This window comes from Acinetobacter sp. GXMZU3951, from assembly GCF_054457875.1.
The window spans coordinates 1-57,671 of record NZ_JBTLFO010000011.1; the positions used below are offsets into that span (position 1 = coordinate 1).

Here is a 57,671-nt window from a genome sequence, read left to right on the forward strand (position 1 = left end):
GAGTGAACCACCTGATCCCTTCCCGAACTCAGAAGTGAAACCTCTTAGCGCTGATGGTAGTGTGGGGTTACCCATGTGAGAGTAAGTCATCGCCAGCTCATTAATTCTAAAACACCCCCTGTTAAAACAGGGGGTGTTTTTTTGTGCGCGGGAAATACGAAAAAATAAGAAGGGATCGAATCAATATAAATAAAAAGCTCGGTTTTAAATAAAATAAGAGTCTTAATTTGGTTATTATTCTTTTAAAATATAATTATGTGGTTGGATTTTAGTATATTTAAAGTATGTCTTGATTTATGGATTTATCTTATTAGTTTTAGGATTTAATTTTTTTAAATCTTTATTTAAGCCCTATTAAAAAATAGATTTAAATATCATAAGTAGTGGATTATTTTTAAATTATTAAAATTTTATAAAGTTGTTAAATATCAGTACTTTAATTGAATATATTTTTTAGCTTATATTTATTTGCATTACTTAGACTAATGTTGAATTTTTATACTGGTATAAATTATGTGAATATTGTTTAAATTACTTTAGTGAATGACTTCTGTTTAAACTGGATTTTCAGATTATAAAAACTGAAGGGCGCTAGTTAAAGTGCAATGAAACAATCGATTCACAGGGGGTGGGTAATGTCAGCTAAAGCAGTTAATGTAAATGATATTATTGATCACGCAAAATTTAAGCCATTTCATTTTAATGTCGTAGCATGGTGTTTACTGATTATTTTATTTGATGGCTATGATTTAGCGATTAATGGGGTGGTTTTACCCTTATTGATGGATGAGTGGGGGTTAAGTGCTGTACAAGCAGGTATGCTCGCCAGTACTGCACTAGCAGGCATGATGTTTGGTGCAATGACCTTCGGTTCTTTGGCCGATAAAATTGGTCGTAAGAAAGTCATCATGATTTGTATCGTACTTTTTAGTGGTTTAACTTTTGCTGGCGGTTTTGCCTCGAATCCTACTGAATTTGCAATTTTACGCTTTTTAGCAGGCTTAGGGATTGGCGGGGTCATGCCTAACCTGGTTGCACTCACTTCAGAATATGCTCCAAAAACCATGCGTAGTACTCTGGTAACTACGATGTTCAGTGGTTATGCCGTTGGTGGGGTGATGGCAGCATTATTAGGGGCTGCTTTTACGCCAACTTTTGGCTGGGAGATTATGTTCTTTATCGCGGGGATTCCTTTATTCTTGCTGCCTGTGATCTGGAAATTCTTACCAGAATCTTTAACTTTTATTGTGAAAGAAAATAAGCAAGAACAAGCCCGCCCAATCGTGGCCCGTTTAGCACCAGAATTAACAATCACGAACGATACAATTTTTGCATTACATCAAACCAGTGAGCCAGAAGCGGCGAATGTGGTGAGCCTGTTTAAACGTGGTCGAGCGATGAACACGTTGTTGTTCTGGTTGGCGTTCTTTACCTGTTTACTCACCATGTATGCCCTAAGCAGTTGGTTACCAAAGCTGATGATGGCTGCGGGTTATTCTATGAATAATAGCTTAATGTTCATGATGACGATGAATGTTGGTGCTGTAGTTGGCATTATTGGTGGTGGTGTACTGGCGGATCGTTTCCACTTAAAACCTGTGCTGATGTGCTTAGGCATTATGGGGGCGATTGTCATGAGCTTGATGGGCTTTCAAACAAATCAGTTCTTGCTCTACATGCTGGTATTTTTGGCGGGTGCAGCATCGATTGGTTCGCAAATGTTGTTGTATAGCTATGTGGCGCAATATTATCCATTGGCGGTACGCTCGACAGGCATCGGTTGGTCATCTGCGATTGGTCGTATGGGGGCAATTGTCGGTCCAATCTTAATTGGGGCTTTGCTTGGTATGAATTTGCCTGCTCATTTCAACTTCATGGCAGTTGGTTTACCAGTCTTGATTACTGCAATTGCTGTGGCATTGATTATGGATGAAACTGACATCGAGAAGATCAAAAATAGTGCTTCTGTGGCAGCGAAAGCTTAAGCCGTGCATTTGAATATGGATTCTGCCAAATTTGGTCTGGAAGTAAATAGAGCTTAGAGCGCTAGAGCCTTTAGTTTGCGCCCTTAAGAATCCAGCAAAAAAAGCACCCAAATCAAAAAATTTGGGTGTTTTTTTTTGCTGATGCCCATATGGGGATATGCTGAATCAGATTGTTTTGGCTTGGAATATGGGCTAAGTTAAAGTTATTAAAGAAGAAAAATAAGTGTTCATATAATTAAAGATATTTGGAGATTTTGCACGTGGAACTACAGTCCGCTGAATCTGCTTTTCGTGCCGTTTGGGTTGCCCCATCCATTATTTTGAGTTTGGGGATCACCCGGCTTTGTTCTGATACGACCCTATTGGTGAGGTCGCGACGGGATTCTTCCTTAGATTGGATACCACTCACTTGGGCTGCCTGTATTTTCATTTGGCAGATTCAATATTTGTGGGCCATTATTGAGCTTCCAAATTTAATTCGGATCTGGACTTTGCCCGAGTTTCTCGGTTTGCTTATATTGTCACTGACGCTTTTTTTCGCAGGTTCCTTGGTTATTCCACATCAGGAGGGGGAAATCGGTGCACGTTATGACGAGCATGAGGGCTGGCATGGTCGTGGTGCACTAATTGCTGTAGTGATTTGGGGCTGGGTTGCAGTGTTAATCGATTTATGGATGTTTTCTGAATCCTTATTATCTCAGGGTATTCTGTTAATGATGCTGGTGGGGATAGTGCCTTTAATTTTTTTAATGACAGTGAATAAGCGTAAGCGTGCGGTCATTACGCTGTTTAATTTAATATTAACGCTTTGGGCTGCTTGGGTTCAATCACCGAAATCGTATTGAAACCTCTTGCCGTTTGCCTATTGAAAGGTATCGGGCGTTAATTTAGCTGGTGGCACCGTTTTATGTTGGTGCTTTACGCAAGCCTCAATATAGGAGTTCGAGTTATTTTTTTCCAGACATGGTTCATTTCTTATTTAAACGGATCAAAGTGTAAACAAAGATATCAGCTTGCACTTTAGAAGTTCATCTCAGTTCATACTTGCGGATGAAACCGAAAAATAAGACACACTCCGTCTCAAAATGTAGCAATTGTCTACGCTTGATTGTTGCTTGAGTCAGTCTTATATTGGGTGAAATGTAAACAAAAAAGGGAGTGTTGATATAGACGAATGCCTTGTTTTTTTCTTATTTCTATTTCATTCACCTCAGGAGATATAACTGATTCAGCATGAATAATTCACGCAATTTAAGCGTGAAAAGGAGCGACAAGAGGATATCCTCATGGGAACAACAATAACCCTCAATTCACGACGGCTTTCCATCATTTGGCGAAGAATTCCAGCAATTTATAATGTCGTTATTCCTCATTATGATTGTCCACCAGCCCATCCATGGAAAATCAATCGATATTATTTATTGAACGGGTTTAAATCTACAATCGCCTCTACCACAAGTGTGGGGAAGGCTGCCTACATATAAATGGAAACGACGGGTATGATTAGCGTCAATTCAAAGCAGCAAGAGGGAGGACATTTTAACTGAAACATTCAATCGATTAAGCAAGGAGATCCAGCCCTAAACCTCAGGTATTGAGTGATCAATATCGAATTTTAGATCGAGATAGTAACAATAGGTCATTAGAGTCGAGTTAACAATTTTGCCAATAAGCATCAGATCAAGATAAGAAACGCTGTGGCACAGGGTTTCTTATCTTTAAAAGCATTAATACTCTGTGATTTAGCCTCGTGATGCATATTGAAGCAACTTATCTAGCAGAGATGCCAGTGTTTGCACTTCAAATTCATTTGCTTCAAAACTTTGTTGTTTCTTAGGTTAAAACATATTGTGTATTGCTAATACGGCATTCGGATCAAGCATGCCGAAGCTGGAAGTGATTGCACGGATTTGACTGACTGAGCGAGAACCATGCGTCGCACCATCACTGTTAAAGGCAGCAGGCTTCGCTTGCCATTCTTTCCCCACACATAGTCCAAAGCATTTTTCAGTACCAAGCTATAACCATGTATATATTCAGGACTGATAAAAATAAAGCCATCAGCTAAGGCAATTTTATCTGCTTATTGTTGTTTCGGTTGATCATAAGTGGCTGTCGCAGGCCGATGTGAACCTGCAAAAAGGGTAAGTCTGATGGTTTTAGATTGATTAACTCAATTAAGCTCATTGCATGCCAAGCGTGGGATACAGTCTTTGAACCAGTTGGCCACTTTAATCGCAGTTCGGCCTTCACGAACACGGCAGACAATCATGCAAATAAGCATGCGCATTCCAATCTTTTTCTTGTTGTTAAATTAAACAGATGCAGCAAGTTTTCCGAGTGTAACTTGGTGAAGTGTACCTAAGCATCGCGTGCTTTATATCTTGAACATGATAAAAACGTGAATAATTAAGTAATTGCATACCTTTGCAGCATATCTATATATGTAATCGGTTTTGGACAATAAAGCAGCTTTCCCGCATTGTGGAGGTCTAATTTTGGACGATTTCACAGCTTGGAGGTGAAGCATGGGTACGCAAAACTTAAATATCAACACGGTGGTTGATGAAGCCAAATTTACACCCTTTCATTGGAGTGTTTTGATTTGGTGTTTATTGATTATTATTTTTGATGGTTATGACTTGGTCATTTATGGCGTGGCTTTGCCTTTACTGATGCAGGAGTGGGGGCTGAGCTCGGTACAGGCGGGTTTACTTGCCAGTACGGCATTGTTTGGGATGATGTTTGGCGCCATGAGTTTCGGCACGCTGTCGGATAAATTGGGTCGAAAGAAAACCATTATGATTTGTGTCGCGATCTTCAGTGGTTTTACTTTTTTAGGGGCCTTTGCTTCATCGCCTGTTGAATTTGGCATCTTAAGATTTCTGGCTGGTTTAGGCATTGGCGGGGTGATGCCGAATGTGGTGGCCTTGATGACTGAATATGCACCGAAGCGTATTCGTAGTACTTTGGTGGCAGTGATGTTTAGTGGTTATGCGATTGGTGGCATGGCCTCAGCCTTATTGGGAGCATGGTTGGTCACAGATTATGGCTGGAAAATCATGTTCATCATTGCGGGCGTGCCTTTTTTAGCCTTACCCATCATTTGGAAATTTTTACCTGAATCCTTAATGTTCTTAACCCAAAAAGGTGCAACAGAACAAGTTCGTCACATTGTGCAAAAAATCAGCCCTGAACAAACAATCCATGCAGACACCCAGTTTGTGTTAAATGATGTGATTGTGGGCGATGAAGCCCCTTTACGTGCCTTGTTCCAGCAAGGTCGTCTGTTCAGTACCTTGATGTTTTGGGTGGCTTTCTTTATGTGCCTATTGATGGTGTATGCATTAGGTAGCTGGTTGCCAAAATTAATGATTCAGGCGGGTTATTCACTGGGCGCCAGTATGTTGTTCCTGTTTGCCTTAAATATTGGCGGTATGGTTGGTGCAATTGGCGGTGGAGCTTTGGCGGATCGTTTTCATCTTAAACCAGTGCTTAGCATTATGTTTACCGTGGGTGCTTTAGCCTTGATCTTACTGGGTTTTAATAGCCCGCAAGCGGTGTTGTATAGCTTGATCGCGATTGCTGGCGCTGCCACCATTGGTTCACAAATTTTACTGTATACCTTTGTGGCGCAGTTTTACCCAACAGCAGTCCGTTCGACAGGTATGGGCTGGGCATCGGGCATTGGCCGTATCGGTGCGATTGTCGGTCCCATCTTGACGGGTGCTTTGCTGACGTTAGAGTTGCCGCATCAAATGAATTTTCTGGTGATAGCCATTCCAGGCGTGATTGCTGCATTGGCGGTGTTTATGGTGAATCTAAAAGCATCGGTGGATGGGGCTTCCCAAGAGCAGGCTGCAATACAGACCTCTAAACGTTCAGTTGTGAATTAATCACACATTCTAGACTTACTCGAAAAAACAGACCACCTGCTAGATGCTTCGGCAATTGAAAGGGTGGTTTTTTATGTGGATTAATCGTCAAGCGTGCTAAGCATTGAATGCACAGGGCTTTAATTTTAAAAGTATGATTAATTTTTAGATGCTTGTTTTTGTATATATTTTAATCAAGCAAGATGAATGGAATTCATGGTAAAATGATCGGCTTTCATCTTTGATCTATTTTTGGATCTTCCATCTGCCAGCCGAGAATTGCTAGCCATGTCTACTGCTTATACCATGCAGACTGCGCCAAAAGCGTTGTTTGATTACGACAAATATTGGGCGTCATGTTTTGAACCCGCACCATTTTTGCCGATGTCACGCGAGGAAATGGATCAACTCGGTTGGGATAGTTGCGACTTTATTTTGGTCTGTGGTGATGCCTATATTGATCACCCGTCATTCTGTTCCGGCATTATTGGCCGTACTTTAGAAGCACAAGGTTTCCGTGTCGGGATTATTGCACAACCCGACTGGACCAATGCGGATGCATTCCGTGTTTTGGGCAAACCGAATATTGCTTGGGGGGTGACGGCAGGCAACATGGATTCGATGATTAACCGTTACACGGCTGATCGTAAGATTCGTTCCGATGATGCCTATTCACCCGACAATGTTCCCAATAAGCGTCCAGACCGTGCTGCAACAGTCTATTGCCAACGTGTGCGTGAAGCGTTCCCGGATGTGCCTGTGTTACTCGGCGGGATTGAAGGCTCTTTGCGTCGTATTGCGCACTATGACTACTGGTCAGATAAAGTTCGTCGTTCGATTTTGATGGATTCGAAAGCCGATTTATTGATGTACGGCAATGGTGAACGTTCAATTGTTGAAGTGATGCACCGTTTAGCCCGAGGTGAAAAAATCCACGAAATTACCGATGTTCGTGGCACTGCCTTTATTGTGAATAAACATAATCGTGCTTCTAAAGCGCAGTTTGTTGAAATTGCTTCAAATGATGTCGATGCAATTGGTCGTGTTGACCCGATCATCAACCCTTATGTGATGACCGAAGATATTGATGGCTGTGAAGTTGAAAAAGAAAAAGGCAACTCTTTAGCACAATATCAAGATTTTCAAAAAGAAATTGTCGCCAATCCGATTGTGCGTGAAGGCGACCAACTGGATGCCGATACGCAAATCGTCCAGCTTAGAGTGGCACCCTCGAAAGCGATTAAACACAAATTACCACCGCGTGAACTCGCAGTGATTCGTTTGCCATCGTTTGAAGAGGTGGCAAATGATCAGGTGTTGTATGCGCATGCCAACCGTATTTTGCATTTGGAAACCAACCCAGGTAATGCACGTGCCTTGGTTCAGCGTCATGGTGAGCGAGATGTTTGGATTAATCCACCGCCGATTCCGTTAACCACGGAAGAAATGGACTATGTGTTTGATTTACCGTATGCCCGTTTACCGCATCCTGCTTATGGCAATGCGCGTTTCCCTGCATTTGATATGATCAAATTCTCAGTCAACATTATGCGTGGCTGTTTTGGTGGCTGTACTTTCTGTTCAATTACCGAACATGAAGGCCGTATTATTCAGAACCGTTCGGAAGAATCGATTCTGCGCGAAATTGAAAAAATTCGCGATACTGCGCCGAACTTTACAGGGATTATTTCGGACTTGGGTGGTCCAACGGCCAACATGTACCGTTTGCACTGTAAAGATCCTGAAATTGAGAAGAACTGTCGTAAGCCGTCCTGTGTGTATCCGGGCGTATGTCAGAACTTGCATACCGACCATGCACCTTTAGTCCAGTTGTATCGTAAAGCCCGTGAAATTAAAGGCGTGAAAAAGATTCTGATTGGTTCGGGTCTACGTTATGACTTGGCTGTACTTAACCCTGAATATGTGAAAGAACTGGTTCAGCATCACGTCGGCGGCTATCTCAAAATTGCGCCTGAGCATACCGAGAAAGGTCCATTGTCCAAGATGATGAAACCGGGAATCGGGACTTATGACCGTTTCAAACAGATGTTTGATCGTTTCAGTAAAGAAGCCGGTAAAGAGCAATATCTGATCCCTTACTTTATTGCAGCGCATCCGGGCACCACCGATTACGACATGATGAACCTTGCGGTGTGGTTAAAGAAAAATGGTTTCCGTGCCGATCAGGTACAGACCTTCTATCCATCGCCAATGGCAACCGCAACCACCATGTATCATACGGGTAAAAACCCATTGGCCAAGGTGGCTCGCTATACCGAAGATGTCGATATTGTCAAAGGTGAAAAACGTCGTCGCTTGCATAAAGCCTTCTTACGTTATCATGATCCAAACAACTGGCCATTACTCCGTGAAGCATTGAAGGAGATGGGACGTGCTGATTTAATTGGTAATTCAAAACAGCATTTGATTCCTACCTATCAACCACAGGGGACCGAGGGTGAATATAAATCGGCACGTAAGAAAAACTCGACGGTTGCGGGTGATTCACAAAAACGGACCAGCACAGTTGCGACACGCAATTCGAACTCTCAAGGTCAAAATAACCGTCCGAAAAAAGGACAAGTCTTGACCCAACATACGGGTTTACCGCCACGTGAAACAGGCGAGAAACGTCCGTTTAATGCCAATGCAGCCAAGAAAAGAAAAAATCCGAAAGCCAAAGCTTAAGATGGATTCAAAAAGACGCTTCGGCGTCTTTTTTTGGCTTCTATTCGTCGGAATTATTTAACCCAAGACTTAAGATGAATTGCATCTGGCAGGAAAATTAGGCTAAAGTGATTGGACTGAGGCTAGGTGTGTCTAAACAACATCCCCATAAGATATCTCTCGTCAAGTGATGTGTAGTCAGTTTTTTATAATAATTTCGTCAAGATGAATGTATTTTTTTCACTTGAACGTTTGAATAACAAAAGCGGCGTTATAATCGATGACTGGCAAAAAAATCGATATAAAGCCACAGGATTATAAGAAAAGATTAAAGGAATAAATGTATGAGTATGTATTTACTGATTGGTCTCCTATTGTTGTTTAGTTTTATGGTATTTAAAGGTCTGAATAACCAGTCAAAACAACAGGATAGTGTGCTTAAGCGGCGTGCGGTGTTCAGTTTGAATGAACAGTTGGCGTTTGCTCGTTTAAAAGAAACCTTGCCGATGCATACTATTTTGGCACAGGTCTCCTATGATGCTTTAATCACCACCAAATACAGCCGTACTCGCAATAAGTATCGGAATTTATTGGCGGATTTTGTGGTGCTTGATGCATCACATCAAATTGTGGCGATTATTGGTTTGGATGACCAGAATGTTTTAAAGCGTTTGCAGCAGAAACAGTATAAAGATGCGTTGCTGGGCATGGCGGGTTATCGTGTGATTCGTTATGATGAAGTGCCAACGTATCAGCAAATTCGACGCGATTTTTTTGGTGAATTACGTAAAGACTGGCATGAGACAGAGGCACAAGAATTAGATACCTCATTAAAGAAATATAATTTTTATCACGAAAAGCGTAAGTTAAAAGTCTGGGGTTAAAACAAACGCGAATTGATATTCGCGTTTGTCGGTATCAGATTATTCGGGGCGTACAGCGACGACGGTCATTTCGACCAATACATCAGGCGTATACATTTTTGCTTCTACACAGGTTCGTGGTAGGGCTTGCATATCGGCACACCAAGCATCCCAGACTTCATTCATGCCTGCATAGTCATTTTCAATGTCTTTTAGAAAAATCATGACAGACAGAATATGACGTTTGTCTGTACCTGCATCGGCCAGAAAACGGTCAATAATGTCTAAAGTTTGTTGAGTCTGACCTTTAATATCCAGACTTGTATCTGCAGCCAATTGCCCTGCGAGATGAACCAAGTTGCCTGAAATAGCAATTTCAGAAAAACGCTTTTCGACATGTAAACGTTGAACCGTCATGTGATTTCCATGATGTAAAGAGAACAACCAGTTTACGTGATTCGATCTCATCTGCAAATGGGGATTTATGGGCACAACCTAGCGGACATATTGATGTTTAACAGGAGTTCTAAGCAAGAATTTCGAGTTTTAATGGGGAAAAAGAGCGGGATTTAAATGCGAGGAAGTTATCGGCGGAATAGACATAACCCATGTTGATGTTCAGAGTTGTCCTGTAATACGGGGATTGGATCGTCGCACTCATCACAGGACAATATGCTAAAAGTAAAGGTGATTTTCAGCATCTCAGCGTTTACATGGATAATGTATCGCGTGAACTAGGTTAACCTAAAAATAAAAAAAGTGTAGAGCTAATTGTTGTATTTTTATCCTTTTGTCTAAAAAAACAACAAAAATGCAGTGCTTACCACAGGCTCAATTGCGGCTGTGCATCATCAGGACTTAATTGATAGACCCCGACACCAATCAATCGGAACTCATAGTTGCTGGGAATATGCATTTCATTCAGTAACTGTACCAACACTTGCAGCAAGTCTTCCAAACGCTGTAAGGGGGTTTTAAAGCTCTTACTGTGCTGTAGAACCTGAAAGTTTTTTAATTTCAGTTTGACGGTCACGCCGCGTGCGAGTAGGTGTTTTTTATTCAAACTTTCCCAGACTTGTTGCGCCAGCTTGGCCCAATAAGGCTGGCACTGTGCCAAGCTAAAGTCTTGATCGAAGGTGGTTTCTTTAGAAATTTGTTGCCGTTCACGTTCGGTCTGTACGGGACGCTCATCAATTCCTTGCGCATATAAAAACAGTTGTCGTCCATATTTGCCAAAGTGGTGAATCAGGGTATTTTCATCAATCTGTTGTAAATCTCCCAATGTTTCCAGTTGCATCTGCTTTAATTTTTCTTGGGTGACTTTACCGACGCCTGGAATTTTTTTTAAGGCTAAATTTTGAATAAAACTTTGTACTTGGCTGGGCTTGATCACACATAGGCCATCAGGTTTGTTCCAGTCCGAGGCGATTTTCGCCAGAAACTTGTTGGGTGCAACCCCAGCAGAAGCAGTCAAACTGGTCACCTGAAAAATTTCAGCACGAATCCGCTGGGCCACTTCGGTGGCACTGGGAAGCTGATATAGATTTTCTGTGACATCTAAATAGGCTTCATCTAAGGAGAGTGGCTCAATCAGCGTGGTATAGCGTTGAAAGATGGTGTGAATCTGAGCCGAAACGTCGCGATATTTATTAAAATTCGGTTCGATGACCACGACCTGAGGGCACAGCTTTTTGGCTTGGCTCATGGACATGGCGGAGCGCAGCCCAAATTGGCGGGCAGGGTAAGAGGCTGCAGCGATCACAGCGCGCGGATGATGTGATGAAATAACGACAGGCAAATGCTGGAGTTCGGGACGATCTCTTAACTCCACCGATGCAAAAAAAGCATCCATATCAATATGTATGATTTTTCTCATATCGTTTCAATCATGCTACCTCAGTCTGTGAGTATGCCATGATCTTCTGCGGCAGAATAGCTTAGGGCACAGCTGTACGACAGACGATGACGTCTAGAATGAAAAACGCCGTATTGGCCGTCATTATGGTGTAGTCGGGCTAACAGGTTGCAGTCCGTTTTTCTGTAAGAAGATGTTCCAGTCATAGACTGAACCATGAAAGACGTTCAGGTCGACTGGTTTAGTGATTCCCTTAATTTTGCCTTGATTGCTATGTTGCCAGAAGGTCCATTGGGGATTGCCTTTGAGTTCGGGTTGACCTTGATATTCACGAACCCAAAGTGGCGTATGTTTAAATTCACCTGCCAACACTATGTTATAGAACGTTTTGGAAATATAGAAAATCGGTTGTTTGCCATAATGCTGCTGCAACTGGTCATGCATGACCTGAATTTCAGCCAGTAGTTGCTCTTTGGTGTAGGTATTAATACAGGCACTGTCATATTCCAGATCAATCACAGGCGGCAGTGCATCGGGTTTGTTGGGCACGGTTTCAATAAAATTTTGAGCTTGAATGTTGCCATCGCGACAGAGCCGATAAAAATGGTAAGCACCGACCAAGAAACCTTGTTCCCGCGCTTGCAGCCAATTGTCCTGAAATTTACGGTCTTTAAAGTCACCCCCTTCTGTGGCTTTTAAATAAATAAACTGGAATTTTTTCCGTGGAATTTGTTTCCAGTTAATTTCGCCCTGATGATGTGAGACATCAAAGCCTTGGACTGGAAATTCTTGAGCAGAGGCAGGATTTTGATGAAAAATAAAAACATAAAGTACAACGGCAAGACCAAATGTAGCCAGTCCTAGACAGGATGCAATCAAGGAGTTGGATTTTTTGCTGCGTGTCGGTTTACTCATATGTCTATTGATCTGATTCAGTATTGCTATGATAACCCGATGCTTACCGCAACGATATCTCGATTTTAGTAAGGTATCATCCGTGATGATGTTTTGGAATTTGCCAGAAAATCGCTGCGGTAATGATATTGATGGCTCCCAAACAGATTAAGGTCAGATGGAATGCACTGGTAACCTGTGCAACGCCATAGTGAGCCGTAAACAGATTTACCAAGGTTCCGGCCAGTGCAACGCCAATGGTCATCGAGAGCATCATAATCATAGACAGAAAGCTGTTGCCGCTGCTGGCATTTTGTGCTGAAAGATCTTTGAGTGTAAAGGTATTCATGGCAACGAATTGAGTCGAATTCAGTAAGCCAAACACAAAGAAATGCAGCGTGCGCAGCCACAATGGTGTGTCAGCGGTGGTGAGTGCAAAGCTGGCAATACAGCTCCCCACCAGCAGGGTATTGATAATCAGCACCCGCCGATAGCCCAATGTTTGAATCAGGGGGCGAACCAGGGGTTTAGAAGCTAAAGAACCGAGCACCGTAGGAATCATCAATAGACCTGTGATGAAAGGCTCAAACTGAAAGGCCACTTGCAGCATTAAGGGCATGAGAAAGGGTAAGGCATTGCCACCCAGACGGGCAAAGAAGTTGCCTAAGATCCCAATGGCATACATGCGATTTTGAAAGAGTTGACTGCGGAATAGGGCATTGTGATGGCTATGGGCATGATAGGCATAAATCAGGGTGCTGATGAGCCCCAGTCCGACCAGTCCCAGTCCTTGCCAATGTCCATGTGCTGTATTGGCGAAACTTTCAATGCCTAAGGAGAGTCCAACCATGGCCACTACTAGCCAAAGAAAGCCACTAAAATCGAAAGCTTGTACACTAGGCTCAGTGGCATTCGGTAGTGCTTTTAAGGTCACCACAATACCTAATAGCCCCATGGGTAAATTAATCAGGAAAATCCAGTGCCAAGTGGTCACCTCGACGAGCCAACCGCCAAGAGTTGGTCCGATTAAGGGACCAATCAATCCTGCCAGACTCATAAGACTCATGGCCGATAAAAACTGTTCTCGGGGAATCAGTTTGAGCATGGCTAAACGCCCGACAGGGAGTAATAAGGCACCGCCGATGCCTTGCAGAATGCGAAATCCGATCAGTTGATTGAGACTTTGCGAAAGCCCACAACCCAGTGAAGCCAAAGTAAAGATGATAATTGCCGCCAGATAGGTATGGCGCACCCCAAAACGATCGGCCAACCAGCCACTGAGTGGAATACAGGCCGCGACGGCCAAGACATAAGCCACCACCACGCTGTGCATATTCAGCGGATCTTCCTGCAAATTTGCCGCCATCGCAGGAATGGCCGTATTCACAATGGTGGTGTCGAGGGCTTGCATGAAAAAGCCAATCGAGACCAACAGAACCAGCAAACGATATTCAGGTTGTAAGGTTTGATGTGCAGGTGACTGACTCATAGATTGGATATGTGATTAATCAATGAAATTTGGAAGATCATCATAGCAAAGCTGCTGTCTAAATAGGTCAAAAAAATGCCATAAAACTGACATCACAATGTCACGAGGCTTACACCTGAACTTTCTAAAGTAGATGAAAATTTATAGAAATAAATAGGTTAGAAATGAAAATCCAACTGACAGCGTTAATGGTTACCCTGTTATCCGTGGGGATGGTGGCTTGTAATGATGCCGATGAGAGTGTGAGTGTACCAGTCGTAGCAGAAACAACACCTGAAAGCATTGAGCTGGTCAAGATTGGCGGCTACGAAACGGGTATTTTTGGAGAAAGTGCAGCGGAAATTCCCGCCTTTGATGCCACCACCAAGCGACTCTTTGTCGTGAATGCCAAAAAAGGCATGGTGGATGTTCTGGATATGAGTCAGCCCGCACAGCCAACACATATTGGTGAATTGTCGGCACGGGCCTATTTAGCCGATTCAGAAGTGAACAGTGTCAGTGTTCACAATGGGGTGGTGGCTTTAGCTGTGCAAGCTGCGAATAAAACTGATCATGGCATCGTGGCCTTTTTTAATGCCAAAGATTTAAGTTTTATCAGTCAGGTCGAGGTAGGGGCTTTGCCGGATATGCTGACCTTTAGTCCAGATGGCAGCATGCTGGTGGTCGCGAATGAGGCTGAACCGAATGATGATTATAGTGTAGACCCTGAGGGTTCAGTCAGTATTATTGATATTCGTGATTTGAAAAATCCTCAAGTGACACAGGCCAATTTTACAGCATGGAATGACCGGAAGGCTGAATTAGTGGATGCTGGGGTACGTATTTATGGTCCCAATGCAACTGTGGCACAAGACCTAGAACCTGAATACATCACCATTGATGCAGACAGTAAAACCGCATGGGTGACCTTGCAAGAAAATAATGCCTTGGCAAAAATTGATCTCAGTACTAAAAACGTGAGCCAAATTTACGCTTTGGGCACTAAAGATTATGGAGTTGCTGGGAATGAGCTAGATCTGAGTGATGCGGACGGCAAGATCAATATCCAGAACTGGCCGGGTGTAGTTGGAATGTATCAGCCTGATGCGATTGCCAATTATCAGGTCAATGGCAACACTTATTTGGTCACTGCAAATGAGGGGGATGCCCGTGAATGGTTAAAGAATGAGACCGCCTATTTTTCAGGAGACAGCACTCAAGGTTTTGCGGAAGAATTCCGAGTTAAGCATCTGGTGCATAAGGATGGTTTTGCTCGCCGTAATGGCGATGATTTGCCAGCACATTTAAGTCTGTTGGCAAAAGGCGCAAATTTAAATCCAGAAGTCTTTGCATATTGTGGCGCCACGTTGGGGAATGCAGGTGCGTGCCGAAATGATGAGCAGTTGGGACGACTCAATGTGGTCTGGAATATAGGTTATCAAACCAATGTCGATGGTACGCCAAAACTGGACAGTAACGGTTATTTAACCTATGACAAGTTGTATGCGATGGGAGGGCGTTCGTTCAGTATTTGGGATACACAAGGCAGTTTGGTTTGGGATTCCGGCAGTGAGTTCGAACAAAAAGTGGCTGAATTGTTCTCAGACTATTTCAACAGCAACCATGAAGAAACGGCATTTGATGATCGGAGTGATAACAAAGGTCCCGAACCTGAAGGGATTGCACTGGGTCGTTTAGGCAAAAAGACCTTTGCCTTTATTGGTCTAGAGCGTTTGGGTGGAATTATGGTGTATGACATTACCGATCCGAAACAAGGCAAGTTTATTCAGTATTTTAATGACCGAAAATTTACAGAAATTCCTGAAAAACAAGGCGACTTGGGGCCTGAAGGACTGATCTTTATTGCAGCCAAAGACTCACCAAATGGTAAGCCATTATTGGTGGTGGGCAATGAAGTGAGTGGCTCTACGGCAATTTATCAGATCAATGTTAAGCGTTCATAAACATTAAAATCAGCGCAATACCTTGACCAAAAGAGCATCCCAGAGATGCTCTTTTTTGTTAGGTGACATTGGTAGTCACGATAATGTCATTAAAATGAAATAAAAATGTCATAATTTATAAGCCTTCCCCATCAGGGGGCCTTTTTTTACTGACAAGGGTTAAGGTTTTATGACAATCGAGATTTTGATGATTGTAGGCTTCTGTTTAGCAGCTTACTCAATTGTCGGAAATGATGTGCCACAAACTTTGGGGACCTTTATCTCCTCCAATGCACACCGCCCTTGGTGGGTTCTTTGGTTATATACCAGCAGTATTCTGATCGTTGTATTGTTATATGGTTGGTATGCATCAGGTACAGGGGATGCGTCTTATGGACGTTTGGAAACCATTCCATTCCCAGAAACGGGCATTACGTGGCTGTATATTGTCCCACCGATTTTATTGATTTTACTGACCCGTTATGGGATTCCAGTCAGTACCACTTTTTTAGTGCTGACGATCTTTTCTCCAAGCAGCTTAAGTTCAATGCTGACCAAATCCATGATGGGTTATGCGGTTGCCTTTATGGCTGCGATTGTGGTTTATCGCTTTGTTATAAAAGGGATTACCATTTATCTCAATAAAACCCGTCATAAGGAACCTTCAAATATTTGGGTGGGGTTACAGTGGGTATCTACTGCCTTTTTATGGAGTCAGTGGCTGATTCAAGATTTAGCCAACATTTTTGTCTATGTACCCCGTCAGGTTTCATTTGAATTCCTAATTTTCGGTATTCTGGTTTTTGTGGTGTTACTGGGCTGGATTTTCTACCGCCGTGGTGGAGCCATTCAAAACATCATCGATACCAAAACTGGGGTTGCAGATATTCGTTCAGCCACGATTATCGACTTCATGTACGCTTTAATCTTGTTGATCTTCAAAGAGTGGAGCAATATTCCAATGAGTACCACTTGGGTCTTCCTCGGTTTGCTCGCTGGTCGTGAATTTGCGATGTCGATGCATCTGGCTGAAGTCAATAAATACCGTACTTCGCGCAATGTCAGCAAAGACGCCATGAAGTTGATGTTTGGTTTGGCCGTCAGTGTGTTGTTGGCGACAGGTTTACCGTGGCTGTATCAACAGATCTCGGGTTAAGTTTACAAACCTGTTTCATGTAAAAAGCGAGCAAGATGCTCGCTTTTTTTGTGGCTGTAATCGGTTTAAATTACGAAGCGCGCAGGGGATTTCAGGTTCTTTAAAGCATTTAAAATCTGGTCGGCATGGTTGCAGACAATCAGTTTGGCACGGTGTTGAGGGGGCAAAAAGCCTTCTTGTACCGCATGATCGAGCTGAGCAATCAAGGCATCATAAAAGCCATTGACGTTATATAGCATCATCGGTTTTTGATGCTGATTGAGTTGGCCCCATGTGGCAACTTCCAGAATTTCTTCAAAAGTGCCTAAGCCGCCAGGCAGGGCAATGAAGGCACTGGCACGTTCCGCCATCATGGCTTTACGTTCATGCATGGTTCGAACCACATGTAATTCAGTCAGTTGATTATGTGCAATTTCATAGTCCAGCATAAATTCTGGAATCACCCCCACGGCTTCCCCCCCGTGTGCAATCACGCTGTCTGCGACTTGCCCCATTAAACCAATACTGGCGCCACCATAGACCAGACCAAAGCCCTGTTCTGCAATGGCAGCAGCCAGTGCAATGGCTTTTTCCTTATAAATAGGCCGATTACCAGAACGTGAACCACAATAAAGCGCAATTAAGGGTTGAGTTGTTTTCACAGTTAATTTTTCATGTTCTACAGTCATTTTTAATACGCTATTCATCATTCTCTGTTTCACCTTATCACTTTCTTGTTGGCTGCTCTAGCTTATGCAAGAAATATGACACTGCGATGTTGCATCGGGTGTCTGATGCGGTGTTTCTGTTGCTGCTGAGTGAACGGGTCCTATAGGCGGCTGAAAAAAAGATGAATTTATGCTTGATCTTGCCTATACTGAGTTTCTGTTTTACAACAAATGAATCAACATGAGTCGTGGTTGTTGTCGCTCGAAACGGACACACATTTTTGCCCTAATAACAGAGAATCGCTTACTGGCTGCATCGCTTATGCAGGCTGCGCATTTTTACTTTGACCTATCTTGGAAGGAGAACATTCAATGATTTTTGAGTGGATGTCTGATCCTTCAGCTTGGGTGGGGCTCGCCACCCTAGTGGTACTTGAAATTGTGTTGGGGATTGATAACCTCGTCTTTATTGCAATTTTGGCTGAAAAATTACCGCCCGAACAACGCAATACTGCGCGTGTTCTCGGTCTGGTTCTGGCGCTGGGGATGCGTTTAATTCTGTTGGCTTCCATCGCTTGGGTTGTCACGTTAACCACGCCATTGTTCCATATTTTTGATCATCCCTTTTCTGGGCGCGATTTAATTCTGCTGTTGGGTGGGGTGTTTTTGCTGTTTAAAGGCACCATGGAATTGCGTGAGCGCATTGAAGGCAAGCCTTTATTAAAAGAAGAAAACCCGGTACATGCCACCTTTTGGATGGTGATTGTACAGATTGTGGTTTTAGATGCGGTGTTCTCTTTAGACAGCGTGATTACCGCGGTGGGCATGGTCAAACATCTTTCGGTGATGATGATTGCCGTGATTATTGCCATTGGTATTATGCTGTGGGCATCGAAACCGCTCATGGACTTTGTCAATAAGCATCCAACGGTTGTGATTCTGTGTCTGTGTTTCTTGATGATGATTGGTTTCTCTTTGGTGGTGGAAGGCTTTGGCTACCATATTCCGAAAGGCTACTTATACGCTGCGATTGGTTTCTCAGTCTTGATTGAATTCCTGAATCAAACGGTGAAGAAAAATCAGGAAAAAATGGTCACCACCACCGATTTACGCTATCGCACCGCCTCTGCCGTGTTGCGCATGTTGGGTGGAAAGAATCCTAGCGATGCGCCTGAACATCAAAATGAAGATGTACTGGCGACGCGTGCTTTTGCCGATGAAGTCTTTAATCAGGAAAATGGGGTCTATCACAGTGTGATGGTGCAGGGGGTGCTAGGTTTGGCTGAGCGTCCTGTGAAATCGGTGATGACGCCGCGTCCAGAGCTAGAATGGCTGGATCTGGATGAAGACGAAGCCGCGATTAAAGAGCAATTACTGAGTATGACCCATTCGCGTTTAATTGTGGCGCATGGTGAGTTGGACAATATTGCCGGGGTGGTGCTTACGCATAAAGTCATGAATGAATACATCGAAACTGGGGTGTTGAATTTTGAGAAGCATCTCCGTGATCCAGTCATTGTGCATGAAAATGCTCAGGTCTTGATGGTGATGGAGCAGTTACGCCAAGCCCCATTACAGTTGGCAATTGTATTGAATGAATATGGTTCGATTGAAGGAATTGCCACCCCGATTGATGTGCTCGAAGCCATTGCCGGAGAGTTCCCGGATGAAGATGAGCTGGAAACGTCAGCAGAAAGTCTGGAAGATGGCAGCTTGATCTTAGAAGGGTCAACGGATATTCGACATGTATCGCTATTGTTAGGCAAGGATCTGGTGGATGAGTCCGAACAGTATTCCACTTTGTCGGGCTATCTACTGTTCCATTTGGGGCGTTTGCCTGAAAATGGTTCGAGTATCGAAGCGGATGGTTGTATATTTGAAGTCGTGACCATGGATGGACATAAAATTGAGAAAGTCCATGTCATTCCGCAGAATGTTGCTGAGAAAGACGATTAATTCAACCCAAAGTCTTGCTGCAACTTCAGTTAAAATAGCCTGCTAGAGCAGGCTATTTTTTTGGAAATTTTATGTCAGAACAACAATGTCCCTGTGGCTTAGGGTTGTATGCCGATTGTTGCCAACCTTTGCATTTCGGCCAGCGTCACGCGGCATCGGCTGAACAGTTGATGCGTTCACGGTATAGTGCTTTTGCCAAACAGCAGATCAATTATATTGTGCAGACCACAGCACTGGGGCAGCAGTCAGCCTTAGATGTCCCGGCAATTCAAGCTTGGAGTGAATCCAATCAATGGCTGGGACTGGAAGTGGTGCGGGCACAGGAACAACTGGACAAAACCCATGCGCAGGTCGAATTTAAAGCGCATTATCATGATGGTCAGCAGGCACAGACGCATCATGAAATTTCACATTTTGTAAAACATGCCCAGCAGTGGTATTTCCTGGATCCGACCACGGAACAAGTCATTACCATGAAACAGCCCTGTATTTGTGGCTCAGGCAAGAAATTTAAGCAATGTTGCGCACAATTTCTATAACCTTCTGTCCAGAATTGGCTTAGAATAAGCCGCATCTTAACCCTTCAATGGAAGAGCAGGGCGATGTTACTGACCATAATTTATATTATTGCGATTACGGCTGAGGCCATGACTGGAGCATTGTCTGCGGGTCGACGTAGTATGGATTGGTTTGGGGTCATTCTGATTGCCTGTGTAACCGCACTCGGTGGTGGTTCGGTCCGTGATGTATTGCTGGGGCATTATCCCTTGACTTGGGTTAAACATCCTGAATATTTGGTGCTGACCTGCTGTGCCGCGTTGTTTACTATTCTGATTGCTAAATGGATGCGTCATTTACGCAATATCTTCCTGATTCTCGATGCTTTGGGCCTGATAGGTTTTACCATTATTGGTTGTCAAATTGCCTTGTCGATGGGGCATGGTTTTGTGGTTTCTGCTGTTGCAGGGATTATGACAGGCGTGTCGGGCGGTATTCTGCGTGACATTCTGTGTAATGATGTACCTTTGGTGTTCCGCCGTGAACTGTATGCCAGTATTTCCTTTGTGGCCGTGATTTGTTACTGGTTTTGTCAGGAAATCGGACTGTCACTGGAACTGACGGTGATCTCTACCTTAATTTTTGGTTTTTCTTTACGTCTGATTGCGATTTATTTTGGTCTAGAAATGCCGAAATTTATCTATAAAGAAGATGATGGTGATTCCGCCTCTTCAACCGATGCGCATTGATGCATTTTGATTCGTGTTGATCGTTCTCCAACAACACTAGCCCATCATCACTTTGGGTTAGTGGGCTTATCGCATAAAAAGCAATTTCCTGCCCCATTGGTCTGCATAATTTATTAAAATAAACGGATCTGCACTTCTTTTCTTTAAATCACAGAGGCACGAAATAGTACTTTCAGTAGCGTGCTGTGGTTTTCACTTTTTGCTTGAGTCATCACTATGGATTTAGTTTCACGTGTACAACGCTTACCTGTTGGAAAGTTCCACTATACCTTGCTGTGGGTGATTGGCTTGGGCTGGATGTTTGATGCCATGGATACAGGATTGATTTCCTTTATCCTGACCCAAATGGCCACCGAGTGGAATATGAGTCCAGCTGAAAAAGGCTGGGTGGTGTCGATTGGTTTTGTTGGTATGGCAATTGGTGCGGTGTGTTCAGGGGCTCTGGCCGATCGCTGGGGACGTCGAAATGTGTTTGCGGCAACTTTGGTAACGTATAGCATTGCCACGGCTCTCTGTGCATTTGCGCCAAATCTGACGTGGTTATTAGTATTCCGTTTTATTGTCGGCTTAGGACTGGGCGGACAGCTCCCTGTTGCGGTGACGTTGGTTAGTGAATACATTCCTGCGCAGGTACGTGGACGATTTATTGTATTGCTAGAAAGTTTTTGGGGACTGGGCTGGCTGGTTGCGGCATTGGTGTCTTATTTCGTGATTCCGAATTATGGCTGGCATGTGGCATTTCTGATTGGTGGTTTGCCAGCCTTGTATGTGTTTATGATTTTAAAGAAGGTGCCAGAGTCGGTTCCGTATTTAATTAACCGTGGCCGGATTGAAGAAGCGCATGCCTTGGTACAAAAATTAGAGCGTGAATGTGGGGTGGAGGTTATTCAGCAGATTGAAGTTCAACCCGTTGCTACTAAGCAAACAGTCTCTTTTTCCCAACTCTGGTCAAATCCTTTTGCCAAACGGACCTTAATGCTGTGGTTAATCTGGTTCGGGATTGTCTATTCCTACTATGGCATTTTCACTTGGCTACCAAGTCTGTTGGTCAAACAAGGCTATAGCATCGTGCAGTCGTTTGAATATGTGCTGGTGATGATTCTGGCACAATTACCAGGCTATATTGCTGCGGCTTGGTTGGTCGAAAAATTAGGGCGCAAATTGACTCTGGCGGGTTTTATTGGTTTTTGTGCGCTATCGGCTTACTTTTTTGGGCAGGCGAACACCGTCACCTTGATTATGTTCTGGGGCTGTCTGATGTCGTTCTTTAATTTAGGCGCATGGGGCGTATTGTATACTTATACCCCCGAGCAATATCCAACCAATATTCGAGCTTTTGGTTCAGGTTGGGCATCGGCAATTGGACGTATGGGGGGTATTGTGGCCCCGCTGGTTGTGACGCAGATGATGGTGCAGAGCAATGGTTTTAATCATGTGTTTATGATGTTTACCGCAGTCTTGCTTGCTGTAGCATTGGTCATTTTAGTGCTAGGCGAAGAAACCAAAGGCAAAATGTTAGAATCAATTGGCATGTAAAATCGGCTGGCTAAAATGGTGATGCATGGCTCACCATTTGGCTTTTTTCAGATGCGGTCGCTCGTTATCCAACTGCATTCTGGAGAAAATAAAAATTATAAGTTGATCATTTATTTAAAAATGGATAATTTTACGACATCAGAGACCCATAAAGACACAATTTGTCGTGGTAGTGGATGGCATACCCTTGTGTAGTCACAGTCTGAGACTTAGCATAAGAACTTAGATAAAAAAATGATTTGATTAGGATGAAAGGTTGTTATGACGAACCTTGCGCATCACGCAACTGAAAACCGCTCCGTTGCAGAATTTACAGAACGTGCTTATCTCAATTATGCCATGTACGTGATTATGGATCGTGCTTTACCTCACATCAGTGATGGTTTAAAGCCGGTGCAACGTCGGATTGTGTATGCCATGAGTGAGCTCGGCTTAAAGCCAAGTGGTAAACCAAAAAAATCTGCACGTACTGTGGGTGATGTGTTGGGTAAATACCATCCGCATGGGGATTCAGCCTGTTACGAAGCCATGGTGTTGATGGCACAACCCTTTAGCTATCGCTATCCTTTTATTGAAGGACAGGGCAACTGGGGTTCACCCGATGATCCCAAGTCTTTTGCCGCCATGCGTTATACCGAAGCCAAACTTTCACCATATAGTGAAGTGCTGTTAGCCGAGTTGGGACAGGGCACGTGTGACTGGCAAGACAACTTTGATGGTTCAATGAAAGAACCTGTCAATTTGCCTGCTCGTGTGCCGAATATTCTGTTAAATGGTACCACAGGTATTGCGGTCGGTATGGCCACTGACATTCCACCGCATAACTTGCGTGAAGTGGTCAAGGGCACCATCGCCCTGATTCGCAATCCCAATTTAACGGATGAAAAAGTCGCAGAATATATTCCTGCCCCTGATTTACCGACTAAAGCAGAAATTATTACCCCACCCGATGAATTATTGAAAATTCAGACCACTGGTCGGGGGAGCTACCGTATGCGTGCTGTGTATACGATAGAAAAAAATGAAATCGTGATCACTGATTTGCCGTATCAAGTCTCGGGTTCTAAAGTCATTACCCAAATTGCCGATCAAATGCAGGCGAAAAAATTGCCTCTGGTCAGTGATGTGCGTGATGAATCGGATCATCAGAATCCGACCCGTTTGGTGGTGGTGTTACGCTCAAACCGGATTGATGCAGAAGCGGTGATGAGCCATTTATTTGCCACCACGGATCTAGAATCCAGCTATCGCGTCAATATGAATATGATTGGTGCCGATGGTCGTCCGCAAGTCAAATCAATCCGTCGCATCTTGCTAGAATGGATTGAAATTCGTAAAGATACGGTGACCCGTCGTCTGCAATATCATTTAAATAAAATTGAAAAACGCCTGCATATTTTAGCGGGTCTTTTGATTGCCTATCTCGACATTGATACCGTGATTCGTATTATTCGCGAAGAAGATCAGCCGAAAGCCGAACTGATCTCACATTTTGGTATAGATGAAATTCAAGCCGAAGCCATTTTAGAGTTGAAATTACGCCATTTGGCGAAATTAGAAGAAATGGAAATTCGCCGTGAACAAGAAGAACTAGAAGCTAAAGCGGCCATTATTCGGGAACAATTAGCCAATCCAGAATCCTTAAAATCTTTAATTATTAATGAATTGAAAGAGGATGCTAAACGTTTTGGCGATGACCGCCGTTCTCCAATTGTACAGCGTGCCGAAGCCACTGCAATTAGTGAGCAGGACTTAATGCCTGCCGAACCAGTGACCGTGGTCCTTTCCGAAGCGGGCTGGATCCGAAGTGCCAAAGGGCATGATGTGGATGCGGAAAATCTGAATTTCCGTGCAGGGGATCAATATTTAAGTCATGCGCAGGGCAAGTCCAATCAAAAAGTCTATATTTTGGATCAGACTGGACGTAGTTATGCCTTAGCCATTAACAGCCTACCTTCGGCACGGGGGTTGGGTGAGCCATTAAGTTCTAAGCTTGCCCCTGTAAGTGGTGTAGGCTTCTTGCAAGTCTTGATTGAGGATGATGAGTCCGAAATTTTGGCGATGAGCACTAAGGGGTATGGCTTTAAAACTCAAGCCAAACAGCTCGATACCAGTGCTAAGGCTGGTAAAGCCTTTCTGACCTTGTCTGATGATGCCAAACCTTTACCGTTGTATCCTTTACAGCAAGCCACACATTTGGCACTGTTGAGTTCGGCCGGTCGCTTATTAATTATTGATTTGTCAGAATTGCCAAGTCTAAATAAAGGTAAAGGTAATAAATTGATACAACTTGAAGAGAAAGATCAAGTAATCGCTATGACAACTTTGAATTTAGATGAAATAATTCAAGTGGTTGCAGGACAACAACAACTCAAAATCAAAGGTGATGATTTACAAAAATATATGGGCAAGCGTGCGACAAAAGGGCAACTGTTACCACGTGGATATCAAAAAGCAAATAGACTGTTGGTTCAGAGATAAAACTAGCATGTGGTTGTTGAAATAAGTTATATATGTGGCTGTGTTCGTGAAAATGGATACGGGTGTGTGCTTTAAGAAGGTAAATAATCATGCACATACCCGAAAAAAAAGCTGCATATTTTAAGGACTATTGATTGGAGAGATTGGGAATATGGAAAAAATTTGGTTCGCTGAATACCGCAAGACAGGCATTCCTGAAACTGTAGAATTGCCAGCAGAAAACACATCTTTGGTTGATGTATTTGAGCGTAATTTCCAAAAGTTTGGTTCACGTGATGCCTTTATTTTCATGGATAAAGCACTTACTTTTAGTGAACTTGATGAGGCGAGCCGTAAATTTGCAACTTATTTGCAAAGTTTGGGTCTAGCAAAAGGTTCACGTGTTGCCGTCATGATGCCAAACGTTCTCCAATATCCAGTGGTTGCCCTTGGTGTATTGCGTGCAGGTCTGGTGCTGGTCAATGTCAATCCACTCTATACGGCACGTGAGCTTGAGCATCAATTGAATGATTCAGGTTCTGAAGTGTTGGTGATTATTGAAAACTTTGCCTCAGTTTATCAGAGCATTATCGGTAAAACGCCAGTAAAACATGTTGTGGTTGCTTCGGTTGGCGACATGTTAGGGACTTTAAAAGGCACGCTTGTGAACTTTGTCTTGCGCTCAGTCCGTAAGCAAATTCCAGCATGGAATATTCCGGGTCATATCCGTTTTAATGCGGCCATGTCGAAAGTTAATCCAGGCAATTATAAGCGTCCAAACTTGACACTTAGTGATACAGCGGTATTGCAATATACCGGTGGGACCACAGGGGTATCTAAAGGTGCAGAGTTAACACACCGTAACTTGGTGGCTAACTTATTACAGTGCGATGGTATTTTCCAAAGTAAATTTGGGGTGCAAGATGGTTCAAGCTCAGACCGAATTTTCTGTGCTTTACCGCTGTATCACATTTTTGCATTTATGGTTTGCGCGATGTATGGCATGTATAAAGGTCAAGCCAATGTCCTGATTCCAAACCCACGTGATTTACCTGCGGTAATGAAAGAATTACGTAAATATCAGCCAACCTTCTTCCCTGCGGTGAATACCTTATTCAATGCTTTAGTCAATAATGAAGAATTTAAACAGCTCGACCACAGCAAGCTAAAAATGGCGATGGGCGGTGGTATGGCTGTACTGCCTTCGACGGCTGAAGCGTGGAAGAAAGTCACAGGAACCAACATTATTGAAGGTTACGGCTTGTCTGAAACATCTCCAGTGGCAACCGCAAACCCACCTGCTTCAGATGAGTTTAGTGGCACGATTGGTATTCCATTACCACTCACAGAAATTGCCATCTTGGATGATGATGGCAACGAAGTCCCACTGGGTGAACAAGGTGAAATCTGTATTCGTGGCCCACAAGTCATGAAAGGCTACTGGAACCGCCCAGATGAAACGGCAAAAGTCATGGTCAATGGTTTCTTCCGTACCGGTGACATTGGCGTGATGGATGAGCGTGGCTATACCAAAATTGTAGACCGTAAGAAAGACATGATTTTGGTGTCTGGCTTTAACGTTTATCCTTCGGAAATTGAAGAAGTGATTGCCAAACATCCAAAAGTGCTAGAAGTGGCAGCGATTGGTGTGCCGGATGAAAAATCAGGTGAAGTACCGAAATTGTTTGTCGTGAAGAAAGATGCCTCTTTAACAACAGAAGAAGTTCTTAATTTTGCAAAAGAAAACTTAACGGGTTACAAACGTCCGCGTTATGTCGAGTTTATGGAAGAATTACCAAAATCAAATGTTGGTAAAATTTTACGTAAAGATTTACGTAAATCTGCATAAGCTTCACAAATAAAAAAGCGCCTTTGGGCGCTTTTTTTATGAGCTTAAATTTTTTTCTTCATCAGCCAGCGATCAAAATAGGGGCGACCTACACCAGCAATGCCAATAAAAATAAAGATGGTGCCAAATTGACGGCTAAATCCTGCACGGTTAAAACTGCCATAACTAAGAAAATTATCTGCCAAACAATAGATCATGCTTATCAAAACCCAGTGCCACAAAGGTAGGCGACGTATGCCGACTGCCCAAAATGCGACCCAAAGCAGAATAAAAGTACAGACAGTCGACCATATGTTCATATTGGCGCAAATGACGGTCAGTAAAAACGCCACTATCGGGAAGACAATCGTAAGTACACGATCCATTTGCCGTTGATGTTGATGCTGCTTTTCCAATTCATCAAACAATTTGTGCTGATCAGCATTGAATGGCATAGTCATTCCCTAAAGGTTTGGTTATAAAAACACTATATTTAACAAAAAATATTCTCGAATTGCCATGCTATGATAAGTCTTATTTATCCATCACGAGAACAAAATTGATGCAAAGCATTAGTGGTATTGTTTATCTCATTTTAATTGCGTGCTTATTCCCCTATGTGTTTACCATCATTGCTAAAATGGCAGGGGGATTTCAGGGCAGAGATAATCAACATCCGCGAGAGTTTTTAGCACAAACGACAGGTCTAGCTGCGCGTGCCAATGCGGCACAGCAGAATAGTTTTGAGGGGCTGCCTTTGTTTATTGCTGCTATTTTGATGGCAGAATATATGGTGCTCTCCCAAACGGTGATTATGACCTTTGGTATCGCTTATTTGGTCTTACGTGTCGTCTATGGGGTGTGTTACTTGGCCAATTGGGCAACTTTACGCTCAATTGTATGGCTATTGTCTTTATTATGTCCAATTTCTCTATTGATTTTGGTCATCAAACTCAGCTAATGAACGTGCATATTCCCTATTTTTACAGGGCAGATGTATAATCGCTGCGTGATCAAATCGAATACGATGATTTCGATTTCAATATAATTTAATTTGTTCAAGAGTGATGCTATGAGCTACAGCAATATCCCAGCGGGTAAAGATGCACCAAATGACATTTATGTCATCATTGAAATTCCTGCAAATGCAGCGCCAATCAAATACGAAATTGATAAAGACTCGGATGCGTTATTTGTAGACCGTTTCATGGGTACAGCAATGTTCTATCCAGCAAACTACGGTTATGTACCAAATACGTTGTCAGAAGATGGTGACCCATTAGACGTGCTTGTCGTAACTCCACATCCTGTACAACCTGGTTCAGTGATTCGTTGCCGTCCAGTAGGCAAATTGAACATGGAAGATGACGGTGGTATTGATGCGAAATTAATCGCGGTTCCACATGAAAAATTAACGCCATTGTACAAAGATGTTCAAGAATATACAGATCTTCCTCCACTTTTAATTCAGCAAGTGGAACACTTCTTTGCTCACTACAAAGACTTAGAACCTGGTAAATGGGTGAAGTTGACAGGTTGGGAAGGTGCAGAAGTCGCGAAAGCTGAAGTACTGAAAGCCATTGAAGCTGCAAAATAATCCTGTTAACAGGATTAAGGTTTAACTTTATCTTTTAAGTTAAACCTATTAAAAAACCTGCACAATGTGCAGGTTTTTTTAGATCTCTGAAAATGACTTCAAATTAGAAGAATTTTACAGGGATATCGAGGAATAAACGCCATTCGTTAGTGTCTGGCATGTATTCTTCTGCATAAGCATCATCATTACGGTAGTGTGAATAACGTACACGTAAGCTGGCATCTTTAGCAAAACCAGATTGAACGGTATATTTCACTTGGTTAAAGATTTCGCTCTCTTTTGCATCATTGTCTGTAGCTGTATCAATGTCCCAACCATAGACGTATGCACTTGTCCAGTTTAGACCTGGCACGCCCAAAGTTGCGAAATTGAGATTGTATTGAACTTGAACAGATTTTTCATCACGACCAATAAAGTCTGAAAGGTAAGAGTTTGGTAGGTAGATACTTTGACCACCATCAGCATTCTCACCATATGCATAACCTGTGTTACCAGTGTTTTGTTGGTAAGCAAGCATGACATTGTGAGCACCTGTGTTATAGCTACCAGAAATTGCCCAGATATTATTACTGCGGTTGTCGGACTCAACAGGTAACGTAGATGAAGATGCGCTAGCGCCTTTATCCCATTCAGTATGATAGCCGCTGAAGTCAAAAGTTAAAGTGCTGCTATTTGCAAGTGGATGTGCATAGTTGGCATTGATGTAATGACGCTCAAGTGCATTTTTACTGTCTAAGCCATAGTAAGAAGCATTGATTTGGTCATTAAACTTGTATTTAGCACCCCAAACGATTGCACGATCTAATTCATTGCCATCAGTATTGATTTGGTCAGAATATTGGTCTTTAGTGAATTTACCAGCAGTTAATTCTAAACCGTTAATTTCACGGCTAGTCGCTAAGACACCTTCGAAGTATTCTGGCACCATACGTGCTGTATTACTTGCAAGTACAGGTATGTCGAGTACTTGAGTACCATAGCGGACTTCAGTGTTCGAGATACGTGCTTTTACGATACCACCGCCACGGCCCCAGTGATCATAAGCATCAACGTGACCGTTTGCATCTACTGCACCATCATTATGTAAAGGAATCATTTGGTTGCCAGCGTGGTTATTTTCACCCAGTTTGAATGAACCATCGCCAATCACGCCTACACCAAAACCAACGATACCTTTGGTATAACCAGATTCGATTTTAACCATAGCAGATTGAGCGGCTGAGCTCGTATCTGCTACGCCATTTTTTTTGTCGCGAGTAAGATAACCAGTGCGGAACAATACTGATCCTTCAGCATCTTCTACAAATCCTTTTGCTTCACTTTGTTCGCTTGCATAAGCGGTAGTAATAAGGGCAGCCTGAATTAATACTGCTAATGTAAGTTTTTGCGCCTTTGGCATAAGAAACAACCTCAAAAAAAGATAGATTCAGAATTTCGTTTTTTGGCATAACTCGAAATTTTCATAAATTGTATAATTAATCTATAAAAAAGATAGATTTTTATTAATTTTATTTCATTCTTGTTACTGCCTACTTGACGAAATTGGTTTCTTGTAAACTGTGAGTTCTTAGTTGTTTTTTAGGCTTAAATCATTCATTCATAATAAGAATATATTTTACTAAAAGGAAAAATTTAAGCATTTTAAGCCCCATTTAAGCTTAAAAAAAAACAGGTTCTTTTGTTTATTTTTTCTTCATTATGTGTTTGTTTGGCGGTTTTTTATTCTGATTTGGGCTTGCATTTTTGTTTTTGGTGGAAATTCTAATTGAAAATGAGAAATGTTTCATTTAGGTGCAGCGGAAAAATGGTTGTATAACACACATGACAGAATGCCATTGCATTTTTCTTTTAAGGAGGTTTACGCGACCCTGAGAACTTTTTTAGTGCATAATTTTTATTCAATTTAAGGCGTGAGATGTTTAAATTGAACTTCAATGACGCATTTTTGATCGGCATCAGTGCATAGGATCGCGCTCGTATGTGAGCTGATGCATATACAAAGCGATATCGAGATGAGGTATGTGTTTAAAATAGATCGCCTAGCATGCATGTTGGGGGTGATATGGGTTCTGATTTAGTAGAAACATATCATTTTTATCTTCTTAAATTATTGAAAAATAAAAATAATATTTAAAAAAATAATAACGTTTAAAAACAAAAGTAATAAAGTTGGCATAACGCTTGCTAATACATCTCTGAGTTTATTAATTACAGTAAAAACGTCGTCATGCGATGTGGGGGAACCTCAGAATGAAATTTACTTTAAAAATGTTATCTATGGCCGTAGTTGCAGCAGCGTCGACTTTTACATTTGCTGATGAAGCGACTTCAGCCCATAGCGTCTCAGGAAATATTGGGGTATTTTCGAGCTATAACTTACGTGGTATTACCAATGTGCCTGAAAACAGTGGTGCAACTGTACAAGGTGGATTGGATTATAGTCATTCATCAGGTTTCTATGCGGGTTGGTGGGGTTCAACCTTGGATTACAATGCCGAAACACCAACGGGCAGTAGCGATACTTTTGAAAATGACTTCTATGCAGGCTATAAAGGCAGTATTACGCAAGACCTCGGCTTTACCTTAGGTGGGACCTATTATCTTTACTACCCAGCAGATGATTCTAACGTATTCGAAACCTTAGTCGGTCTAAACTACAAGAGCTTTGGTTTTACGGCACAAACCTTGACGGATGATGTGAAGTGGGGGAATGCGGGAGATACTTATTTCCTTGCGACTTATAGCCACGCTTTACCTCGTGACTTTAGTGCGAACTTTGCTTTAGGTGCTTATCTTTATTCAGATAGCGGTGAATTTGAAGGTGATACTTTAGATACCACTGAAGACTTTAATTTCCGTCACTTTACTGCGGGTTTAAGCCATCCATTGGGGGATACAGGTGCAAGCGTCAACATGGACTATATTGTGGGCGGCTATGACCGTTCAGACGTAAAGCAAAAGAACAAAGTGGTTTTTGGTCTGAAATATACGTTCTAAAGTTAAAAAATGCAAAGGCGACTAAGGTCGCCTTTTTTATGACTGATGTCGATACGACAACGCTTCGCTGAGATGTGCGCTTTGAATCTCTGCGGACTGCGCTAAATCTGCAATGGTTCTGGCAACACGCAAGACACGATGATAACCTCGCGCAGATAGGTTTAAGCGTTGTTGAGCCAATTCCAACATAGGTTTTGTTTGTGGATTTAAACAGGCATATTGTTCCAATTGTTGTGGACTCAAGGCGTGATTCAAGCAATTTTGCCGTTGCAGTTGTTGCTCATACGCTTGAATGACTCGATGACGGACACTTTCGGAATTTTCAGTAGGTGCATGATCCTGTAATTCTTGTACGCTCAGCGGCGGAACATCAATATGCAAATCAATACGATCAAGCAGTGGGCCCGAAATGCGGTTTTGGTAGCGTTTAATGGCTTCAGTCGAACATTGACAGCGTTGATCCTGATTAAAAGCATAACCACACGGACAGGGATTCATTGCTGCAATCAATTGGAAATTGGCAGGATAGGTAATTTGACGGGATGCTCTTGAGATAACGATCTCTTTAGATTCCAAAGGTTGCCGAAGCACCTCAAGCACTTTACGGTCGAACTCAGGCAATTCATCTAAAAATAGCACGCCTAAATGTGACAAGGTGATTTCACCCGGTTTCGGTTGTGATCCACCACCGACGAGTGCAATCGCAGACGCCGTATGATGTGGTGCCCGAAATGGGCGTTGACCAAAAGTGTGCGGTGTATTGGCAATCGAGTAGATACTGGCGACCTGTAAATTTTCTTGTGAATCTAAGGGCGGCAAAATACTCGGTAAGCGCGAGGCGAGGAGAGTTTTCCCTGTGCCAGGGGGGCCACGGAATAGCAAGGAATGTCCACCTGCAGCTGCAATTTCAAGACCACGGCGTGGTCGAAGTTGTCCTTTCACATCGGCCAGATCAAATTTATAGCTGTGAGATGCTGCTTGAGTTGTAGTCTGGACGGGTGTGAGTGGCTGATTCTGGGTTAAATGTGCACAGACGTCTTTCAGATGTTTGGCAGCATAGACTTCAAAATGGGGCAATTGTGCTGCCTCATATGCATTTTGTTCGGGCAAAACCAGACGATGCTGCGCTTGCTGACAGGCAATTGCAATGCTCAAAGTACCTGTGGTTGGGCGTAATTGACCATCCAAAGCCAATTCTCCAATAAATTCAAGCTGATCGATACCTTGTTCAGGGATTTGCCCTGATGCAATCAAAATCCCTAACGCAATCGGTAAATCTAGGCGTGAACCATCTTTGGGCAGATCTGCAGGCGCAAGATTGATGGTGAGGCGTTTACTGGGGAATTGAAACCCACTATTAATAATGGCTGATCGAACCCGGTCTTTACTTTCTCGAACGGCCGCTTCAGCCAGACCGACAATGGTAAGTGAGGGTAATCCTTGACTTAAATGAACTTCAACTTCAATTAAAGGGGCGTGCAGACCCAATAGCCCCCGCGTATTGATCTTGGCAAAAGACATATTATTGTTCCGTTTTGGTGCGTTATTTTTGATCGTTTATTGTCTTTTATTGCACTATTAATGTGCTTATTTTTTGTTCTGAATTTTTGCTTCGAGTACTTCAACTTGTTTCAGTAACTCCGTAAGACGAAGGTTCGCATTCGCTAGCGCTGTTTTTTGACGTTCGATTTCATCATGTGAGACTAAATCCATTTTCGTCACAGCCTCATTCAGTAAGGCTCTTAAGTTATGTTCTAGGTCACTTTTCGGTTGTTGTACTTGTTCTAGAATGGCCTGTAATAAAGTTTCAATCATTGTTTTATCCATAGTGATGGAGAAGAGCGGGTGCAGTTTATCACTGCTCAGGCAGAGACTATAGTGCTTTATTGATAATCCTAAAATTTATCCACAAAAATCTCTATTTTTCGGCGAAAAATCTCGAATATTAAGGCACTAAGCTTCGATTAAAAGCCAAAAATAGGGTATAAATAGAGACGTGTATAAGGTTTTTTATTTCCCTCAACCTTAGAAATCTTGGCACGAAAATTGAACATAAAACCTTACTGGTGAAAAAAGCCGAAGGAAAAACAAACATGAAGCTTGTAACTGCAATTGTAAAACCCTTTAAACTGGATGATGTGCGTGAAGCACTTTCTGAAATTGGTGTTCAAGGGATCACTGTAACCGAAGTCAAAGGTTTTGGTCGTCAAAAAGGTCACACTGAACTGTATCGTGGTGCAGAGTATGTTGTTGATTTTCTACCAAAAGTTAAAATTGAAATCGCAATCAGCGATGAAATGGTTGATGCAGTGATTGAATCTGTCACTCGTGTGGCGAGCACAGGAAAAATTGGTGACGGAAAAATCTTTGTGACTAACTTAGAGCAAGTTATCCGTATTCGTACAGGTGAAACAGGTCCAGATGCTGTTTAATTTGGCACAAAGTTTGCAGAGTATCGAATAACTCGCAAAATTAGGTTGGGGGACACGAATGAAAAAAATGCTACTTGCGCTGAGTCTATCAGGCGCGCTTTTAGGAGGTTCTGTTGCTTGGGCTGAAGAAGTAACAGCATCTGCTCCATCAGAAGAAATCACAACAACGACAGTGGATACTGCAGCCGCACTACCTGATGCACAAGCGGTCGCTGCACCGGCTCCAACTGAAGCAGTTGCTGCACCAGCAGCTGAAGAACCAACCTTAGATACTGGCGACACAGCGTGGATTTTAGTGTCTACAGCATTGGTTCTTTTAATGACAATCCCAGGTTTGGCATTGTTCTATGGCGGTATGGTCCGTAAGAAAAACGTACTTAGCACGATGGCACACAGTTTCGTGGCTGCGGCAGTGGTCAGTCTTGCATGGGTGATTGTCGGTTATACCTTGGCCTTCTCAGAAGGCAATGCCTTCATTGGCGGTTTTGATAAAGTCATGCTGTCAGGCATCACCACTAGCGCTCTGAGTGGCACAATTCCAGAAATTCTATTTGTTATTTTCCAAATGACCTTTGCCATTATCACGGTTGCGATTATCAGTGGTTCTGTTGCTGAGCGTATGAAGTTTGGAGCTTTTGTTGCATTCATTGCGATTTGGGTGATTGTGGTTTACGCGCCTATTACCCATTGGGTTTGGGGTGGTGGTTGGTTATTCAACGATGGTGCGCTCGATTTCGCAGGTGGTACAGTTGTTCATATTAACTCAGGTGTAGCAGGTCTTGTTGCGGCATATATGCTAGGTAAACGTATGGGCTTGGGCCGTGAATCAATGGCACCCCATAACCTAACCTTAACCGTATTGGGTGCAAGCCTGTTATGGGTCGGTTGGTTCGGTTTCAATGGCGGGTCTGCCCTCGGTGCAAATGGTTCTGCCAGCTATGCCTTGGTGACAACTCAAGTTGCAGCGGCGGCAGCAGCGATTGCTTGGTTGGTCACAGAAAAAGTGGTTCGTGGTAAAGCTTCTGTCTTAGGCGGTGCGTCTGGTGCGATTGCAGGTTTGGTGGTAATTACCCCTGCAGCAGGTTTTGTGACTGTCGGTGGTGCTTTGGCCATGGGTCTGATCGGTGGTGTAGTCTGCTTCTGGGGGATTACAGGTCTGAAACGTGCTCTTAAAGCGGATGATTCCTTGGATGCCTTTGGCTTACATGGTGTTGGCGGTATTGTTGGCGCAATTTTAACGGCTTTCTTTGCCAGCGAATTCATTATGGGCGACAAAGCTCCAGCCAATGTCATGAGTCAATTATGGGTGCAAGTTGAAGGTGTACTTGCAACGATTGCATACTCGGCAGTACTCACCTTCGTAATCTTAAAAGTGATTGATGTCGTGATTGGTATTCGTGTTGAAGCGGACGATGAACGCATGGGTCTCGATTTAAGTCAGCATGGCGAACGTATTGAGTAATTCAATCCTGCAATAATCAATATATTGTGTAAAACAGCCCGAAAGGGCTGTTTTTTTTCCATATCTAGCGTAATGCTCTACAAAAACCAGAATTTTTGCTACACTCTAAATTCGAAAATATTTTGTTTAATTCAACCGCCATGCATTGTCCTTTTTGCAACGCTGCAGACAGTAAAGTGATTGACTCGCGTTTGGCTGCAGAAGGCTGCCAAATCCGACGTCGCCGTGAATGTATTAGTTGCGGTGAACGCTTCACTACATTTGAAAGTTATGAAGTGGTGATGCCACGCGTGATTAAATCGGATGGTAAAAATGAACCATTTGATGAAGCGAAATTGCGCCGTTCCTTAATGCACGCCTTGCAGAAACGCCCTGTAACACAAGAGCAAATCGAGGCTGTTTTAAGTGATATCCAACTGCATATTCGCCGTTTAGGTGAGCGTGATGTTAAATCTCGCACCATTGGTGAAATTGTGATGCAGGCGTTATTTGCGCTAGATCATGTTGCTTATGTGCGTTTTGCTTCGGTGTATCAAGATTTTCAGGATGTCGAAGCGTTTCGTCGCCAAATTGAACAAATGCAACAACGTGAACATGAATGAGTGGACACATGTCTGAATTAAACCAAGATCAAGTCTGGATGCAACGGGCGATTCAACTTGCACAACGCGGACAGTATTCGACTAAACCCAATCCGAATGTAGGCTGTGTCATTGTTCAAAATGGTCAATGGGTGGGAGAGGGATTTCATCCACGTGCAGGACAGCCGCATGCTGAAGTCTTTGCCATGCGTCAAGCTGGAGCATTGACGCAAGGTGCAACGGCTTATGTGACCCTAGAACCTTGTGCGCATTATGGGCGTACTCCGCCTTGTGCTAAAGGTTTGGTGGAAGCTGGCATTGCCAAAGTGGTGGTTGCTTGTCCTGATCCCAATCCGTTGGTTGCAGGCAAAGGCTTACAAATTTTACAAGCGGCCGGTATTGCCGTCTCGACAGGTGTCTGTGAAGCCGAAGCTGCAGAGCTGAATCGTGGTTTTTTAAAAGCGATGGCCACTGGACTGCCTTATGTACGTTTAAAAGTCGCCTCAAGCTTGGACGGTCGTACAGCCATGGCATCTGGGGAATCGAAATGGATTACCGGACCTGAGGCGCGTTTGGACGTGCAGCATTGGCGTGCGATTTCAGGCGCCGTGATAACCGGTATTGAGACGGTTTTGGCAGATGATTGTTTATTGAATGTGCGTCAACTGGCCAATGTCGAAGATATTGCAGAGATTGTGCAGCCCAAACGGGTCATTTTAGACCGTCAGGGGCGTTTGCCGTTAACAGCCAAGATCTTACAACAGCCTGACACGGTCATGGTGATGGGACCTTTTAGAGCTGAATTGGCACAACTGGGGGTGATCCAGTTAGAAATTCAGTCTTTAGAGCGTTTATTACGTGCGTTAAAAGATTTTCAAATTTATGATGTGTTGGTTGAAGCAGGTGCAACGCTGTCCAGTGCTTTTTTAAAGCAAGGATTGGTTGATGAACTCATCAGCTATGTTGCACCTACCTTATTGGGTCAATCAGCGCGGGCTATGTTTAATGCAGAATATACGCATTTGGCAGAGCAACTTCGCTTTGAGCTAAAAGAAGTTTCCCAAGTCGGAAATGATGTGCGCTTAAGGCTAACTCCCATTCAAGAGTCTATATGAATCAAGAGTCTACGGTTTATCATAAACGACGTCACGCGGCACGGACCACAGACGAATATTTATTCCATCAGCTTGTACCTTATTTAGGGAATAAGCGTCGTTTATTGCATCTGATTTTAGAAGCACTTGAACAGACAGGTACCTTGAATGCCAAGGGACGTGCGCCGATTTTTGCTGACTTTTTTGCAGGCAGTGGTGTGGTGTCACGCTTAGCACGTCAAAATGGTTATCGTGTGATTGCCAATGACTGGGAACCCTACAGCCATGCCTTGAATCATGCCATTCTGGCCTGTGTGGATGCGCCTGCATTTAAAGAGTTGGGCGGCTATCAAAAAGCGATTGACTACTTGAATCGTCTGCCTGAAGTAAAGGGTTGGGTCACGCATAATTTATGTCCACGCAATGATGAAATCTACGACCCTGCCCGTGACCGTTTGTTCTTCAAACGCCGTAATGGGATGCGTATTGATGCGATTCGCCAACAAATTGCCACTTGGCAAGCCCAAGGCGCGATTGATGATGTCGAGATGAGTGCCTTGTTGGCACCGCTGCTGTATTCCGCAAGTTTCGTGAGTAATACCAGTGGCGTCTTTAAAAGTTTCCATCATGGTTGGGGGGGTAAAACCCAAACCGCTTTAGAACGCATTGAATCTTTGCTTTGGCTCACTCCAAGCCGTTTTTGTGAAGTGGGTGATCCGAAACGTCCTGCTGCTGAAATGTGGTGTGTGGATGCACAGCACTTGGCCAATCAAATGAGTGGGTTTGAAGTGGATGTGGCGTATTTGGATCCACCGTATAACCAGCATGCCTATAGCAGTAATTACCATGTGTTGAATGCATTGACCTTATGGGATCAGGTGGATTTACCCAGCCCCGACACCAAAGGCTTCAAGAGCGGGATTGATCGTGCTTGGCGTAAAGAACGTCCGAGTCCGTATAACTCTTCTAAATATGCTCAAGAAGCTTATGAGAAGTTACTCTCAACCATTAATGCACGCTATATTCTGACCAGTTATTCGACCGATGGTAATATTGAAGCGGCCGATTTGCTCAAAGCCAATTTGGAACGTGGTCGAGTGACGTTATTAACCCAAGATGTACCGCGTTATCGCGTTAGTAAGCAGCGTCAGTCTGAGCGCGCACGGGTGTTGGAGTTCATTGTGATTACCGATACGCATGCCAAACCGGGTCCGCCATTACGTCAGTTGCTGGGTCAACTGTATCATTTTGCCGAACTCGGCGGGGTGGATACTTCTGGGGTGAGTACCCAATTGGCCTTGTGGTAAGTCCAAATTCAGGAAAGAGAAAGATTATGTTTACAGGAATTATTGAAAGCCTTGGTCGAGTAGAAAGCTTACAAAGCGTCGGTGGTGATGTGCGTTTACGTATTCAAACTGATTTGGACATGTCGGATGTGCATTTGGGCGACTCGATTGCGACCAATGGCATCTGTCTGACCGTGATTGAATGGGGTGAGAACTGGTACGCGGCCGATGTTTCGCGGGAAAGTTTAAACCGAACCACTTTAGTCCACTGGAAAGTTGGGCAGCCCGTCAATGTAGAAAAAGCCATGTTGCCGACCACGCGTTTTGGTGGACATATTGTGAGTGGCCATGTCGATGCTGTGGGTGAAATCACGCTGGTACGCCAAGATGCCCGTTCATTATATTTTGAAGTGACTGCGCCTGCTGAAATTGCTAAATATTTGGCAGAGAAGGGCTCGGTGACTGTCGATGGCATTAGTCTGACCATTAACCATTTACGCGGCAATGTCCTGAGTTTGAATTTGATTCCGCATACGGCTGAAAGAACCAATATTGGTACGTGGAAAGTCGGTTCCAAAGTCAATCTTGAAGTCGATGTATTGGCACGTTATATCGAGCGTTTATTGCTGGGGGATAAAGCCGCAGAGACCACCGAGCAGTCAAAAATCAGCATGGATTTCTTGGCGGAAAATGGTTTTTTAAAATAAAACTTGCTTCTTACCGCCTAAAACAGCCTAGAATACTAGGCTGTTTTCATTTTTATGACAGGCAAAATGAAGCAGCAATGACCTGAGTTTATAGCAGTAGATTGATGTAATGCTTGATTTTTTTCTAAATCTCGAACAAATGTTACCGATGCTGTTGGCACAGTATGGAACATGGATCTATGCCATTTTGTTTCTGATTATTTTTGCAGAAACAGGCTTTGTATTTATGTTTTTTTTGCCGGGTGACAGTCTACTGATCGCGGTCGGGGCATTATGTTCATCATCTGCCATCATTCAGCTGCACAGCATGGGCATATTGCTGATCATTGCGGCAATTTTGGGTTATGCCGTGAATTATTATACTGGACAGAAATTAGGGTTTAAGTATTTGCATCGTCATTCACGTTGGATAAAACCTGAATATTTAAGCAAAACCAATCATTATTTTATGAAGCATGGTGGCAAAACTATCGTCTTGGCCCGTTTTATTCCTTTTGTACGTTCCTTTGCGCCTTTTGCTGCGGGAGCCGGACACATGAAAGCTTCGAGTTTTATGTACTATAACGTGATTGGCAGTCTGATTTGGATTGGTGTCTTGCTCAGTATTGGCTATGGTGCGGGCAATATCTTTTTTGCTGCATTAGAGTGGCTGGAGTGATCGCTAGCGACCACTCCTAGGTTTTACAGTTTCGACGGAAAGATTAATGCTTAATCACCGTGACTTCAGGCTCATTGTGCCAAGTGAAGGGGATGCTGTGTGGAGCCAGGCTGAAATGGCCTTTTTCAGATTCACGCGATAAAAATACCGAAAGTGATTGAAAATCAGCACGACTAATCAGTAATTGTTGTGCTGAAACTATCCATTGTTCGCCTGAATCGAGGGAGGCGATGCGGCGTGAAACGTGGTTCAACAGGTCCATTTTTTCTTCCTAATCTATTGCAATGTCAATCTCTGGAGTCATGACTTTAAAAGTAATTGTTTTAAAGTGATGACTATCATGTGACATTTATGTGTCAGTTTCATGACATTGTTTCAATCAGGTTAAAAAATTAAACTATTGGTTTTACATCAGAAAAATTAGAATTTTTTAATATGTAGTCAATTTCTTCTTGTGCGGCTGCGCGCAGCTTATTGCGGAATTGATGGACGGCTTGTTCAATTTGGGCTTCAGCTTCGAGCTCCAAACGCAAACGCACGCTTTCGAGTTCAGAGTGAATCTGTTGATCGAAATGGCCTAAACCTGGTGCAAAGTCCAAGGTTTGACTGCTGTCATTTTGATGGTAGCGCGCCGTATAGTGAAGCGTTTCTGTTTCAATCTGTTGGCGTAAATGAGCTAAAGTTTGGGTTTGTTCGGCAAACTGTCTGCGCTCATCGGCAAACAATTGTTCGGCATACTGAGCAGCACTTGCGCGCTTGTCTGCCAGAGATTTTTCTAAAGCCAGTTGACGACGGATGCGTGCCTCTTCAATCAAGCGGGCTTTTAGATCGGCATAGGCCTGTTCAATGCGTTGTTGCGCATGCAGTTGAGCCTTTTGGTCCGCAGCCAACCAAAGTTGTATTTCGGTTTCGGGCTGTAATAAATCACAAATATGATTGAGGTCATCCATAAATGTCTGACGTACAGCTTCAGGCGCATCTAACCAGCGCTGTTTAAAATCTGGACCGACATTTAATGCCACCATGCATCTCCCTAAAGGTTAAACAATTAAAGCTTGAAAGTTTGAGGTTCAATGCCGAAGCGTCGATATTGTTTAAATTTTTCACGACCGAGCTGTTTGGCAGCATCATTATTCTCAATAATTTCTATAATTTGGCTAAAATCATTGAATTGATCAAGTGCCTGATTGTTAAAATTAAAGACAATCCAATCTTTTTCTTTCGGTAACTGTGCCGAGATGCAGACCCGCGCCTGTGCTTGATCAATCCCATGTCCGATAAAGCTGCTGGCGTCAAACGTCCATAAGCGTTCATCCAGTTGTTGCTGTAGAGCCGCATCCGGGCAGTATAGCCAAACTCGTTTGGGTTGACGCAGGATTTTACGGCACAGACGGCAAGTGCTATCGACTTGCCGTTCTGGACTTTTTTCAAACAGATAAAAGCTAACTTTAGCCATTCGTGCTCACACGATTCGCTAAGAATTGCATTAAAAGTGGAACTGGACGTCCAGTTGCACCTTTGCTATTGCCTGAAAGCCATGCGGTACCTGCAATATCTAAATGTGCCCAGCGATATTCACGGGTAAAGCGTTGCAAGAAACACGCTGCCGTGACCGAACCTGCTTTGGGTCCACCAATATTGGCAATATCCGCAAAAGGTGAATCCAGTTGTTCTTGATAGTCATCAATCACTGGCATACGCCATACGCGGTCAAATGCCGTCTGACCTGCAGCATTCAATTCAGCAGCCAGTTCATCATCAGGGGTAAACATACCAGTTAACACGGAACCTAATGCCACCACACAGGCCCCAGTTAAGGTTGCAATATCAATCACCAATTCAGGGTTGAAACGCTTGATATAAGTCAAGGTGTCGCATAGCACCAAGCGACCTTCTGCATCGGTGTTTAAAATTTCAACGGTTTGTCCACTCATACTGGTGACAATATCCCCTGGACGGGTTGCGTGACCCGACGGCATATTTTCAGCAGCGGCAATTGCACCCACCACATGAATGGGCAATTTTGCTTCACATAAGGCACGTAAGGTGCCCAGTACAGACGCTGCACCACACATGTCGAATTTCATTTCATCCATGCCTAGGCCTGGCTTGAGTGAAATACCCCCTGTATCAAAGGTTACCCCTTTACCGACCAAGACAATCGGCGCTTGTTCAGGCTGACCAGTGTACTCAAGGGTAATGATTCGTCCTGGACGCTCTGAGCCACGACTCACCGCTAGGAAAGCAAACATGCCCATGTCCGCCATCTCTTGTTCATTGATGACCGTGACTTTGAGCTGTTCAGGATATTGCTGCGCCAAAGCCAGTGCTTGCTCAGCCAGATATTCAGGGAAGCAGATATTGCCCGGGCGATTGCCCAAGTCACGGGCATAATTTTGCCCCGATTGAATGGCTTGAATCAGGCTTAATTGTTGGCTGTTTAACGGACTTTGAGCGGCAATCAGCCCAACTTCATTCAGCAAAAATTCATTCTTTTTTGATTTGAATTCATCATAACCATAGGCTGCCTGAGTCAGGCTCAAGGCAAATACGTAGTGCAAGGCTTCAGGCAAAGCATTCAAATCAACTTGAATCTGCTGATATTTTTTTTGTGAAGATTTGATAATGGTTTGTGCAATTTTTGCTAATTTAGCAGGCTGTAATTCTTCAGCTTTATCCAGTCCAATCAGCACCGTATGTGCATAGCCTGGAATCTTGGCCAATAATGGCAAGCTTTCATTGAAACCGGCTTTAAATTGTGTCGCTTGAGCAATCTGTTCTAAGTCATTGATTTGATATGTGGCTGCGATTTGAGCGAGTTGAGAAAGCGGGGCTAAAATGAATAAAGCCTGATCGGAAGCGGGAGCTGGTAGAGCGGTATTCAAGCTGAGTTTCATAGGGGGTCTTCACGCCTTTGAGAGTTTTAAGTCATTCAGCCATTGAAACATTTTTATCGATAGAGTTTCAATGCAGAAGCAGGGGAATAGGTTTTATATTTTTAACATTCGGGTAAACTAACGATAGTTTTTACTCTTTTTGAAATTGGAAGAATCAATTTGATTATTCGGCGTTATTTAGTCAAGCAAGTGGTCTCTACCTCATTGGTTGTTATTGCCTTATTGACCTTAATTATGATGGGTGGCCGATTAATCAAATATTTCGGTGTCGCTGCCCAAGGGCGTCTAGATGCCAGTATTTTATTTAGCATCATTGGCTATCGTATGCCGGAGTTTTTAACCCTGATTCTTCCTTTGGGTTTCTTTATTGGCTTAATGCTGGTTTTTGGTCGCTTATATGTCGACCATGAAATGGCGGTAATGAACGGGAGTGGCATCAGTCGTCATCAGCTGGCGCGGTTACTTATTCCGATGACCCTGATTTTTATGCTGGTTCAAGCCAGCTTAATGCTGTGGATGTCGCCATGGGGTTTGCGTCAGTTCGAACAGCTCACTACCAGTCAAGCGGTGCGTACCGGTTTTGATCTGGTGCGACCCAAAGAGTTTATTTCATCGGGTCCCTATACCATTTATGCTGGGGATTTATCTGAGGACCGTCGTAATCTGAAGGATATTTTCTTCTATCAGCGGGCGGAAAAAGAAGGTAAACCCGATGTGATGATTTTGGCCAAAGAGGCCACCCGGGTTGAAGTGGCGAATGACACGGCCAATGTGGTTGATTTGGTGCAAGGTCGTCGTTATGAAATCTACCCAGGACATCCCAAATATACTCAAGCTGAGTTTCAAAGTTATCGTTTACGTTTAGAGAATGATGCTGAAGCCAAATTCGAAAGTGCTGAAGTTGAAGCACTCACAACAGGCAAGTTATGGCAGAACCGCAATGATCCAGTGGTGGCCAGCGAGTTGGGCTGGCGTATTTTTGTGCCTTTGGTCATGATTGTGGCATTAGGCTTGGCGGTGGCTTTATCTGAAGTCAGTCCGCGACAGGGGCGTTATTTAAAACTATTTCCGGCATTGTTGATTTTTGCCAGCTTGATTGTGGCGATGATGGCGATTAAAACCCGCGTCAGTAAACAGGAAATTGGAATTTGGGCTTATCCAATGGTGCTGTTTGTCTATGCCATTGCTGCAGCGATTTTCTCGCGTAAGCAGAAACTAGCCCCGAAAATTAAGAAACAGATTCAGCGAGTGAGGTCTTAAAAATGTTTGCACGTCGTATTGTCGCGAAACATGTGACTAAGACCACCGCCTATGCCATGTTGGGGGCAACGGCGGTCTTGTCTGTCTTACAGGTGTTATTTACCTATTTAGGTGAGTTGAGTGATCTGAATGACACCTATACCGCTTGGCAAGCACTGATTTATGTCTTGTGGGGAGCCCCACGCTATTTATATGAAATTTTACCCATCGCTGCCCTAATAGGTGCGGTATTGGGCTTGGGCACCATGGCCTCCAACAGTGAGCTGATTGTGATGCGCTCTATCGGCATCAGCCTATGGCGTATTGTGGGCTGGGTAATTCGTTCCGCTTTAATTTTGGTGGTCCTTTCCTTCGTGTTGAGCGAATGGGTCATTCCCTATACCAATGAACAAGCCAAAAGCGTGAAAAGCCAACGCAGTGTGGCGGCTTTAGGTGAAGTCAAAGGTTATTGGACGCGTGAGGGGCAGCGCTTTATCTATATTGATTATGCCAACTCGCAGGGTCAACTCCGTGATATTCAAGTGATCGATTTTGACCAAGAGTATCGTTTGAATAGCGTGCTCAATGCCGAGCAAGGGCAGTTTGTGCAAGATGGGCAATGGAATTTAAAAGATACCCAACAAGTCGAAATTCAGAATGCGGGCAATTCCATCCAACGTGAGGCAGCACAGCAACCCTTGGCTTTAGCCTTACAACCGAAATATGTGCATATGGTCACCATTGACCCTGAGGATTTATCTCCAAGTCAGTTGGTCAGCTTTATGCGTTATATGAATGAATATAGCCAAGTGCCTAAAACCTATCAGCTGGCATTCTGGCAAAAAGTCGGGTCACCCTTCGCCCTGATTGCGCTGGTTTTAATTGCTTGTTCTTTTATTTTTGGCCCGTTACGACAGCAGTCTATGGGTTTCCGTTTGGTGATTGCCTTATTTATTGGTCTGACTTTCTTCTATTTGCAGGATTTTCTAGGTTATGCCAGCTTGGTCTATTCTCCATCACCTGCATGGTTTGTGTTTGTGCCAATTGTGTTGATGTTTATCGTTGGTGGTTATTTATTGCGCCGCGCACGCTAAAATTTCGTGCAGATTGAAGAAAACGATCTGCACAAGCGGGTTTAACCCTGTTGCATACATGGAGTCTTGAGCGAAAATTCGGTAAGATAGTGCGACCAATTTATAGACAAAGAGTGTAAATCATGACGGATGCAACTGCTGGCAAAGTTCCGCACGTATTGGTAATTATGGATGGTATTGGGCACCGTGAAGCGGTGCAAGATAATGCCTTCCTGGCTGCACAAACACCAAACTTGACGGCTATGCAACAAAAGCATCCGCATGGATTGATTTCGGGTTCTGGTGAAGATGTGGGTCTACCAGATGGTCAAATGGGCAACTCAGAAGTTGGACATATGAACCTCGGCGCAGGACGTGTGCTGTATCAAGACTTTACCCGTATTACCAAAGATATTCGTACAGGTGCTTTTTTCGAGCATCAAGTTTTGATTGATGCGGTTGAAAAAGCCAAAGCCGCACAAGGTGCTGTGCACATTATGGGCTTGCTGTCTGAGGGTGGGGTGCACTCGCATGAAGACCATATTGTGGCCATGGCTGAATTGGCCTTGAAACGCGGTGCGAAAGTCTACCTGCATGCCTTCTTGGATGGTCGTGATACGCCTCCAAAAAGCGCACAGCCTTCATTAGAAAAATTAGATGCCTTATTTGCGCAATATCCGAACCAAGGGCGTATCGCAACCATGATTGGTCGTTATTTTGCCATGGACCGTGACAATCGTTGGGATCGTGTAGAACAAGCCTATCGCCTATTAACTGAAGGCGAAGCTGTACGTGTTGCAGCAACGGCAGTAGAAGGCCTAGAAATGGCCTATGCAGCAGAAGAATCTGATGAATTTGTCAAAGCCACTCGTATTGGTGATGTTGCTAAAGTTGAAGATGGCGATAGTATTGTCTTTATGAATTTCCGTGCGGATCGTGCGCGTGAAATTACCAAAGCTTTTGTGGAAAAAGACTTCGCAGGCTTTGAGCGTAAAGTGGTGCCGAATCTTGCGATGTTTGTAATGTTGACCCGCTATCAAGCCACCATCGATGCGCCTGTGGCTTATATGCCTGAAGCTTTGCACAATTCACTCGGTGAATATTTGTCAAACTTGGGTAAAACCCAGTTGCGTATTGCTGAAACGGAGAAATATGCCCATGTCACTTTCTTCTTCAGTGGTGGTCGTGAAGATGAATACCCAGGTGAAAAGCGTATTCTCATTCCATCACCGAATGTCGCGACCTATGATTTAAAACCAGAAATGAGCGCGTATGAAGTGACAGATGAATTGGTTGCTGCAATCAATTCTGGTGAATATGACCTGTTGGTGGTGAACTATGCCAATGGTGATATGGTTGGTCATACAGGGGTATTTAATGCCGCAGTGAAAGCGGTCGAAGCGGTGGATACGTGTTTAGGTCGAGTCTATGCGGCGGTTATGGCGCAAAAAGGTCATATGCTGATTACTGCCGATCATGGTAATGTGGAGCAAATGCAGGACTATGCAAGTGGTCAGGTACATACGCAACATACCACGGAATTGGTGCCGTTTATTTATGTCGGCCCAACGCAAGCCAGCATTGCTGAAGGTGGTGTGTTGGCCGATGTGGCACCAACCTTATTAAGTTTGATGCAACTTCCAATTCCAACAGAAATGCAAGGCCGTAATTTAATTACCCTTCAAGCCTAAGCAGGCAGTTAACAGGTGAATCAATGACCCAACACTTGAAATTTGTTATTCCATTAACAGCTTTATTCATGTGTTGTGCTCATGCCACTGGGGCAGTCGAGGACACTCAGGCTGCTCCAGAGTTTGATGAAATTGAACAAAGTTATCCCGAAGTGCCTGTTGAATCGATTCAGCAATTTGTGCAAATTTACGGCATTGTGAAAGATAACTATGTCGATAATAAAAATGATGAACAACTCTTCCAACAAGCCATTCAAGGCTTAGTCAGCGGTCTAGACCGTTATTCACGTTATTTATCTCCAGAAGATTATAAGCAGTTGGTGCAATATACCGATGGGGATTTGGCTTCGGTCGATTTCAATTTAAGTTATGACAATCAGCGCCAATGGACGATTCAAGGGCTAAAGCCAGAAGCAGATGCCTATAAATTGGGGCTACGCAATGGTTTGTCGGTAGTGAAAATTGAAGATCAGGAACTGAAAAAGCTTAATCGGGAGCAGGTGAATGCCTTATTATTCGGTTCGATCGGTTCTACCTTGAGTATTCAACTCAGCCAAAATTCCGCGCCTATCAGTGTGGTGCGCACCAAAAAGATAGAAACCGATATTGAAGCACAAATGTTGCATAATCAGGTTTTGCTGCTGAAAGTTCGTGTCTTTCAGCAAGATACCGCCAATGAAATTAAGCGTTTGATTGAAGAAAACAGTAACCCACGTTTAAAAGCGGTACTGATTGATTTACGGAATAATCCTGGTGGTTTACTCTCTGCAGCGGTTGAAACGGCAGACTTATTTTTAAATCAGGGCATTATTGTGACGACCAAGAGTCGTTCGGAAGGTAATCAGCAATTTCAGGCTTTACCGAGCTCTGAATTTCAGAACTTAAAAGTCGGGGTTTTAATTAATGCCCGATCGGCTTCCGCTGCGGAAGTCTTTACTGCTGCCATGAAAGAGCATCGTCGTGCTTGGGTGGTGGGGGAAAAGAGTTATGGCAAGGGCGTGGTACAGAAACTGTTCCCATTATCCAATGGTGCAGCCTTGCAAATGACCGTGTCGCATTATTACACCCCTACCGGCAAGATGATTGAAGGTATTGGCATTCAACCGGATCAAGCCTATCCCTTGCAACATGATATGAAAGAAGAAACCTACCTAGAGCATGTTGCAGAGATGTTGGCAAATCGTCGCTAATTACTCATCGGTATCGAGTCCAAACTTCTTCAGACGATAACGCAATGAGCGGAAAGACATCCCAAGCTTTTTGGCAGCCAAGGTGCGATTCCAGTGCGTCATATTCAGGGCATTGAGTAAAATATCTTTTTCAATATTCTCTAGATACAGCTCTAAGCCTTCTTCTGGCAACTTCTTCGGCCCTAAGGTCACTTCTGAAGCATTGGTCATTTGATCTAAGCTCGGTACCTGAGGGCTGAGACTGCGACGTAGCGGTGCGCTTTGCAGGTGCTGCACATCAATATAATCTTCATCACTTAAAGTAATTGCCCGTTCAATGATGTTCCGCAATTCACGCACATTGCCAGGATAATACTGCGCCAAGAGAAAGTCTTTGGCACGTGGCGTCAGGGCTTTACTGTCAATTTCCCATTCACGGCAGACTTTTTGAATAAAGTGATGGGCGAGCAAGAGAATATCTTGACCCCGCTCTCTCAATGGGGGGAGTACCAGATCCATGACATGAATACGGAAGAACAGGTCTTGTCGGAATTTACCCTGTTGTACTAAAGATTCTAAATCTTGGTGGCTGGCACTGATCACACGAAAATCGACATCAATTTCAGTCTCTGAGCCAATCGGGCGAATCGATTTTTCTTGGACTGCACGTAGCAGTTTCACCTGCATATTCAGCGGGAGTTCTGCAATTTCATCCAGAAATAAACTGCCGCCATGCGCAGACTGAATCAGTCCTTGCTTGTCTTGTGTGGCGCCCGTGAAACTGCCTTTCTTATGACCGAAGAGCTCACTTTCCAGTAAGTCTGAAGGAATGGCACCACAGTTGATGGCAATAAATGGCCCTTCATTACGATTACTGAGACGATGTACCAGATTGGCCACCACTTCTTTGCCCGTCCCTGACTCACCCGTAATAAAGACCGGTGCTTGAGAGCGTGCAATCTTCTTTAACGTGACACGCAGTTGCTGGATCGGTAAAGACTGCCCAATTAACATGCGTTGTTCGAGGGCATCTTCCTGTGCAGTCTGTTGATGTAAGGGCTTGTTGAGGGCTTTTTGTAGCAGCTGTTCCAGATGGGTTTGTTTGATCGGCTTGCTGACGAAGTCAAATGCCCCAGCTTTCAGTGCGGCAATGGCGATATCCATATTGCCGTAGGCTGTTAAGACCGCAACTGGTAATTGCGGATAATGCTGGGAAATTTCCTCAACCAGCTCCAAACCGCTGCCATCTGGGAGATTTAAGTCGGTAAAACAGACATCATATTGTTGTTCCATCAACATTTTTCGTGCTTGTGACAAACGATAGGCCACATGCGTTTCTATCCCCATACGGCTGAGCATCATTTGCATCAGTGTACATAAATCTTCTTCGTCATCTACAAATAAAACGAGTGGTTGTTTCGCCACCATAACACCCCAGTAAAAATTGAAATCATGAAGTGAGCTGTCTGCATTCAATCCGAAAGCATGCTCCCTGTTGTTTTTCTACATAGCTTAAGTTGGCTTGATTGGCCTCACAAAAGCTATGGGACAGGTATAATCCTAAACCAGTTCCAGTAATTTCGGTACTAAAAAAAGGCTGAAACAGGTGGGCCTGATCATGAACCGCAACACCTTCCCCAAAATCACACACATCAATGTGAATGTTGTTGTCCTGCGCATAGCAATGCAACTCTATTGTACTGCGTTCAGGGGCATTATGTCGGATGGCATTGCGAATTAAATTAATTAACACCTGACGAAACTGGGCTTCATCAAAACTCAGTTTTAACTGTGGTGCGATATGACAGTCGATCTTGTGTTGAATATCAGCCAGATCTTCTCGAATAAAGCGCGGAATAAAATCATTTAAGAGCAGCTCAATCGGTTGAGTGCCTTTATTGCGCACCATGCTGAGCGTATCTTGTATGATTTTATCAATCCGCTTGGTCTGCTTGCTGATCATCTGACTTAAGGCTTGCTGTTGCGGCTCGCTACTGCCCGGAAGTAGTTCATTGGCTTGTACAATTGCGGCTAAGGGATTGCGAATTTCATGCGCAATACTGGCAGACAATTGACCTAGCGCGGCCAGCTTTAATTGTTGAACCTGTTGGTTAATTCGTTGTCCATCTTGAAGTACCAACAGGGTGAGTACTTGTTGAGGGACGATTAACTTCTGAACTTCAATATGCAAGTGATAGCGACTCAGTTGGGATTCGAACTGAAATTTTTCGCCATTTTGCAGTTGATCGAAATTCAGGAGTTCAAATAGGTCTGGCTGTAATTTGTATAAAGGATATTTGTCAAAGGCATAAAAAGGTGCGATCCCTAACAGCGCACAGGCAGCGGGATTGCTTAAAACAATATGACAGTTTTCATCTAGCACCAGATAGCCGGTATCAATCTGTTCTAAAATATAGCGATTAATATTCTGTAAGCGTTTTAATTCTTGGGATTGTGAGAAATTGACATGATCCAGCAGTTTAAAGCGACGGACAGCCAGTTGGCCGCAGGCATAAAATACAAAAAACAGTACGGCCAGAATGACACTATTGCTAAGATTCTTAAGAGAGTTCAGGGTCCAAAAGCTGATAAAAAATTGCTGATAAATGACTGCGATGACGGCAATCAGGGTAATGATCAGTGCTTTTTGGGTGTTGAGTAGTAATGAGGCTGCAAAGATTGTAGTTAAGAACAGTACACTGATACTGAAGCTGGGACCATTGGTCGCCACAGTCAGCAAGCTGAGTGCAATGACATCGACAATAAAGATAAAGGCAAATTGTTGCGGGATATGATGCTTAAAATGTTTCAGGTTAAACAGTTGCACACAGTTAATAAAAAAGTAGCCCCAGAGCACATAAAAGTACAATTGCGGAAATTCATAATTATTGGCCAACTGTTCTTGAGTCAGAATAAATATGACCACCAAACAACTGGTGATGAGTAAGCGGTAAGCAGTATACCACAACCCAAAAAAGTATTGATTTAATTCGAAATATTGGGAGTGTTGCATGCTGCAAACCGATTATTATTAGATAATGAAGGTGCTGGGTATTTTAAGGTTTGATCAGACCGTAACGAATGGCTAAGTGAGTCAGTTTGACATCACTATCAATATTCAGTTTTTCAAAAATACGGTAACGATAGGTATTGACGGTTTTGACACTGACAAACAGTTTGTCGGCAATTTCTTGAGCACTGATACAATTCACCACCATCATGGCGACTTGCATTTCACGTTCCGACAGGGCATCAAAAGGCGACTGTTGCGTGTCAGATAAATAAGAACTGGCCAACTGCTCGGCAATGTCGGCACTGAAATATTTGCCGCCTTGCATCACCTTATTGATGGCACGCACCATTTCACTCACAGGAGCGCCTTTGGTGATATAACCTTTAGCCCCTGCTTTTAATAACAGAGAAGGATAGGGTTCTTCTGCTAAGCCGCTGACAGCCAAAACTTTGGTTTCAGGTGCGGTTTGTAACAGACGACGCGTGGTTTCTACACCACCAATCCCAGGCATATTCACATCGAGTAAAACAACATTGGGGTGATGCTGACGGACCAGATTAATGGCTTCTTCGCCAGATTCCGCCTGACCAATGACCTGAACATCTGCATGGTCTTCTAGCATACGACAAATACCAGTACGGACTAATTCATGGTCATCCACCACTAAAACTGTAATCACCGATTTCTCCCTCTGGCTAAAAATTACATAATTTTTGTTACATAAAGCAAAATAAGCTTGCAATGAAACGACAAAATTAGCAATCCTATTCTTATTCCGAAATTAAAAGTTTTGCACAATAGCGTGAACGAAATTTCCCGTTGCTGTGTAAATGTAAGGCATATTTGAGGTAATACGCAAATGTATCTTACCTCCCTGAGTTGAGTAAACGATTGTGAAAAATTCTAAGAAGTCATTCATGCATGTGTTGAGTATGTCTATTCTACTCAGCCTGAGTTCAACAAGTTTTGCTGAACTCGTCATTAATCCTTCCTCGGGGAGTACAGGTCAGGCTTCAATGAGCTGGTCTTCAGAGGAAGCAAGTCAATTATTAAATAGTGATGTTTCTGCGCTCGGCGAGGAAATATCTCCGCAAGGTTCAACCAAGGTGACCACGACGGTTCGCAGTTCAAATGGGGTTCCTACCACATCTGCACCGAAAACGGTTCATATTATTGATACCTCTGCTGGCTATAGTAGTCAACCTTCTGTCAATGCCCGTGCCGCGCTGGTCATGGATGCACAAACAGGTGAGGTACTCTATAGTAAAAATACGAATACGGCTTTACCGATTGCTTCAATTACCAAATTAATGACAGCTGTTGTAATTGCTGATGCACGTTTAGATATGTCAGAAGAAATTACATTACAGTCGATTGATTTTGCTGGGGCGGGTGGTAAAAATTCCAGTTCAACCTTACGTGCGGGCGATACCATGAACCGTGCTGAGGCGTTACTTTTTGCTTTAATGAAATCAGAAAATCCAGCGGCAGCTGCGTTAGCACGAACGTATCCAGGAGGACGTAGTGCTTTCATTGCTGCGATGAATGCTAAAGCGCGGGCTTTGGGCATGAATTCAACCCGTTATGTTGAGTCAACGGGCTTGGATCCACATAATGTTGCATCAGCACGTGATTTGGGAATTTTAGTCAGTACCGCATCGCAATATGGCTTAATCCGTCAGTTTTCAACCACGGCCAGTTATGATTTTAATTTGGGATATCGAGTGCTCAAATCGAATAATACCAATGCTTTAGTTCGTAATGGTGGTTGGAATATTAACTTGTCTAAAACAGGTTATATTAATGAGGCAGGGCGTTGTGTGGTGATGCATACGACCTTAAATTCTCGCCCTGCGGTCGTCGTCATTCTAGGGGCTAGTTCATCTCAAAGTCGAACTGAAGATGCAACCCGCCTGATGACGTGGGTAAGTCAGTTGCCAAAACGTATTTAATTGAAAAAAATAAAAAAACTCTTCTTCGTGAAGAGTTTTTTTATAGGTAGTGATCGGTATTCACCCTAAGCGTTTCAGTTGCGTTATGGTTTGATTAAGGCATAAAAAAACCAGTTGCTTGCAACTGGTTTTTCCTTAAGTTCAAAACTTACATATTTGAAAGAATTGAATCTTTGACTTGCGCCATGGTTGCATCGATAGAAAGCATGACGGCATCAGCACATTGCTTAATGGCAGTGTCAGGATCTTTCAGACCATTACCTGTCACGGTGCAGACAATTACAGAACCTTCAGCAATTTTACCTGCTTTAATGTCACGAATTGCACCACCAATTGAAGCTGCAGAAGCAGGTTCAACAAACACACCTTCATACATAGAAAGTAGACGTTGCGCTTCTAGGATTTCAGCATCTTGTAGCTCATCGAACCAACCTTTAGAATCACGTACTACGGCTTTCGCATGGTTCCAGCTTTGTGGGTTACCAATACGAATGGCAGTTGCAACAGTTTCAGGTTGTTCAACTGGCGCGCCACGTAAGAAAGGCGCAGCACCTGCCGCTTGATAACCAACCATGGTTGGTAAGCCTTCAGGCTTAGGACCCGTGAATTGGTCTGTCGCAGCATCATAAGTCACGTATTCAAACTGATCCGCTGGCTGATTTGCCACCGCTTCGGTATAACCCATCCAGTGTGCGGTAATGTTACCCGCGTTACCGACAGGTAAGCAGTGGTAGTCTGGCGCACGACCTAAAGCTTCTACGATTTCGTAAGCAATGGTTTTTTGACCTTGTAAACGGTACGGGTTGATTGAGTTTACAATCGTTACCGGAGCTTGATCAGCCACTTCTTTCACAAGGCGCATGCCATCGTCAAAGTTACCGCGAATTTGCATGGTAATCGCACCATACATCATTGCTTGTGCCATTTTACCCATGGCAATTTTGCCTTCAGGGATTAACACGAATGCTTTAATGCCCGCACGTGCTGCATAAGCAGCCGCAGCTGCTGAAGTGTTACCTGTTGACGCACAGATAATGGCTTTGGAACCATCTTCAACGGCTTTGGTCACGGCCATGGTCATGCCACGGTCTTTGAATGAGCCAGTCGGGTTCAAGCCTTCATATTTCACATAAATTTCAACATCTTTACCAATAATGCGTGGAATATTCTCTAATTTAATCAGCGGGGTATTCCCTTCGCCTAAAGAGATTCCACGAGTAGTAGCAGACACTGGTAAACGGTCACGATAACGGTCAACTAAACCAGTATAACGATTGGCATTCGACATGATGATGTTCCAATTATGGGTAGAGCTTGGCAAGGGGGAATCGCCCCCTTGACCCGATTAATTATCAAGCGATTCTAAACGAATTCGCACAATTTCGCCATGAATAGCTGGCAAGGCTTGAATTTGCTGTAGAGCTTCATCCATTTTTGACTCCACCACAGGATCGGTCAGAATCACGATTGGAATCAGGTCTTTTAAGCGAGACTGCTGCATGATGGCATCAATACTAATGCCTGCGCGGCTTAAGATTGAGGTGACATCTGCCAGTACACCCGTTTGATCTTCGGCATTGAGGCGAATGTAGTAACCAGTGGTCATTTCTTCACGGCTCAAGATTGGCATGTCGGTTAATGCTTCAAATGCCAATTGAGGAATCGTGCCTGCACCATCTTCGGTGTAAGAAATGTCACGCACGATATCAATCACATCGGCAACAACCGCAGAGGCTGTTGGGCCTGCACCTGCTCCCGCACCGTAATACAGTGTTGGGCCGACGGCATTGGCTTGGACCAGCACCGCATTTTTCACACCATTGACATTGGCAATCAATTCTTCGGCTGGAATCAGGGTTGGGTGAACACGAAGTTCAATGCCTTTATCCGTACGACGCGCAATCCCTAAATGTTTAATGCGGAAACCAAGTTCTTCAGCATACTTGACATCTTGAGCAGTCACTTTACTGATGCCCTCGGTATAGACTTTGTCAAACTGTAAAGGAATACCAAATGCGCAGGACGCCAAAATTGTCAGTTTATGCGCAGCATCAATGCCTTCTACATCAAAAGTCGGGTCAGCTTCGGCATAGCCCAACTCTTGTGCTTCTTGTAGGACATCTTCAAAGGTACGACCTTTATCGCGCATTTCGGTCAGGATGAAATTTCCTGTGCCGTTAATAATGCCAGCCAGCCAGTCAATTTTATTGGCTGCCAGACCTTCACGAATCACTTTAATAATCGGAATGCCACCCGCGACTGCCGCTTCATAGGCAATCTGTACAGCATTGTCTTCTGCTGCTTTAAATAACTCATTGCCGTGTTCAGCCAAGAGTGCTTTGTTGGCTGTAACCACTTGTTTGCCATGCTTGATGGCTTCCATGATGACGTCATAAGCTGGGTGAATCCCTCCCATAACTTCAACTACAACATCGACATCAGGTTGACGCACGATGTCCATGAGGTCGGCACTTTGTTTAACCGATGCTGGAAGATCAAGGTCTGGACGCGGACGACGAGTACCCACATGGGTAATTTCAATGCCTCGACCGGTGCGACGTTTAATCTCAGCAGCGTTTTCTTTTAGTAGTTTAAGGGCACCACCACCCACAGTACCAAGACCGAGGATTGCCAGACGAACTGGTTTCACGTCACACTCCATATATTTCTTCAATTTTACGCGAGTCTAGATCATAGCTAAAAAAACGTTCAGACTCTAGGGTGGAGAGAAGATAATCTCCACCTATAACTAATAGTAAAATAACAAATAAAAATTAGTTATTTAAGCGCTTGTCTAATTCTTCAGGGCTGAGGTATCCACCTAGGTAAACCCCTTCGGTGCTGTAGATGGCAGGGGTTCCATTCACGCCCATATTGAGCCCCAATTGATACTGCTCACGCACAGGATTCTTACAGGTGGCTGCTGGTAGTTGTACCCCTGCAATCGCTTGATCAAATGCCGCTTGACGATCTGCACTACACCACACGCTTTCCATGGCTGGCATGAACTGTTCACCACGTGGCCATGCAATATAACGAACTTCAATACCTTTGGCAGTGATTTCAGGGATATGTTCATGCAGTTTGTGACAGTATGGGCAGCTGGCATCGGTAAATACATAAATCACATGCTTGGTTTTACCTTGTGCTGGATAGACCAAGAGATCTTCTATTTTTAGGCTCGCCAAATGCTTTTTGTTCGCAGAGGCTTGTAAATTCTCGCTGACATTATGTAATTGTTTATCGCCTAGACGAATGACATCGCCCTGAATCAAGAATTTACCATCACTTGTGGCATAGACCGAACTCATGCCTTCCAAGTTAACCCAATATAAATTTGGCACTTCAGTCGGTTTGACATCGATGATTTTGGCATTGATACCCGCAGTTTTGAAATGTTGTGCCAAAGTTTTAATTAAACGCTGTTGCGCATTACGCTCGGAAAGATTAGAGGCTTCACCAGTTGCAGGGGCACTAGCTGTTAAGGTGTTTTGCTTTTTGTCATCATTATTTGAATTAGAACATGCCGTGAGGGCGAAACTGCCTGCCAAGGTACATGCAATCAATAATTTTGTGCGGGTAAATGACATATAAAACCCTTTCTTTTAGGTATAAAAACAGGAAGCTAGCATAGCAAAAAAAAATTCACTCAGGCGTATTTCTTGGTGTGAACTCTGTGAAGCAGATCGCAATCTGCTTGTTGCTTTAAGCTCGGGGATGAAATTCTGCATGCAGTTGCTGCATCCGTACTTGTGCCACATGGGTATAAATTTGTGTAGTGGATAAGTCGCTATGCCCTAACAGCACCTGTACCACACGTAAATCTGCACCATGATTGAGAAGGTGGGTGGCAAACGCATGTCTGAGCGTATGGGGGGAGAGTTCAGCTTGAATCCCTGCTTGCAAGGCGTAGCGTTTAATCGCATACCAAAAGTTTTGCCGACTCATAATGCCGCCTTGTAGCGTCAGGAAGACATAGTCGGTGGCCGATTTATACAGTTGTGGGCGGGATTGTGCCAAATAGCGCTCAATCCATTCACAGGCCACTTGGCCTAAAGGCACAAGACGTTCTTTATTGCCTTTACCCACAATACGTAAATAGCCTTGTTTGAGATTAATCAGCTCCAAACGTAAATTTAACAATTCTGATACACGTAAACCGCAAGCATACAGAACTTCAAACATGGCGCGGTCGCGTAAGCCCAATGCAGTACTGGTATCTGGTGCAAGAATCAGGGCCTCTACATCTTGTTCAGATAGATCTTTGGGGAGGGCTCTGCCTATTTTAGGGGTGCGATGACTGGCGACAGGATTGTCACTGCGAAGCTTTTGTTCGCGCAGAAATTTGAAAAATGATCGTAAGGCGGAAAGGCTGCGTGCAATGGAGCGCGGGCTTTTGCCCTGTTTGGTTAAGCTCAGTAAGACATCGGCAATGTCTTCACTGTGCCAATCAATCATGGCTTTATCATGACATTCACTGCATTGAATCAGGTCGGACAGATAGGCATTACGGGTATGCGGGCTTACTGTTTGAGCAATTAAATAATCACGAAAACCGTGTAGAAAGCTGAGTTTTTCAGGGATCTGTACAGGTGTAGGAATTCTGGGTTTTTTATTTAACATTGCAGGTTCAAATTCAGGAAACCGATTTAGAACCCTCATCTTAACTAATTTTACAACATTTTTCTGGATTGACCTTATGGTATAAAGTGAATGCGAATTGGAATCAAACCTTACTTGGTAATTATTCTCATTTGCTTGTATACTACAGAAAATATTAAAGGGTTTAGTGCGGTGCTTTTATCTGATTTGAAAGTCAAGCAAACAGCCATCATACGTAATGTAAAACGCAATACGGATGGTGATGCGGCTCAGACCGACCTTGTTGCTAGTCGTTTGGAAACTTTAGGCTTTGTGCCAGGTACTTCCGTTCAGGTGGTGACCAAAGGTGTTTTTGGTGGCGATCCGATTTTAATTCAGGTCGGCTTTACCCGTTTTGCACTCAGAAAAATAGAAGCAGCCAAAATTGAAGTTGAGATGGAAGGAGCACCTGCATGAGTGATGCGTTGCGTATTGCCCTTGTTGGGAATCCAAACTGTGGTAAAACCTCTTTATTTAACCATTTAACTGGGACTCGTCAAAAAGTTGCGAACTATGCAGGCGTGACGGTAGAGCGGAAAATGGGACAGTTTTCTTTGCCTTCGGGTAAAGCGGTGCGTGTACTGGATTTACCGGGCACCTATAGCCTTGATGCGACCAGTCCTGATGAAGCGATTACCCGGGATGTGGTGCAAGGCAAAATTGCAGAAGAAGGGCATCAAGATGCATTTTTATGTGTGGTGGATGCCACCAACTTAAAACTGCATTTGGGCTTGGTGCTGGAAATGATCGAATTGGGCCGTCCAATTCTGTTGGTTCTGAACATGATGGATGAAGCACGTCG

Annotated in this window: 50 protein-coding genes, 1 rRNA gene and 1 pseudogene (1 of these 52 running past the window's edge); 31 read left to right on the plus strand and 21 right to left on the minus strand. The window is 43.7% G+C overall.

The window, feature by feature from the left end; genetic code table 11:
* The 3 genes from rrf to ACX17N_RS14690 form a co-directional block, all read left to right on the plus strand.
* Nucleotides 1-98 (plus strand): 5S ribosomal RNA (gene rrf, locus ACX17N_RS14680); the annotation flags it as partial.
* A gap of 537 nt (nt 99-635) precedes the next feature.
* Nucleotides 636-1,985: an MFS transporter gene (locus tag ACX17N_RS14685; protein ID WP_458893313.1), complete on the plus strand. Its 1,350-nt coding sequence runs from the start codon at nt 636-638 to the stop codon at nt 1,983-1,985.
* Between the two features lie 260 nt (nt 1,986-2,245).
* Nucleotides 2,246-2,830 (plus strand): hypothetical protein, encoded by a 585-nt coding sequence (locus tag ACX17N_RS14690; RefSeq protein ID WP_458893314.1) that lies wholly within the window; start codon nt 2,246-2,248, stop codon nt 2,828-2,830.
* A gap of 897 nt (nt 2,831-3,727) precedes the next feature.
* Here the strand turns inward: ACX17N_RS14690 and ACX17N_RS14695 are convergent.
* Nucleotides 3,728-4,269 (minus strand): annotated as a pseudogene (locus ACX17N_RS14695) (NADPH-dependent FMN reductase).
* 244 nt (nt 4,270-4,513) lie between these two features.
* Here ACX17N_RS14695 and ACX17N_RS14700 point away from each other — a divergent pair.
* The 3 genes from ACX17N_RS14700 to ACX17N_RS14710 all read left to right on the plus strand — a co-directional run bounded on the left by ACX17N_RS14700 (nt 4,514) and on the right by ACX17N_RS14710 (nt 9,411).
* A complete protein-coding gene (locus tag ACX17N_RS14700) occupies nt 4,514-5,881 on the plus strand; it encodes an aromatic acid/H+ symport family MFS transporter (protein WP_458893315.1) in 1,368 nt (455 codons plus the stop codon).
* Nucleotides 5,882-6,148: 267 nt separating this feature from the next.
* Nucleotides 6,149-8,548, plus strand: a complete 2,400-nt coding sequence (locus ACX17N_RS14705) for a YgiQ family radical SAM protein (RefSeq protein WP_458893316.1) — start codon at nt 6,149-6,151, stop codon at nt 8,546-8,548.
* 323 nt (nt 8,549-8,871) lie between these two features.
* The gene (locus ACX17N_RS14710; protein ID WP_458893317.1) at nt 8,872-9,411 is read left to right on the plus strand and encodes a DUF2726 domain-containing protein; all 540 of its coding nucleotides are present in this window, start codon (nt 8,872-8,874) and stop codon (nt 9,409-9,411) included.
* Nucleotides 9,412-9,450: 39 nt separating this feature from the next.
* Here ACX17N_RS14710 and ACX17N_RS14715 read toward each other — a convergent pair whose 3' ends face one another.
* From ACX17N_RS14715 to mdtD, 4 genes are all read right to left on the minus strand, one after another.
* Nucleotides 9,451-9,807, minus strand: a complete 357-nt coding sequence (locus ACX17N_RS14715) for a RidA family protein (RefSeq protein WP_100242609.1) — start codon at nt 9,805-9,807, stop codon at nt 9,451-9,453.
* A 403-nt stretch (nt 9,808-10,210) separates the two neighbouring features.
* Nucleotides 10,211-11,266 carry a DNA polymerase IV gene (gene dinB / locus ACX17N_RS14720; RefSeq protein ID WP_458893318.1) on the minus strand — a complete coding sequence of 352 codons (1,056 nt, stop codon included), beginning with the start codon at nt 11,264-11,266 and terminating at the stop codon, nt 10,211-10,213.
* Between the two features lie 123 nt (nt 11,267-11,389).
* Nucleotides 11,390-12,160, minus strand: a complete 771-nt coding sequence (locus tag ACX17N_RS14725) for a glycoside hydrolase family 25 protein (RefSeq protein ID WP_458893319.1) — start codon at nt 12,158-12,160, stop codon at nt 11,390-11,392.
* A 76-nt stretch (nt 12,161-12,236) separates the two neighbouring features.
* Nucleotides 12,237-13,628, minus strand: coding sequence for a multidrug transporter subunit MdtD (gene mdtD, locus ACX17N_RS14730; protein ID WP_458893320.1), 1,392 nt, complete (start codon nt 13,626-13,628; stop codon nt 12,237-12,239).
* A 164-nt stretch (nt 13,629-13,792) separates the two neighbouring features.
* On the opposite strand from mdtD, the gene ACX17N_RS14735 reads away from it, so the two are divergent.
* Nucleotides 13,793-15,571: a choice-of-anchor I family protein gene (locus ACX17N_RS14735; RefSeq protein ID WP_458893321.1), complete on the plus strand. Its 1,779-nt coding sequence runs from the start codon at nt 13,793-13,795 to the stop codon at nt 15,569-15,571.
* Nucleotides 15,572-15,740: 169 nt separating this feature from the next.
* Nucleotides 15,741-16,706 (plus strand): hypothetical protein, encoded by a 966-nt coding sequence (locus ACX17N_RS14740; protein WP_458893322.1) that lies wholly within the window; start codon nt 15,741-15,743, stop codon nt 16,704-16,706.
* Between the two features lie 65 nt (nt 16,707-16,771).
* On the opposite strand, the gene ACX17N_RS14745 is transcribed toward ACX17N_RS14740, so the two are convergent.
* Nucleotides 16,772-17,392, minus strand: coding sequence for an LOG family protein (locus ACX17N_RS14745; RefSeq protein WP_458893383.1), 621 nt, complete (start codon nt 17,390-17,392; stop codon nt 16,772-16,774).
* Nucleotides 17,393-17,725: 333 nt separating this feature from the next.
* On the opposite strand from ACX17N_RS14745, the gene ACX17N_RS14750 reads away from it, so the two are divergent.
* The 6 genes from ACX17N_RS14750 (at nt 17,726) to ACX17N_RS14775 (ending at nt 26,401) form a co-directional block, all read left to right on the plus strand.
* Nucleotides 17,726-19,309 carry a TerC family protein gene (locus ACX17N_RS14750; protein ID WP_458893323.1) on the plus strand — a complete coding sequence of 528 codons (1,584 nt, stop codon included), beginning with the start codon at nt 17,726-17,728 and terminating at the stop codon, nt 19,307-19,309.
* A gap of 71 nt (nt 19,310-19,380) precedes the next feature.
* Entirely contained in the window at nt 19,381-19,848 is a 468-nt protein-coding gene (locus ACX17N_RS14755) for a YchJ family protein (RefSeq protein ID WP_458893324.1), read from the plus strand.
* A 63-nt stretch (nt 19,849-19,911) separates the two neighbouring features.
* Entirely contained in the window at nt 19,912-20,556 is a 645-nt protein-coding gene (locus tag ACX17N_RS14760; RefSeq protein WP_458893325.1) for a trimeric intracellular cation channel family protein, read from the plus strand.
* 216 nt (nt 20,557-20,772) lie between these two features.
* The gene (gene niaP / locus ACX17N_RS14765) at nt 20,773-22,092 is read left to right on the plus strand and encodes a niacin transporter NiaP (RefSeq protein WP_458893326.1); all 1,320 of its coding nucleotides are present in this window, start codon (nt 20,773-20,775) and stop codon (nt 22,090-22,092) included.
* Between the two features lie 261 nt (nt 22,093-22,353).
* Nucleotides 22,354-24,573 (plus strand): DNA topoisomerase IV subunit A, encoded by a 2,220-nt coding sequence (gene parC / locus ACX17N_RS14770; RefSeq protein ID WP_458893327.1) that lies wholly within the window; start codon nt 22,354-22,356, stop codon nt 24,571-24,573.
* Between the two features lie 151 nt (nt 24,574-24,724).
* Entirely contained in the window at nt 24,725-26,401 is a 1,677-nt protein-coding gene (locus ACX17N_RS14775; protein WP_458893328.1) for a long-chain-fatty-acid--CoA ligase, read from the plus strand.
* A gap of 44 nt (nt 26,402-26,445) precedes the next feature.
* Here the strand turns inward: ACX17N_RS14775 and ACX17N_RS14780 are convergent, their stop codons facing one another.
* Entirely contained in the window at nt 26,446-26,835 is a 390-nt protein-coding gene (locus ACX17N_RS14780) for a hypothetical protein (RefSeq protein ID WP_458893329.1), read from the minus strand.
* A gap of 107 nt (nt 26,836-26,942) precedes the next feature.
* On the opposite strand from ACX17N_RS14780, the gene ACX17N_RS14785 reads away from it, so the two are divergent.
* The gene (locus ACX17N_RS14785) at nt 26,943-27,341 is read left to right on the plus strand and encodes an MAPEG family protein (RefSeq protein ID WP_458893330.1); all 399 of its coding nucleotides are present in this window, start codon (nt 26,943-26,945) and stop codon (nt 27,339-27,341) included.
* 111 nt (nt 27,342-27,452) lie between these two features.
* Nucleotides 27,453-27,977 (plus strand): inorganic diphosphatase, encoded by a 525-nt coding sequence (ppa, locus tag ACX17N_RS14790; protein WP_458893331.1) that lies wholly within the window; start codon nt 27,453-27,455, stop codon nt 27,975-27,977.
* A gap of 103 nt (nt 27,978-28,080) precedes the next feature.
* Here ppa and ACX17N_RS14795 read toward each other — a convergent pair whose 3' ends face one another.
* Nucleotides 28,081-29,376: an OprD family outer membrane porin gene (locus ACX17N_RS14795; protein WP_458893332.1), complete on the minus strand. Its 1,296-nt coding sequence runs from the start codon at nt 29,374-29,376 to the stop codon at nt 28,081-28,083.
* A gap of 851 nt (nt 29,377-30,227) precedes the next feature.
* On the opposite strand from ACX17N_RS14795, the gene ACX17N_RS14800 reads away from it, so the two are divergent.
* Nucleotides 30,228-30,974 carry a TorF family putative porin gene (locus ACX17N_RS14800; RefSeq protein WP_458893333.1) on the plus strand — a complete coding sequence of 249 codons (747 nt, stop codon included), beginning with the start codon at nt 30,228-30,230 and terminating at the stop codon, nt 30,972-30,974.
* A gap of 36 nt (nt 30,975-31,010) precedes the next feature.
* Here the strand turns inward: ACX17N_RS14800 and ACX17N_RS14805 are convergent, their stop codons facing one another.
* Together ACX17N_RS14805 and ACX17N_RS14810 are read right to left on the minus strand one after the other, a co-directional pair.
* Nucleotides 31,011-32,495 (minus strand): YifB family Mg chelatase-like AAA ATPase, encoded by a 1,485-nt coding sequence (locus ACX17N_RS14805; RefSeq protein ID WP_458893334.1) that lies wholly within the window; start codon nt 32,493-32,495, stop codon nt 31,011-31,013.
* A 66-nt stretch (nt 32,496-32,561) separates the two neighbouring features.
* Nucleotides 32,562-32,789: an accessory factor UbiK family protein gene (locus ACX17N_RS14810; RefSeq protein WP_458893335.1), complete on the minus strand. Its 228-nt coding sequence runs from the start codon at nt 32,787-32,789 to the stop codon at nt 32,562-32,564.
* 278 nt (nt 32,790-33,067) lie between these two features.
* Here ACX17N_RS14810 and glnK point away from each other — a divergent pair, with 278 nt between their 5' ends.
* The 7 genes from glnK to ACX17N_RS14845 all read left to right on the plus strand — a co-directional run bounded on the left by glnK (nt 33,068) and on the right by ACX17N_RS14845 (nt 39,194).
* The gene (gene glnK / locus ACX17N_RS14815; protein ID WP_016168502.1) at nt 33,068-33,406 is read left to right on the plus strand and encodes a P-II family nitrogen regulator; all 339 of its coding nucleotides are present in this window, start codon (nt 33,068-33,070) and stop codon (nt 33,404-33,406) included.
* A gap of 58 nt (nt 33,407-33,464) precedes the next feature.
* On the plus strand, nt 33,465-34,868 hold the full coding sequence (locus tag ACX17N_RS14820; RefSeq protein ID WP_458893336.1) for an ammonium transporter: 1,404 nt from the start codon (nt 33,465-33,467) through the stop codon (nt 34,866-34,868).
* Between the two features lie 140 nt (nt 34,869-35,008).
* The gene (nrdR, locus tag ACX17N_RS14825) at nt 35,009-35,470 is read left to right on the plus strand and encodes a transcriptional regulator NrdR (RefSeq protein WP_116762406.1); all 462 of its coding nucleotides are present in this window, start codon (nt 35,009-35,011) and stop codon (nt 35,468-35,470) included.
* 8 nt (nt 35,471-35,478) lie between these two features.
* A complete protein-coding gene (ribD, locus tag ACX17N_RS14830) occupies nt 35,479-36,564 on the plus strand; it encodes a bifunctional diaminohydroxyphosphoribosylaminopyrimidine deaminase/5-amino-6-(5-phosphoribosylamino)uracil reductase RibD (RefSeq protein WP_458893337.1) in 1,086 nt (361 codons plus the stop codon).
* On the plus strand, nt 36,561-37,850 hold the full coding sequence (locus ACX17N_RS14835) for a DNA adenine methylase (RefSeq protein WP_458893338.1): 1,290 nt from the start codon (nt 36,561-36,563) through the stop codon (nt 37,848-37,850). Before ribD ends, ACX17N_RS14835 begins: the two co-directional genes overlap by 4 nt.
* 26 nt (nt 37,851-37,876) lie before the next feature.
* A complete protein-coding gene (locus ACX17N_RS14840; RefSeq protein ID WP_458893339.1) occupies nt 37,877-38,536 on the plus strand; it encodes a riboflavin synthase in 660 nt (219 codons plus the stop codon).
* Nucleotides 38,537-38,645: 109 nt separating this feature from the next.
* Entirely contained in the window at nt 38,646-39,194 is a 549-nt protein-coding gene (locus ACX17N_RS14845; RefSeq protein WP_458893340.1) for a VTT domain-containing protein, read from the plus strand.
* Between the two features lie 43 nt (nt 39,195-39,237).
* Here ACX17N_RS14845 and ACX17N_RS14850 read toward each other — a convergent pair whose 3' ends face one another.
* The 4 genes from ACX17N_RS14850 to ACX17N_RS14865 all read right to left on the minus strand — a co-directional run bounded on the left by ACX17N_RS14850 (nt 39,238) and on the right by ACX17N_RS14865 (nt 42,091).
* Complete coding sequence (locus ACX17N_RS14850; RefSeq protein WP_458893341.1) at nt 39,238-39,456, minus strand: hypothetical protein; 219 nt, start codon at nt 39,454-39,456, stop codon at nt 39,238-39,240.
* 130 nt (nt 39,457-39,586) lie between these two features.
* Nucleotides 39,587-40,219, minus strand: a complete 633-nt coding sequence (blhA, locus tag ACX17N_RS14855) for a cell division protein BlhA (protein ID WP_458893342.1) — start codon at nt 40,217-40,219, stop codon at nt 39,587-39,589.
* Between the two features lie 23 nt (nt 40,220-40,242).
* Nucleotides 40,243-40,650, minus strand: a complete 408-nt coding sequence (locus tag ACX17N_RS14860) for a DNA polymerase III subunit chi (protein WP_458893343.1) — start codon at nt 40,648-40,650, stop codon at nt 40,243-40,245.
* Nucleotides 40,643-42,091, minus strand: coding sequence for a leucyl aminopeptidase (locus ACX17N_RS14865; RefSeq protein ID WP_458893344.1), 1,449 nt, complete (start codon nt 42,089-42,091; stop codon nt 40,643-40,645). Before ACX17N_RS14865 ends, ACX17N_RS14860 begins: the two co-directional genes overlap by 8 nt.
* A 159-nt stretch (nt 42,092-42,250) precedes the next feature.
* Between ACX17N_RS14865 and lptF the strand changes: the two genes are divergently transcribed.
* The 4 genes from lptF (at nt 42,251) to ACX17N_RS14885 (ending at nt 47,284) form a co-directional block, all read left to right on the plus strand.
* Nucleotides 42,251-43,351 carry an LPS export ABC transporter permease LptF gene (lptF, locus tag ACX17N_RS14870; protein WP_458893345.1) on the plus strand — a complete coding sequence of 367 codons (1,101 nt, stop codon included), beginning with the start codon at nt 42,251-42,253 and terminating at the stop codon, nt 43,349-43,351.
* Nucleotides 43,352-43,353: 2 nt separating this feature from the next.
* Nucleotides 43,354-44,424, plus strand: coding sequence for an LPS export ABC transporter permease LptG (lptG, locus tag ACX17N_RS14875; protein ID WP_458893346.1), 1,071 nt, complete (start codon nt 43,354-43,356; stop codon nt 44,422-44,424).
* Between the two features lie 122 nt (nt 44,425-44,546).
* Nucleotides 44,547-46,094: a 2,3-bisphosphoglycerate-independent phosphoglycerate mutase gene (gpmI, locus tag ACX17N_RS14880; protein ID WP_458893347.1), complete on the plus strand. Its 1,548-nt coding sequence runs from the start codon at nt 44,547-44,549 to the stop codon at nt 46,092-46,094.
* A 23-nt stretch (nt 46,095-46,117) separates the two neighbouring features.
* Complete coding sequence (locus ACX17N_RS14885; protein WP_458893348.1) at nt 46,118-47,284, plus strand: S41 family peptidase; 1,167 nt, start codon at nt 46,118-46,120, stop codon at nt 47,282-47,284.
* Here ACX17N_RS14885 and ACX17N_RS14890 read toward each other — a convergent pair whose 3' ends face one another.
* The 3 genes from ACX17N_RS14890 to gacA are packed head-to-tail and all read right to left on the minus strand — an operon-like array spanning nt 47,285 to nt 50,955.
* The gene (locus ACX17N_RS14890) at nt 47,285-48,691 is read right to left on the minus strand and encodes a sigma-54-dependent transcriptional regulator (protein ID WP_458893349.1); all 1,407 of its coding nucleotides are present in this window, start codon (nt 48,689-48,691) and stop codon (nt 47,285-47,287) included.
* Between the two features lie 22 nt (nt 48,692-48,713).
* Nucleotides 48,714-50,276, minus strand: coding sequence for a sensor histidine kinase (locus ACX17N_RS14895; protein ID WP_458893350.1), 1,563 nt, complete (start codon nt 50,274-50,276; stop codon nt 48,714-48,716).
* Between the two features lie 43 nt (nt 50,277-50,319).
* On the minus strand, nt 50,320-50,955 hold the full coding sequence (gacA, locus tag ACX17N_RS14900; protein WP_016168485.1) for a response regulator transcription factor GacA: 636 nt from the start codon (nt 50,953-50,955) through the stop codon (nt 50,320-50,322).
* Between the two features lie 214 nt (nt 50,956-51,169).
* Here gacA and pbpG point away from each other — a divergent pair, with 214 nt between their 5' ends.
* Complete coding sequence (gene pbpG / locus ACX17N_RS14905; RefSeq protein WP_458893351.1) at nt 51,170-52,228, plus strand: D-alanyl-D-alanine endopeptidase PBP7/8; 1,059 nt, start codon at nt 51,170-51,172, stop codon at nt 52,226-52,228.
* Nucleotides 52,229-52,376: 148 nt separating this feature from the next.
* On the opposite strand, the gene thrC is transcribed toward pbpG, so the two are convergent.
* From thrC to xerD, 4 genes are all read right to left on the minus strand, one after another.
* Nucleotides 52,377-53,516, minus strand: a complete 1,140-nt coding sequence (gene thrC, locus ACX17N_RS14910) for a threonine synthase (RefSeq protein ID WP_458893352.1) — start codon at nt 53,514-53,516, stop codon at nt 52,377-52,379.
* Nucleotides 53,517-53,573: 57 nt separating this feature from the next.
* A complete protein-coding gene (locus ACX17N_RS14915; RefSeq protein WP_458893353.1) occupies nt 53,574-54,878 on the minus strand; it encodes a homoserine dehydrogenase in 1,305 nt (434 codons plus the stop codon).
* Nucleotides 54,879-55,002: 124 nt separating this feature from the next.
* Complete coding sequence (locus ACX17N_RS14920; RefSeq protein WP_458893354.1) at nt 55,003-55,818, minus strand: DsbC family protein; 816 nt, start codon at nt 55,816-55,818, stop codon at nt 55,003-55,005.
* Nucleotides 55,819-55,933: 115 nt separating this feature from the next.
* Entirely contained in the window at nt 55,934-56,851 is a 918-nt protein-coding gene (xerD, locus tag ACX17N_RS14925; protein ID WP_458893355.1) for a site-specific tyrosine recombinase XerD, read from the minus strand.
* A 171-nt stretch (nt 56,852-57,022) separates the two neighbouring features.
* Here xerD and ACX17N_RS14930 point away from each other — a divergent pair, with 171 nt between their 5' ends.
* Nucleotides 57,023-57,286 carry a FeoA family protein gene (locus tag ACX17N_RS14930; RefSeq protein ID WP_458893384.1) on the plus strand — a complete coding sequence of 88 codons (264 nt, stop codon included), beginning with the start codon at nt 57,023-57,025 and terminating at the stop codon, nt 57,284-57,286.
* A protein-coding gene (feoB, locus tag ACX17N_RS14935) for a ferrous iron transporter B (protein WP_458893356.1) crosses the window boundary here: on the plus strand, nt 57,283-57,671 show its beginning. 1,468 nt of this gene lie beyond the right edge of the window; the window shows 389 of its 1,857 coding nt (coding positions 1-389); its start codon is at nt 57,283-57,285; its stop codon lies beyond the right edge, outside the window. Before ACX17N_RS14930 ends, feoB begins: the two co-directional genes overlap by 4 nt.

What these genes read in the sequence shown, in the direction of transcription:
- ACX17N_RS14780 (WP_458893329.1), bottom strand. Translation starts at nt 26,835, where the DNA reads ATGCCATTCAATGCTGATCAGCACAAATTGTTTGATGAATTGGAAAAG.
- ribD (WP_458893337.1), top strand. Translation starts at nt 35,479, where the DNA reads ATGTCTGAATTAAACCAAGATCAAGTCTGGATGCAACGGGCGATTCAA.
- dinB (WP_458893318.1), bottom strand. Translation starts at nt 11,266, where the DNA reads ATGAGAAAAATCATACATATTGATATGGATGCTTTTTTTGCATCGGTG.
- ACX17N_RS14710 (WP_458893317.1), top strand. Translation starts at nt 8,872, where the DNA reads ATGAGTATGTATTTACTGATTGGTCTCCTATTGTTGTTTAGTTTTATG.
- ACX17N_RS14750 (WP_458893323.1), top strand. Translation starts at nt 17,726, where the DNA reads ATGATTTTTGAGTGGATGTCTGATCCTTCAGCTTGGGTGGGGCTCGCC.
- ACX17N_RS14700 (WP_458893315.1), top strand. Translation starts at nt 4,514, where the DNA reads ATGGGTACGCAAAACTTAAATATCAACACGGTGGTTGATGAAGCCAAA.
- ACX17N_RS14820 (WP_458893336.1), top strand. Translation starts at nt 33,465, where the DNA reads ATGAAAAAAATGCTACTTGCGCTGAGTCTATCAGGCGCGCTTTTAGGA.
- ACX17N_RS14845 (WP_458893340.1), top strand. Translation starts at nt 38,646, where the DNA reads ATGCTTGATTTTTTTCTAAATCTCGAACAAATGTTACCGATGCTGTTG.
- ACX17N_RS14745 (WP_458893383.1), bottom strand. Translation starts at nt 17,392, where the DNA reads ATGAATAGCGTATTAAAAATGACTGTAGAACATGAAAAATTAACTGTG.
- mdtD (WP_458893320.1), bottom strand. Translation starts at nt 13,628, where the DNA reads ATGAGTCAGTCACCTGCACATCAAACCTTACAACCTGAATATCGTTTG.
- ACX17N_RS14755 (WP_458893324.1), top strand. Translation starts at nt 19,381, where the DNA reads ATGTCAGAACAACAATGTCCCTGTGGCTTAGGGTTGTATGCCGATTGT.
- lptG (WP_458893346.1), top strand. Translation starts at nt 43,354, where the DNA reads ATGTTTGCACGTCGTATTGTCGCGAAACATGTGACTAAGACCACCGCC.
- ACX17N_RS14795 (WP_458893332.1), bottom strand. Translation starts at nt 29,376, where the DNA reads ATGCCAAAGGCGCAAAAACTTACATTAGCAGTATTAATTCAGGCTGCC.
- ACX17N_RS14805 (WP_458893334.1), bottom strand. Translation starts at nt 32,495, where the DNA reads ATGTCTTTTGCCAAGATCAATACGCGGGGGCTATTGGGTCTGCACGCC.
- ACX17N_RS14890 (WP_458893349.1), bottom strand. Translation starts at nt 48,691, where the DNA reads ATGGTGGCGAAACAACCACTCGTTTTATTTGTAGATGACGAAGAAGAT.
- xerD (WP_458893355.1), bottom strand. Translation starts at nt 56,851, where the DNA reads ATGTTAAATAAAAAACCCAGAATTCCTACACCTGTACAGATCCCTGAA.
- ACX17N_RS14760 (WP_458893325.1), top strand. Translation starts at nt 19,912, where the DNA reads ATGTTACTGACCATAATTTATATTATTGCGATTACGGCTGAGGCCATG.
- glnK (WP_016168502.1), top strand. Translation starts at nt 33,068, where the DNA reads ATGAAGCTTGTAACTGCAATTGTAAAACCCTTTAAACTGGATGATGTG.
- ACX17N_RS14735 (WP_458893321.1), top strand. Translation starts at nt 13,793, where the DNA reads ATGAAAATCCAACTGACAGCGTTAATGGTTACCCTGTTATCCGTGGGG.
- ACX17N_RS14850 (WP_458893341.1), bottom strand. Translation starts at nt 39,456, where the DNA reads ATGGACCTGTTGAACCACGTTTCACGCCGCATCGCCTCCCTCGATTCA.
- ACX17N_RS14705 (WP_458893316.1), top strand. Translation starts at nt 6,149, where the DNA reads ATGTCTACTGCTTATACCATGCAGACTGCGCCAAAAGCGTTGTTTGAT.
- ACX17N_RS14920 (WP_458893354.1), bottom strand. Translation starts at nt 55,818, where the DNA reads ATGTCATTTACCCGCACAAAATTATTGATTGCATGTACCTTGGCAGGC.
- blhA (WP_458893342.1), bottom strand. Translation starts at nt 40,219, where the DNA reads ATGGTGGCATTAAATGTCGGTCCAGATTTTAAACAGCGCTGGTTAGAT.
- ACX17N_RS14725 (WP_458893319.1), bottom strand. Translation starts at nt 12,160, where the DNA reads ATGAGTAAACCGACACGCAGCAAAAAATCCAACTCCTTGATTGCATCC.
- ACX17N_RS14840 (WP_458893339.1), top strand. Translation starts at nt 37,877, where the DNA reads ATGTTTACAGGAATTATTGAAAGCCTTGGTCGAGTAGAAAGCTTACAA.
- ACX17N_RS14865 (WP_458893344.1), bottom strand. Translation starts at nt 42,091, where the DNA reads ATGAAACTCAGCTTGAATACCGCTCTACCAGCTCCCGCTTCCGATCAG.
- thrC (WP_458893352.1), bottom strand. Translation starts at nt 53,516, where the DNA reads ATGTCGAATGCCAATCGTTATACTGGTTTAGTTGACCGTTATCGTGAC.
- ACX17N_RS14785 (WP_458893330.1), top strand. Translation starts at nt 26,943, where the DNA reads ATGCAAAGCATTAGTGGTATTGTTTATCTCATTTTAATTGCGTGCTTA.
- ACX17N_RS14800 (WP_458893333.1), top strand. Translation starts at nt 30,228, where the DNA reads ATGAAATTTACTTTAAAAATGTTATCTATGGCCGTAGTTGCAGCAGCG.
- gpmI (WP_458893347.1), top strand. Translation starts at nt 44,547, where the DNA reads ATGACGGATGCAACTGCTGGCAAAGTTCCGCACGTATTGGTAATTATG.
- ACX17N_RS14775 (WP_458893328.1), top strand. Translation starts at nt 24,725, where the DNA reads ATGGAAAAAATTTGGTTCGCTGAATACCGCAAGACAGGCATTCCTGAA.
- ACX17N_RS14860 (WP_458893343.1), bottom strand. Translation starts at nt 40,650, where the DNA reads ATGGCTAAAGTTAGCTTTTATCTGTTTGAAAAAAGTCCAGAACGGCAA.
- ppa (WP_458893331.1), top strand. Translation starts at nt 27,453, where the DNA reads ATGAGCTACAGCAATATCCCAGCGGGTAAAGATGCACCAAATGACATT.
- nrdR (WP_116762406.1), top strand. Translation starts at nt 35,009, where the DNA reads ATGCATTGTCCTTTTTGCAACGCTGCAGACAGTAAAGTGATTGACTCG.
- ACX17N_RS14740 (WP_458893322.1), top strand. Translation starts at nt 15,741, where the DNA reads ATGACAATCGAGATTTTGATGATTGTAGGCTTCTGTTTAGCAGCTTAC.
- ACX17N_RS14715 (WP_100242609.1), bottom strand. Translation starts at nt 9,807, where the DNA reads ATGACGGTTCAACGTTTACATGTCGAAAAGCGTTTTTCTGAAATTGCT.
- ACX17N_RS14885 (WP_458893348.1), top strand. Translation starts at nt 46,118, where the DNA reads ATGACCCAACACTTGAAATTTGTTATTCCATTAACAGCTTTATTCATG.
- ACX17N_RS14835 (WP_458893338.1), top strand. Translation starts at nt 36,561, where the DNA reads ATGAATCAAGAGTCTACGGTTTATCATAAACGACGTCACGCGGCACGG.
- ACX17N_RS14810 (WP_458893335.1), bottom strand. Translation starts at nt 32,789, where the DNA reads ATGATTGAAACTTTATTACAGGCCATTCTAGAACAAGTACAACAACCG.
- parC (WP_458893327.1), top strand. Translation starts at nt 22,354, where the DNA reads ATGACGAACCTTGCGCATCACGCAACTGAAAACCGCTCCGTTGCAGAA.
- ACX17N_RS14685 (WP_458893313.1), top strand. Translation starts at nt 636, where the DNA reads ATGTCAGCTAAAGCAGTTAATGTAAATGATATTATTGATCACGCAAAA.
- niaP (WP_458893326.1), top strand. Translation starts at nt 20,773, where the DNA reads ATGGATTTAGTTTCACGTGTACAACGCTTACCTGTTGGAAAGTTCCAC.
- ACX17N_RS14895 (WP_458893350.1), bottom strand. Translation starts at nt 50,276, where the DNA reads ATGCAACACTCCCAATATTTCGAATTAAATCAATACTTTTTTGGGTTG.